The 54690-nt window shown below is 60.7% G+C and carries 57 protein-coding genes; 30 read left to right on the top strand and 27 right to left on the bottom strand.

Features of this window, described 5'->3' with window-relative positions; translation table 11 throughout:
• The first annotated feature begins 141 nt into the window (after nucleotides 1–141).
• The gene (locus J5M72_RS02285) at nucleotides 142–1080 is read left to right on the top strand and encodes a hypothetical protein (RefSeq protein WP_207863900.1); all 939 of its coding nucleotides are present in this window, start codon (nucleotides 142–144) and stop codon (nucleotides 1078–1080) included.
• A gap of 21 nt (nucleotides 1081–1101) precedes the next feature.
• Here the strand turns inward: J5M72_RS02285 and J5M72_RS02280 are convergent, their stop codons facing one another.
• Nucleotides 1102–1311 (bottom strand): hypothetical protein, encoded by a 210-nt coding sequence (locus J5M72_RS02280; protein WP_169430878.1) that lies wholly within the window; start codon nucleotides 1309–1311, stop codon nucleotides 1102–1104.
• Here J5M72_RS02280 and J5M72_RS02275 point away from each other — a divergent pair.
• The 4 genes from J5M72_RS02275 to hcnC all read left to right on the top strand — a co-directional run bounded on the left by J5M72_RS02275 (nucleotide 1304) and on the right by hcnC (nucleotide 5059).
• Nucleotides 1304–1843: a hypothetical protein gene (locus tag J5M72_RS02275; protein ID WP_207863899.1), complete on the top strand. Its 540-nt coding sequence runs from the start codon at nucleotides 1304–1306 to the stop codon at nucleotides 1841–1843. The two genes, J5M72_RS02280 and J5M72_RS02275, sit on opposite strands and share 8 nt — an antisense overlap.
• Before the next feature lie 243 nt (nucleotides 1844–2086).
• Nucleotides 2087–2401 (top strand): cyanide-forming glycine dehydrogenase subunit HcnA, encoded by a 315-nt coding sequence (hcnA, locus tag J5M72_RS02270; RefSeq protein WP_207863898.1) that lies wholly within the window; start codon nucleotides 2087–2089, stop codon nucleotides 2399–2401.
• Complete coding sequence (gene hcnB, locus J5M72_RS02265) at nucleotides 2398–3807, top strand: cyanide-forming glycine dehydrogenase subunit HcnB (protein WP_207863897.1); 1410 nt, start codon at nucleotides 2398–2400, stop codon at nucleotides 3805–3807. The genes hcnA and hcnB overlap by 4 nt, the downstream gene beginning before the upstream one ends.
• Entirely contained in the window at nucleotides 3800–5059 is a 1260-nt protein-coding gene (gene hcnC / locus J5M72_RS02260) for a cyanide-forming glycine dehydrogenase subunit HcnC (RefSeq protein WP_169430875.1), read from the top strand. Before hcnB ends, hcnC begins: the two co-directional genes overlap by 8 nt.
• 111 nt (nucleotides 5060–5170) lie before the next feature.
• Here the strand turns inward: hcnC and J5M72_RS02255 are convergent, their stop codons facing one another.
• A complete protein-coding gene (locus J5M72_RS02255) occupies nucleotides 5171–6979 on the bottom strand; it encodes a monovalent cation:proton antiporter-2 (CPA2) family protein (protein WP_207863896.1) in 1809 nt (602 codons plus the stop codon).
• 164 nt (nucleotides 6980–7143) lie between these two features.
• On the opposite strand from J5M72_RS02255, the gene J5M72_RS02250 reads away from it, so the two are divergent.
• Nucleotides 7144–8058, top strand: a complete 915-nt coding sequence (locus J5M72_RS02250; RefSeq protein ID WP_169430873.1) for a LysR family transcriptional regulator — start codon at nucleotides 7144–7146, stop codon at nucleotides 8056–8058.
• On the opposite strand, the gene J5M72_RS02245 is transcribed toward J5M72_RS02250, so the two are convergent.
• Nucleotides 8048–8818 (bottom strand): substrate-binding domain-containing protein, encoded by a 771-nt coding sequence (locus J5M72_RS02245; protein ID WP_169430872.1) that lies wholly within the window; start codon nucleotides 8816–8818, stop codon nucleotides 8048–8050. The two genes, J5M72_RS02250 and J5M72_RS02245, sit on opposite strands and share 11 nt — an antisense overlap.
• A 10-nt stretch (nucleotides 8819–8828) precedes the next feature.
• A complete protein-coding gene (locus tag J5M72_RS02240) occupies nucleotides 8829–10121 on the bottom strand; it encodes an MFS transporter (RefSeq protein ID WP_169430871.1) in 1293 nt (430 codons plus the stop codon).
• 249 nt (nucleotides 10122–10370) lie between these two features.
• Between J5M72_RS02240 and J5M72_RS02235 the strand changes: the two genes are divergently transcribed.
• Both J5M72_RS02235 and J5M72_RS02230 read left to right on the top strand, forming a co-directional pair.
• A complete protein-coding gene (locus J5M72_RS02235; protein WP_207863895.1) occupies nucleotides 10371–10679 on the top strand; it encodes an RcnB family protein in 309 nt (102 codons plus the stop codon).
• A gap of 99 nt (nucleotides 10680–10778) precedes the next feature.
• On the top strand, nucleotides 10779–11243 hold the full coding sequence (locus tag J5M72_RS02230) for a hypothetical protein (RefSeq protein WP_207863894.1): 465 nt from the start codon (nucleotides 10779–10781) through the stop codon (nucleotides 11241–11243).
• A 3-nt stretch (nucleotides 11244–11246) separates the two neighbouring features.
• Here J5M72_RS02230 and J5M72_RS02225 read toward each other — a convergent pair whose 3' ends face one another.
• Nucleotides 11247–12323 carry a sensor domain-containing diguanylate cyclase gene (locus J5M72_RS02225; RefSeq protein WP_169430868.1) on the bottom strand — a complete coding sequence of 359 codons (1077 nt, stop codon included), beginning with the start codon at nucleotides 12321–12323 and terminating at the stop codon, nucleotides 11247–11249.
• Between the two features lie 141 nt (nucleotides 12324–12464).
• Here J5M72_RS02225 and J5M72_RS02220 point away from each other — a divergent pair, with 141 nt between their 5' ends.
• A complete protein-coding gene (locus J5M72_RS02220; RefSeq protein WP_007952931.1) occupies nucleotides 12465–12803 on the top strand; it encodes an FKBP-type peptidyl-prolyl cis-trans isomerase in 339 nt (112 codons plus the stop codon).
• Between the two features lie 72 nt (nucleotides 12804–12875).
• On the opposite strand, the gene J5M72_RS02215 is transcribed toward J5M72_RS02220, so the two are convergent.
• The 4 genes from J5M72_RS02215 to J5M72_RS02200 all read right to left on the bottom strand — a co-directional run bounded on the left by J5M72_RS02215 (nucleotide 12876) and on the right by J5M72_RS02200 (nucleotide 14702).
• Complete coding sequence (locus tag J5M72_RS02215; RefSeq protein WP_347709505.1) at nucleotides 12876–13184, bottom strand: hypothetical protein; 309 nt, start codon at nucleotides 13182–13184, stop codon at nucleotides 12876–12878.
• A gap of 27 nt (nucleotides 13185–13211) precedes the next feature.
• Entirely contained in the window at nucleotides 13212–13829 is a 618-nt protein-coding gene (locus J5M72_RS29230) for a pyocin S6 family toxin immunity protein (RefSeq protein WP_347709504.1), read from the bottom strand.
• 209 nt (nucleotides 13830–14038) lie between these two features.
• The gene (locus tag J5M72_RS02205; protein ID WP_169430864.1) at nucleotides 14039–14320 is read right to left on the bottom strand and encodes a hypothetical protein; all 282 of its coding nucleotides are present in this window, start codon (nucleotides 14318–14320) and stop codon (nucleotides 14039–14041) included.
• A 10-nt stretch (nucleotides 14321–14330) separates the two neighbouring features.
• The gene (locus tag J5M72_RS02200; protein ID WP_207863892.1) at nucleotides 14331–14702 is read right to left on the bottom strand and encodes a DUF6124 family protein; all 372 of its coding nucleotides are present in this window, start codon (nucleotides 14700–14702) and stop codon (nucleotides 14331–14333) included.
• 586 nt (nucleotides 14703–15288) lie between these two features.
• Here J5M72_RS02200 and J5M72_RS02195 point away from each other — a divergent pair.
• The 4 genes from J5M72_RS02195 to dmeF all read left to right on the top strand — a co-directional run bounded on the left by J5M72_RS02195 (nucleotide 15289) and on the right by dmeF (nucleotide 17318).
• Nucleotides 15289–15612 (top strand): type II toxin-antitoxin system RelE/ParE family toxin, encoded by a 324-nt coding sequence (locus tag J5M72_RS02195; RefSeq protein ID WP_207863891.1) that lies wholly within the window; start codon nucleotides 15289–15291, stop codon nucleotides 15610–15612.
• Between the two features lie 3 nt (nucleotides 15613–15615).
• Nucleotides 15616–15927 (top strand): XRE family transcriptional regulator, encoded by a 312-nt coding sequence (locus J5M72_RS02190; RefSeq protein WP_207863890.1) that lies wholly within the window; start codon nucleotides 15616–15618, stop codon nucleotides 15925–15927.
• Nucleotides 15928–16101: 174 nt separating this feature from the next.
• The gene (locus tag J5M72_RS02185) at nucleotides 16102–16377 is read left to right on the top strand and encodes a metal/formaldehyde-sensitive transcriptional repressor (RefSeq protein WP_065258432.1); all 276 of its coding nucleotides are present in this window, start codon (nucleotides 16102–16104) and stop codon (nucleotides 16375–16377) included.
• 11 nt (nucleotides 16378–16388) lie between these two features.
• Entirely contained in the window at nucleotides 16389–17318 is a 930-nt protein-coding gene (gene dmeF, locus J5M72_RS02180; protein ID WP_207863889.1) for a CDF family Co(II)/Ni(II) efflux transporter DmeF, read from the top strand.
• Here dmeF and J5M72_RS02175 read toward each other — a convergent pair.
• On the bottom strand, nucleotides 17315–18415 hold the full coding sequence (locus tag J5M72_RS02175; protein WP_207863888.1) for a cytochrome P450: 1101 nt from the start codon (nucleotides 18413–18415) through the stop codon (nucleotides 17315–17317). The genes dmeF and J5M72_RS02175 overlap by 4 nt on opposite strands.
• Before the next feature lie 79 nt (nucleotides 18416–18494).
• Here J5M72_RS02175 and J5M72_RS02170 point away from each other — a divergent pair, with 79 nt between their 5' ends.
• The 3 genes from J5M72_RS02170 (at nucleotide 18495) to J5M72_RS02160 (ending at nucleotide 21395) form a co-directional block, all read left to right on the top strand.
• A complete protein-coding gene (locus J5M72_RS02170; RefSeq protein WP_169430859.1) occupies nucleotides 18495–19250 on the top strand; it encodes a helix-turn-helix transcriptional regulator in 756 nt (251 codons plus the stop codon).
• Between the two features lie 88 nt (nucleotides 19251–19338).
• Complete coding sequence (locus J5M72_RS02165; RefSeq protein WP_207863887.1) at nucleotides 19339–20559, top strand: putative DNA modification/repair radical SAM protein; 1221 nt, start codon at nucleotides 19339–19341, stop codon at nucleotides 20557–20559.
• The gene (locus tag J5M72_RS02160) at nucleotides 20556–21395 is read left to right on the top strand and encodes a TIGR03915 family putative DNA repair protein (RefSeq protein WP_207863886.1); all 840 of its coding nucleotides are present in this window, start codon (nucleotides 20556–20558) and stop codon (nucleotides 21393–21395) included. The genes J5M72_RS02165 and J5M72_RS02160 overlap by 4 nt, the downstream gene beginning before the upstream one ends.
• Before the next feature lie 52 nt (nucleotides 21396–21447).
• On the opposite strand, the gene J5M72_RS02155 is transcribed toward J5M72_RS02160, so the two are convergent.
• From J5M72_RS02155 to J5M72_RS02135, 5 genes are all read right to left on the bottom strand, one after another.
• Nucleotides 21448–22467: a branched-chain amino acid aminotransferase gene (locus tag J5M72_RS02155; RefSeq protein ID WP_085698139.1), complete on the bottom strand. Its 1020-nt coding sequence runs from the start codon at nucleotides 22465–22467 to the stop codon at nucleotides 21448–21450.
• A gap of 165 nt (nucleotides 22468–22632) precedes the next feature.
• A complete protein-coding gene (lpdA, locus tag J5M72_RS02150; protein ID WP_207863885.1) occupies nucleotides 22633–24006 on the bottom strand; it encodes a dihydrolipoyl dehydrogenase in 1374 nt (457 codons plus the stop codon).
• A 4-nt stretch (nucleotides 24007–24010) separates the two neighbouring features.
• A complete protein-coding gene (locus tag J5M72_RS02145; RefSeq protein WP_207863884.1) occupies nucleotides 24011–25282 on the bottom strand; it encodes a dihydrolipoamide acetyltransferase family protein in 1272 nt (423 codons plus the stop codon).
• On the bottom strand, nucleotides 25283–26341 hold the full coding sequence (locus J5M72_RS02140) for an alpha-ketoacid dehydrogenase subunit beta (RefSeq protein ID WP_085698142.1): 1059 nt from the start codon (nucleotides 26339–26341) through the stop codon (nucleotides 25283–25285). It lies immediately after the preceding gene.
• A 1-nt stretch (nucleotide 26342) separates the two neighbouring features.
• Nucleotides 26343–27578 (bottom strand): 3-methyl-2-oxobutanoate dehydrogenase (2-methylpropanoyl-transferring) subunit alpha, encoded by a 1236-nt coding sequence (locus J5M72_RS02135; protein ID WP_169430854.1) that lies wholly within the window; start codon nucleotides 27576–27578, stop codon nucleotides 26343–26345.
• 185 nt (nucleotides 27579–27763) lie between these two features.
• On the opposite strand from J5M72_RS02135, the gene bkdR reads away from it, so the two are divergent.
• On the top strand, nucleotides 27764–28252 hold the full coding sequence (gene bkdR, locus J5M72_RS02130) for a Bkd operon transcriptional regulator BkdR (protein ID WP_007915088.1): 489 nt from the start codon (nucleotides 27764–27766) through the stop codon (nucleotides 28250–28252).
• 12 nt (nucleotides 28253–28264) lie between these two features.
• Here the strand turns inward: bkdR and J5M72_RS02125 are convergent, their stop codons facing one another.
• Both J5M72_RS02125 and J5M72_RS02120 read right to left on the bottom strand, forming a co-directional pair.
• On the bottom strand, nucleotides 28265–29125 hold the full coding sequence (locus tag J5M72_RS02125; protein WP_207863883.1) for a tyrosinase family protein: 861 nt from the start codon (nucleotides 29123–29125) through the stop codon (nucleotides 28265–28267).
• Nucleotides 29126–29251: 126 nt separating this feature from the next.
• Nucleotides 29252–30115, bottom strand: a complete 864-nt coding sequence (locus J5M72_RS02120) for an MBL fold metallo-hydrolase (protein ID WP_169430852.1) — start codon at nucleotides 30113–30115, stop codon at nucleotides 29252–29254.
• Between the two features lie 99 nt (nucleotides 30116–30214).
• Between J5M72_RS02120 and J5M72_RS02115 the strand changes: the two genes are divergently transcribed.
• From J5M72_RS02115 to J5M72_RS02105, 3 genes are read left to right on the top strand one after another with little or no spacing between them, the layout of a single operon-like run.
• Nucleotides 30215–30553 carry a metalloregulator ArsR/SmtB family transcription factor gene (locus tag J5M72_RS02115; RefSeq protein ID WP_007952897.1) on the top strand — a complete coding sequence of 113 codons (339 nt, stop codon included), beginning with the start codon at nucleotides 30215–30217 and terminating at the stop codon, nucleotides 30551–30553.
• 38 nt (nucleotides 30554–30591) lie between these two features.
• Complete coding sequence (locus tag J5M72_RS02110) at nucleotides 30592–31836, top strand: FAD/NAD(P)-binding oxidoreductase (protein WP_169430851.1); 1245 nt, start codon at nucleotides 30592–30594, stop codon at nucleotides 31834–31836.
• Nucleotides 31837–31845: 9 nt separating this feature from the next.
• Complete coding sequence (locus tag J5M72_RS02105) at nucleotides 31846–32646, top strand: sulfite exporter TauE/SafE family protein (RefSeq protein WP_169430850.1); 801 nt, start codon at nucleotides 31846–31848, stop codon at nucleotides 32644–32646.
• 43 nt (nucleotides 32647–32689) lie between these two features.
• Here the strand turns inward: J5M72_RS02105 and J5M72_RS02100 are convergent, their stop codons facing one another.
• A complete protein-coding gene (locus J5M72_RS02100; protein WP_207863882.1) occupies nucleotides 32690–33640 on the bottom strand; it encodes a polysaccharide deacetylase family protein in 951 nt (316 codons plus the stop codon).
• A gap of 196 nt (nucleotides 33641–33836) precedes the next feature.
• On the opposite strand from J5M72_RS02100, the gene J5M72_RS02095 reads away from it, so the two are divergent.
• On the top strand, nucleotides 33837–35492 hold the full coding sequence (locus J5M72_RS02095) for an MFS transporter (protein ID WP_207863881.1): 1656 nt from the start codon (nucleotides 33837–33839) through the stop codon (nucleotides 35490–35492).
• Complete coding sequence (locus tag J5M72_RS02090) at nucleotides 35489–36631, top strand: HlyD family secretion protein (RefSeq protein WP_207863880.1); 1143 nt, start codon at nucleotides 35489–35491, stop codon at nucleotides 36629–36631. The genes J5M72_RS02095 and J5M72_RS02090 overlap by 4 nt, the downstream gene beginning before the upstream one ends.
• Before the next feature lie 2 nt (nucleotides 36632–36633).
• Here the strand turns inward: J5M72_RS02090 and copD are convergent, their stop codons facing one another.
• Genes copD through J5M72_RS02075 form a run of 3 tightly spaced genes read right to left on the bottom strand, consistent with a single transcriptional unit; the run spans nucleotide 36634 to nucleotide 38339 of the window.
• Nucleotides 36634–37491: a copper homeostasis membrane protein CopD gene (gene copD / locus J5M72_RS02085; RefSeq protein WP_207863879.1), complete on the bottom strand. Its 858-nt coding sequence runs from the start codon at nucleotides 37489–37491 to the stop codon at nucleotides 36634–36636.
• A 3-nt stretch (nucleotides 37492–37494) separates the two neighbouring features.
• A complete protein-coding gene (gene copC / locus J5M72_RS02080) occupies nucleotides 37495–37857 on the bottom strand; it encodes a copper homeostasis periplasmic binding protein CopC (protein WP_207863878.1) in 363 nt (120 codons plus the stop codon).
• A gap of 47 nt (nucleotides 37858–37904) precedes the next feature.
• Nucleotides 37905–38339: a GNAT family N-acetyltransferase gene (locus tag J5M72_RS02075; protein ID WP_207863877.1), complete on the bottom strand. Its 435-nt coding sequence runs from the start codon at nucleotides 38337–38339 to the stop codon at nucleotides 37905–37907.
• A gap of 147 nt (nucleotides 38340–38486) precedes the next feature.
• Here J5M72_RS02075 and J5M72_RS02070 point away from each other — a divergent pair, with 147 nt between their 5' ends.
• Nucleotides 38487–39107, top strand: coding sequence for a TetR/AcrR family transcriptional regulator (locus tag J5M72_RS02070; protein ID WP_207863875.1), 621 nt, complete (start codon nucleotides 38487–38489; stop codon nucleotides 39105–39107).
• Between the two features lie 115 nt (nucleotides 39108–39222).
• On the opposite strand, the gene preA is transcribed toward J5M72_RS02070, so the two are convergent.
• From preA to hydA, 3 genes are all read right to left on the bottom strand, one after another.
• On the bottom strand, nucleotides 39223–40497 hold the full coding sequence (preA, locus tag J5M72_RS02065; protein ID WP_207863874.1) for an NAD-dependent dihydropyrimidine dehydrogenase subunit PreA: 1275 nt from the start codon (nucleotides 40495–40497) through the stop codon (nucleotides 39223–39225).
• Nucleotides 40498–41865, bottom strand: a complete 1368-nt coding sequence (locus tag J5M72_RS02060) for an NAD(P)-dependent oxidoreductase (protein ID WP_207863873.1) — start codon at nucleotides 41863–41865, stop codon at nucleotides 40498–40500.
• A 159-nt stretch (nucleotides 41866–42024) separates the two neighbouring features.
• Complete coding sequence (gene hydA, locus J5M72_RS02055; protein WP_207863872.1) at nucleotides 42025–43464, bottom strand: dihydropyrimidinase; 1440 nt, start codon at nucleotides 43462–43464, stop codon at nucleotides 42025–42027.
• A 621-nt stretch (nucleotides 43465–44085) separates the two neighbouring features.
• Between hydA and J5M72_RS02050 the strand changes: the two genes are divergently transcribed.
• The 3 genes from J5M72_RS02050 (at nucleotide 44086) to J5M72_RS02040 (ending at nucleotide 47857) form a co-directional block, all read left to right on the top strand.
• On the top strand, nucleotides 44086–45570 hold the full coding sequence (locus tag J5M72_RS02050; protein WP_207863871.1) for an NCS1 family nucleobase:cation symporter-1: 1485 nt from the start codon (nucleotides 44086–44088) through the stop codon (nucleotides 45568–45570).
• Between the two features lie 30 nt (nucleotides 45571–45600).
• A complete protein-coding gene (locus tag J5M72_RS02045; protein WP_007952875.1) occupies nucleotides 45601–46884 on the top strand; it encodes a Zn-dependent hydrolase in 1284 nt (427 codons plus the stop codon).
• 70 nt (nucleotides 46885–46954) lie between these two features.
• Complete coding sequence (locus J5M72_RS02040) at nucleotides 46955–47857, top strand: DHH family phosphoesterase (RefSeq protein ID WP_207864076.1); 903 nt, start codon at nucleotides 46955–46957, stop codon at nucleotides 47855–47857.
• 160 nt (nucleotides 47858–48017) lie between these two features.
• Here J5M72_RS02040 and J5M72_RS02035 read toward each other — a convergent pair whose 3' ends face one another.
• Entirely contained in the window at nucleotides 48018–48215 is a 198-nt protein-coding gene (locus J5M72_RS02035; RefSeq protein WP_169430839.1) for a hypothetical protein, read from the bottom strand.
• A gap of 201 nt (nucleotides 48216–48416) precedes the next feature.
• Between J5M72_RS02035 and J5M72_RS02030 the strand changes: the two genes are divergently transcribed.
• The 3 genes from J5M72_RS02030 (at nucleotide 48417) to J5M72_RS02020 (ending at nucleotide 51917) form a co-directional block, all read left to right on the top strand.
• The gene (locus tag J5M72_RS02030; RefSeq protein ID WP_207863870.1) at nucleotides 48417–49907 is read left to right on the top strand and encodes a helix-turn-helix transcriptional regulator; all 1491 of its coding nucleotides are present in this window, start codon (nucleotides 48417–48419) and stop codon (nucleotides 49905–49907) included.
• 190 nt (nucleotides 49908–50097) lie between these two features.
• Complete coding sequence (locus tag J5M72_RS02025) at nucleotides 50098–50340, top strand: DUF1652 domain-containing protein (protein WP_169430837.1); 243 nt, start codon at nucleotides 50098–50100, stop codon at nucleotides 50338–50340.
• Between the two features lie 923 nt (nucleotides 50341–51263).
• Nucleotides 51264–51917 carry a TRIC cation channel family protein gene (locus tag J5M72_RS02020; protein ID WP_243433176.1) on the top strand — a complete coding sequence of 218 codons (654 nt, stop codon included), beginning with the start codon at nucleotides 51264–51266 and terminating at the stop codon, nucleotides 51915–51917.
• A gap of 45 nt (nucleotides 51918–51962) precedes the next feature.
• On the opposite strand, the gene J5M72_RS02015 is transcribed toward J5M72_RS02020, so the two are convergent.
• Entirely contained in the window at nucleotides 51963–52730 is a 768-nt protein-coding gene (locus tag J5M72_RS02015) for an SDR family oxidoreductase (RefSeq protein ID WP_207863869.1), read from the bottom strand.
• A gap of 38 nt (nucleotides 52731–52768) precedes the next feature.
• The gene (locus tag J5M72_RS02010) at nucleotides 52769–53836 is read right to left on the bottom strand and encodes a phosphotransferase family protein (RefSeq protein ID WP_207863868.1); all 1068 of its coding nucleotides are present in this window, start codon (nucleotides 53834–53836) and stop codon (nucleotides 52769–52771) included.
• Between the two features lie 190 nt (nucleotides 53837–54026).
• On the opposite strand from J5M72_RS02010, the gene J5M72_RS02005 reads away from it, so the two are divergent.
• Complete coding sequence (locus tag J5M72_RS02005) at nucleotides 54027–54422, top strand: DUF4280 domain-containing protein (RefSeq protein WP_169430836.1); 396 nt, start codon at nucleotides 54027–54029, stop codon at nucleotides 54420–54422.
• Nucleotides 54423–54690: the final 268 nt, after the last annotated feature.

The raw sequence follows: 54690 nt of genomic DNA, 5'->3' as shown, positions 1-54690 counted from the left end.
ATTTGCATGGTGATGGGAAGTTCAGTCTTTTTAACCTGTTGAAATTGTTGAGTTTATTAAATTCTGGCGACTGGCACGGTCACTGCAATTCATCTGATGACGAGTTGTAACACCTTTTTTCATGCCGGGAGCAGAACAACAATGAATAGATCTTCAGATGGGTTTTATCCTGCCTTTGAAGGCGAGTCGGACAACGTCTCAGGGGTGTCCTGGGGTGCGATCTTCGCTGGGGCCGCGGCGGCTGCGGCGCTGTCGCTGATTCTCGTGCTGCTCGGCTTCGGTCTGGGCTTTTCCGCCGTTTCACCGTGGGCCGGGGAGGGCGTCAGCGCCAAGGGCCTGGGCATTTCAACGATCGTCTGGCTGGCCGCCACGCAAATCATTGCTTCAGGACTCGGTGGCTACATCGCCGGTCGCCTGCGGGTGAAGTGGGCGAACATGCACGGCGACGAGGTGTACTTTCGCGACACTGCCCACGGCTTTCTCGCCTGGTGCGTGGCCACGCTGGTCACCGCAACCCTGGTGGTCGGTTCGGTCAGCAGCATTGTCAGCGGTGGTGTGCAGGCCGGTGCCAGTGTTGCCGGTGGAGCGGCCAGCGCCATGACCCAGGCCGCGGGCACTGCCGCAGCCAACACCAACAGCGACCAGTACGGTTACTTCGTCGACAGTCTGTTCCGTGATGACCGTCCTGCCGCCGTCAGTGACGACGCCGCTCGCGGCACCGTGACCCGGATCTTCGCCCAGAGCCTGGCCAACGGTCAGCTCAGCCCCGAGGATCGCACCTACCTTGCGCAACTGGTCGCTCAGCGAACCAACCTGACTCAGGCCGACGCCGAACGTCGCGTGGACGAAATCTACGCCCGTACGCAAAAAGCCATCGCCGACGCCAAGGTCAAAGCACAGCAAGCTGCTGACACCGCCGCCAAAGTCGCTGCCTGGACCTCGCTGTGGATGTTCATCGCGCTGCTGGCCGGTGCGTTCTTTGCCAGTCTGTCGGCCACCTTCGGCGGTCGCCGCCGGGATGCGGTGGAGTACGTCGAAGTCGAAACCTACACCACGACCACTGTTCCCCCAGTCCGTTAATCAAGGAGCATCATCATGCGCTCACTTCTGCTGTTTTTCCTCGGCGTGCCAATCCCGATCATCATCCTGATCGCCCTGTTCGTGCACTGATCCCTCTGGGGCTTTTGCCTCGGCCGCTTCCACCTTCGGGTTGAAGCGGCTTTTTGCTTTCCAGAGAGCCAGCAGCCAGAATCGACGCCGGAAGCGGATCGGCCGCTTCAATTTCTGTTTAAGGATGAAGACGTTGGACAAGAAGGAAACCAAGCGGCAACTGGATGAAATGCTGGATGCCGGTCGTTCGAAGACCGAATCCTTCAAGGCGTTGTCGGGTGGGGCGGTCAAGGATCGAGTGTTGGCTTACTGGATCGGTTCGCGCATTGACCCGGCACTGCGACGCCAGCATGCGCGCAAGGTCACGATCCTGATTGTTTTATTCGGCATTCAGGCGTTGATCGGTGCCCTGATCGGATTTGCCCTGGGCTGGAACTCCAGTCTCGGGTTGGCTCTGGTGCTTACGCTGATCGGGGGCGCTATCCCTCTGCTGTTTGCGTGGGGTTTTTACAAGTACTCCGCGCAGACCTACACCGTTTTCGTGATCCTCTCGCTCAGCCAGTTTTCACGTCTGTTCAAGGACTACGCCGAAGATCCGGTGGCCACGCTGGTCAGCGCAGGCCTCACCCTGGCCCTGGTGTTTTATGTCGCGTGGCTGAAAACCAAGCTGTTCCCCGACCTCGGTTTCATCGGCTCGAAAAAGATCAAAGGGCAGTTCGTGTTTTCCAACTGATCGGCGGCAGAACCGTACAGTCATTTCCATGGCCTGGATCAATATTCCTCGGCGCGATATCCCCTACCGTGAAATTTCCAGGCCCTTGCCGCTGGATCGACTACATTGCTTGCGCGCACGTTGCTGCGCGAGCGGGATAAACCTGCCGGCCCGATAGAGAGATAACCCCCACGAGCCGGCGAGGTGTAGTGCAGCAAGGAGCTGTTTCAACCTCACCTGAACTTTTCACGGATGATCATTGCAATGCACTGCCTAGAAAGAACCTTCGATATCCAGCCTTTGACGCAGGCGGATATGACTGTCCACATCAACGGCCAGCCGGTCACTGCCGCCATCGGCGAAACCGTGCTCAGCGTCATTCAGTCCCTCGGCGTGCGCCAGGTCGCGCGCAACGATCACAACCAGGTCAGCGGTGCCTATTGCGGCATGGGCGTGTGCCAGTGCTGCCTGGTGAAAATCAACGGCCGGCACAAGCGTCGAGCCTGCCAGACCGTGGTGCGCGAGGGCATGCTGATCGAAACCCAGGCCAACCGTATTCACGGACAGGAGGCGCCATGAGTCAGCATCCGGTCATCGTCGGCGGTGGGCCGGCGGCCATGGCGGCGGCCATCGAACTGGCGCGCCATGGCGTGCGCAGCACACTGCTTGAAGAGGCGTCGCGCCTTGGCGGCGTGGTTTATCGCGGGCCGTTGCGTGACGGTGTGCAGCTGGACTATCTGGGGCCGCGTTATTCGGAAGCATTGAGCAAACTGCACGGCGACTTTCAGGAACAGGCCGGGCTGATCGATGTGCGCCTGCATCACCGGGTGGTCGGCGCCGAAGGCACGCGTTCACTGGTGGTGCTTGATGGCGATGAGCGCCTCCACGAAATCAGCTACCCGCAGCTGGTGCTGGCCGCCGGTTGCCACGAACGCAGCGTGCCGTTTCCCGGCTGGACATTGCCCGGCGTAATCATGCTCGGCGGCCTGCAATTACAGATCAAAAGTGGCGTGGTCAAACCCCAGGGTCCGGTGGTAATCGCCGGAACCGGGCCGCTGTTGCCGCTGGTGGCGACCCAGTTGCACGCGTCGGGCGTGAGCGTGGTCGGTGTCTACGAGGCCTGCGCGTTCGGCAAGATTGCCAAGGAAAGTCTGGCACTGTTGAACAAGCCGCAACTGTTTCTCGACGGCTTGAGCATGCTGGCCTACCTGAAACTGCACGGCATCCCGATGAACTACGGCTGGGGCGTGGTCGAGGCACACGGCGACGGCGAACTGAAAAGCGTCAGCGTGGCGCCGTACTCGGCGACGTGGGAGCCGGACATGAGCCGTGTCGAACGCTTCGAAGCGAAGACCCTGGCGGTCGGCTACGGCTTTATTCCGCGCACGCAACTGAGTCAGCAGATGGGCCTGGATCACGGCTTCAGCGATGACGGTTACCTGCGCGCCAACGCCAACATCTGGCAGCAGAGCAGCGAGCCCCACGTGCATCTGGCCGGTGACATGGGCGGGATTCGCGGCGGTGAAGCAGCGATGCTGGCCGGCAAGATCGCCGCCACCTCGATCCTGCTGCAACGCGGTGTGCTCGAAGAGGAACTGGCGCGTGTCCGTCGCGACCGTTACCTGGGCAAACTCAAAGCCATCGTGCGTTTCCGCGCGGCGGTGGATCGCTACACCGAACGCGGCGTCGGGCAGATCGCATTGCCGGCGGCCGACACGGTGATCTGCCGCTGTGAACACACCACTCGCGCCGACATCGACCGGGCGCTGGAGCAGGGCGTGCAAGACATCGCCAGCCTGAAAATGCGCACCCGCGTGAGCATGGGCGACTGTCAGGGGCGGATGTGCGTCGGCTATTGCAGCGACCGTTTGCGTCAAGCCACCGGACGCAAGGATGTCGGCTGGCTGCGGCCGCGTTTCCCGGTCGATCCGATTCCATTTTCCGCGTTCCAGTCCCTCGGCACGGAGGCCGTTTCCCATGAGTAAGTTCTATGACGTGGTCATCGCCGGCGGCGGTGTGATCGGCGCGTCCATCGCCTATCAGTTGTCCAAGCGCAAAAACCTCAAGGTCGCGATGATCGATGCCAAGCGCCCGGGCAACGCGACCCGTGCCTCGGCCGGCGGCTTGTGGGCGATTGGCGAGTCGGTGGGGCTGGGCTGCGGGGTGATTTTCTTTCGCATGATGTCGGCCAACCGCAAGCGCGAAACCCAGGGCGCGGCGGTGGCAGTGGATTCAAGCACGCCGCACATCCTGCCGCCGTCGTTCTTCGATTTTGCCTTGCAGTCCAACGCGCTCTACCCGGCACTGCACCGCGAGCTGCGTGACAACCACGGGATGGATTTCAAGTTCGAAAAGACCGGGCTCAAATTCGTCATTTATGACGACGAGGACCGGTTATACGCCGAGCACATCGTCGGCTGCATCCCTCATCTGGCCGATCAGGTGCGCTGGCTCGATCAGGCTGCATTGCGCGAGTCCGAGCCGAGCGTCAGCCATGAAGCGCGTGGCGCGCTGGAATTTCTCTGCGATCACCAGGTCAGCCCGTTCCGCCTCGCCGACGCCTACGCCGAAGGCGCCCGGCAGAATGGCGTGGACATGTACGTCAACACCAACATCACCGGCGTGCTGCATCACGGTACGCGGGTGACCGGCGTGCAGACGACCGAAGCCGGGGTGTTTCACTGCAAGACCCTGATCAACGCCGCCGGCGCCTGGGCAGCGGACTTGAGCGAGTGGGCCACGGGTATCCGGATTCCGGTGAAACCGGTGAAAGGCCAGATCCTGCTCACCGAACGCCTGCCGAAAATCCTCAACGGTTGCCTGACCACCAGCGATTGCTACATGGCGCAGAAGGACAACGGCGAGATCCTGATCGGCAGCACCACCGAGGACAAAGGCTTTGACGTCACCACCACCTGGCCGGAAATCGCCGGGCTGGTGCAGGGCGCGGTGCGTTGTCTGCCGGAACTGGCGGACATCAACCTCAAGCGCACCTGGGCCGGGCTGCGGCCGGGCTCGCCGGACGAGTTGCCGATTCTCGGGCCGATGGCCGGGGTGGAGGGTTATCTCAACGCCTGCGGGCATTTCCGCACTGGGGTACTGACGTCGGCGATCACCGGGGTGTTGCTGGACAAGCTGATCAACGATGAACCGTTGCCGCTGGACATCACGCCGTTTCTGGCGGACCGGTTTGCAGTGGCGCCGGCCAAAGAAGAGAGGGAGCTGGAGATAGCCTGAACTTGTGGGAGCCAGCCTGCTGGCGATGAGGCCGGTTCAGTCACCCTTGATGGTGGCCGAGCTGTCGCAATCGCCAGCAGGCTGGCTCCCACATTTGGAACTCTGCAAGCTTCAGGACTTGCCCGATTGTTCTTCCAGTTGATCCGACTCGAACAACCGGGCCAGTTCCGCCCGCGCTTCCTGGGCGGTCTGCAGCACTTTGGCCGCGTCGTCGTACACCGCGTGCTGAGCCTCGAGCACCTGTTCGTCATGGTGTTTGAAGCGCTTGATCCGCGCATCGGCCTGGGCCTGGGTCAAGCCGAGGCCAACCAGCGTGCGACGGCTCATTTCCAGGCTGGAGTAGTAAGTCTCCCGGATCGGATCGGCGCCCACATCCACCAACCGATGAACATGCTGCCGGTTACGCGCCCGGGCGATGATCTTCATGTGCGGGTAGAGCTTGCGCACGATCTCGGCGGTCTTGATGTTGGTCTCCGGATCGTCCGTGGCAATCACGAAATACTCCGCTTCCCCTGCCTTGGCCGCACTGAGGATTTCCGGACGCATCGGGTCACCGTAGAACACCGGCACACCGCCGAAGCTGCGCGACAGTTCGATGGTTTCCACCGAGGTGTCCAGCGCCACGAACTTGATGTTCTGCGCCCGCAGGATCCGCGCCACGATCTGGCCCATCCGGCCCATGCCGGCGATCACCACCCGTGGGGTTTCGGTGTCGATCTGGCGGAACTTCTCCGGCACTTCCACCGGTTGCACCTTCGGGCTGACCAGCCGTGCGCAGATCAACAGCAACAGCGGCGTCACCGCCATCGACAGGGTGATGGTCAGCACCAGCAAGTCGTACAGACGCGGTTCGAACAGGCCCTGATCGCGGCCGATCTTGAACACCACGAAAGCAAATTCACCGCCCGCCGCCAGCACGATGCCGAGGCGAATCGCGCTGACTTTGCTCAAGCCGCCGGCCAGACGTCCGACCACAAACAGCAGCGGCAACTTCAGGGCGATCAGCAGCAGCGTCAGCCCCAGCACCGTGATCGGTGCGCTGAGCAGCAGACTGAGGTTGGCGCCCATGCCGACGCTGATGAAAAACAGCCCCAGCAGCAGGCCCTTGAACGGTTCGATCTGCGCTTCCAGCTCATGGCGATATTCCGAATCCGCCAGCAGCAGGCCGGCGAGAAACGCGCCCAGCGCCATTGACACACCGACCATGTCCATCAGCCACGCGGTGCCGATCACCACCAGCAACGCGGTGGCGGTGGAGACTTCCGGCAGGCCGGTTTTCGCCACGATGCGAAACACCGGACGCAACAGATAACGTCCGCCGATCACCACCACGGCGATGCCGCCGAGCACCTGCAAACTGTGACGCACGTCGTCGGCGGTGCTGGTGTGGTGATCGACCCCCGCGAGCATCGGCACAAGGGCGATCAAAGGGATCGCGGCGATGTCCTGGAACAGCAGAATCGCAAAGGCCAGCCGACCGTGGGGGCTGGTCAGTTCCTTGCGCTCGGCGAGGCTTTGCAGGCCGAATGCGGTAGACGACAGCGCCAGACCCAGGCCCAGCACAATCGCGCTGTTCAGCGGCTGGCCGAACACCGACAGTGCCAGCACGCCAATCACCGAACCGGTCAGCAGCACCTGCGCCAGACCCACGCCGAACACCGATTTGCGCATCACCCACAAGCGTCGCGGGGACAGCTCAAGACCGATGATGAACAACAGCAGCACCACGCCCAGTTCCGAGATATGGCTGACACTTTGCGGATTGCCGATCAGGCCCAGCACCGACGGGCCGATGATCACCCCGGCAAACAGGTAACCGAGCACCGCGCCCAGTTGCAGGCGCTTGGCCAGGGGAACGGTGAGCACGGCGGCCAAGAGAAACACGACAGCGGCTTGCAACAGATTGCCTTCATGGGGCATGAGCGGAACTCCAGTAACGCGGTACGGCGGGGGGCGACAAGGATAAAGGCTGAAACGATTACAGATCTACCGCAGACCCTGATTGAGCACATGTGCTCCTGTAATAATTTGCATCAATTGGTTACATTCATAGCCTCAGCGAATCAATTCCTCCCGAGTTTCCCATGGCTATCAACTTCGACCTCAACGACCTGCAAGCCTTTCGCGCCGTGGTCGAGCAGGGCAGTTTCCGCAAGGCCGCCGACACCGTGCGTATCTCGCAACCGGCCTTGAGCCGGCGCATCGAAAAACTCGAGGACGCCCTCGGCGTGAAGCTGTTCGAACGCACCACGCGCAAGGTCAGCCTGACCCAGGCCGGGCGCGGCTTCATGCCCAGCGTCGAGCGTTTGCTGGATGACCTGGACGTGGCGTTGCTCGGCATCAGCGAAGTCGCTTCGAACCGGCAGGGTCACGTCACCGTCGCTTGCGTGCCGTCGGCGGCGTATTACTTCATGCCGCGAGTGGTTGCCCGCTATCACCAGCAGTTCCCGCGAATCAAAGTCAAAGTCCTCGATTCCAGCGCCCACGATGTACTGACGGCGGTGGTCAACGGCGAGGCGGATTTCGGTTTGAGTTTCATGGGCACTCAGGAGGCGGGTGTGGATTTCGATCCGCTGGTACAGGAGAGCTACGTGGTTGCCTGTCGCCGCGACCATCCGCTGGCCGGGCGCAGCAGCGTGACCTGGGACGAGTTTTACCGGCAGGATTACATCTCGCTGGACAAGACCTCGGGCAACCGTTTTCTGCTGGATCAGGCCTTGGCCAAAGTGGTGCCGCAACGCCCGAGTATTTGCGAGACGCGGCATGTGACGACCATGATCGGTCTGGTGGAGGCAGGGTTGGGTGTGGCGGCTGTGCCGCTGATGGCGATGCCGGCGGCGGATCATCCGATCCTGACGCGGGTGCCGCTAATCGATCCGCAAGTGATGCGCAGCGTCGGCATCATCAAACGCCGGGGTCGTACGCTGACCCCGGCGGCACTGGAACTGGAGCGGCTGGTGGTGGAAATGAAAGTCCAGCCGCCGACGGTCAGCGCTTGACCGAATCCAGACCGGTGGCTTGTACGTCAGGCTGGGCGGCGGGTGCGGCCAGATAAGCGAGCAACGCCTTGGCTTCCTGCGGATGCTGCGCACCCACCGGAATCCCTGCCGCAAAGCGCGTCACCGACTGCACCGATTCCGGGATCTTGGCCACAAAACTCACCCCCGGCACCGGCAGCAATTCGCTGACCTGCTGGAAGCCCAGTTGATAGTCGCCAGTCGCGACCACAGAACCGACCGGGATTTTCGGGATCATCTTAGCCTTCGGTTTCAGCTGATCTTCGATACCCAGTTTCTTGAACAGTTGCTGCTCGATGTACACGCCGCTGGCGCTGTCGGAGTAGGCCACCGATTTTGCATCAAGCAGGGTTTTCTTCAGGGCATCGACGGTGCTGATGTCAGGTTTCGATGCACCTTCGCGCACCACCAGGCCGATTCGCGAATCCGCCAGTTCTACACGGGAGGCCGGGTCGACCTTGCCTTGTTTGATCAGATCATCGAGGGCGTAGCCGACCATGATCACCACGTCGGCCGGTTCGCCCCGCGCCAGGCGATTGGGGATCGCCTCCGGCGCCTTGCCCATCGACGGGCCGAGTTGGGTGTCCAGCGTGTTGCCGGTGGCGGCAGCGAATTTCGGCCCCAGGATCTTGTAGGCGGCGGTGAAGCCGCCGGAAGTCATGACCCGCAGTTCTTCGGCCTGGGCGGCAACGTTGAACGCCAGGCCGGCGAGCAGGGCTGTAACGGTAAACAGTTTCTTCATGGTGATGTTCTCAGGCAGTAACAGGTTGCAGGCGACCGCCGGCCCGGCGATACAGATAAAGCGTCGCGCACAATGCACACAGTGCGCCGATGCTCATCCAGTAACCCGGTGCGGCTTTGTCGCCGGTGTACTCAATCAGGAAGGTCGACATTGCTGGAGTGAAACCGCCGAACACGGCAGTGGCGAGGCTATAGGCCAGGGAGAAACCGGCCACCCGCACCTCCACCGGCATGATCTCGGTCAGCGCCGGAATCATTGCGCCGTTGTACAGACCGTAGATAAACGACAGCCACAACAGCGACAGCAGCATGTGGCTGAAGCTCGGCGCCTGCACCAGATACGACAGCGCCGGATACGTCGTGGCCAGGGCCAGCAACGACATGGCGATCAGCACCGGACGGCGGCCGACGCGATCGGACAATGCGCCGCCAATCGGCAGCCAGAAGAAGTTGGAAACGCCCACCAGCAGAGTCACCAGCAACGCATCCGATGTGCTCAGGTGCAGCACGGTTTTGCCGAAGGTCGGCGCGTACACGGTAATCAGATAGAACGCGGTGGTGGTCAGGGCAACCATCAACATCCCGCCCAGCACCACGCCCCAGTTCTGGCCGAGGGTGCGGAACACTTCCTTCATGCTCGGACGATGTTTGCGGGCGGCGAACTCTTCGGTTTCCGCCAGATTACGGCGCAGAAAGAAGATGAATGGCACGATCATGCAGCCGACGAAAAACGGAATCCGCCAGCCCCAATCGGCGACGGCTTGCGGCGCCATCCATTGGTTCAGGCCATAACCGAGCGCAGCAGCGACGACGATTGCCACCTGCTGACTGGCCGACTGCCAGGCCGTGAAAAAACCTTTGCGACCGGGTGTAGCGATCTCCGAGAGATACACCGAAACCCCGCCCAATTCCGCACCGGCGGAGAAGCCTTGCAACAGCCTTCCGATCAACACCAGCGCCGGGGCAAACAGACCGATGGTTTCGTATCCAGGCACCAGCACAATCAATATCGTGCCGCTGGCCATGATCGACAGCGTCACGATCAAACCTTTGCGCCGACCGACGTCATCAATGTACGCGCCGAGCACGATAGCCCCCAGCGGACGCATCAAAAAGCCTGCGCCGAACACTGCAAAGGTCATCATCAGGGAAGCGAACTCACTGCTCGCCGGAAAGAACACCGCCGCGATCTGCGTGGCGTAGAAACCAAACAGAAAGAAGTCGAACTGTTCGAGGAAGTTACCCGAGGTCACCCGGAAAATGGCGCCGGCCCGCGAGCCGCCGTGTGGGATTGAGGCTGTCATCAAAAAATACTCCACCGCTTTTATGACGTGCGCGACGGGGAGGCGGCGCACGGTTCTTATTGGGGCGGATAGTGGCGCGCAGGGATCGATTTGTTAATTGCATTGTTGGCATGGATTGATGTGCAAGACGGATCAATACGCCCAGTGGGCACCTATACTTTCGGCTCCGCCATCATCAAAAAAACAAGGAATGATTCCCGAACCCCGCAGTCGGAGTTCTGGTATCACACATCTGAAGGAGGTTCACCGATGAACAACAAGACCCTGATCGCCAGCCTGGCCCTCGTCGCCGGCATCGCCGGGATCAACCCACTCGTTCAAGCGGCGCAACCCTCGAACGACACTGTCGAACACTCACCGATCGGCAACCGCGAACTGAACGTCAACGACCGCGCCCCGGACATCTATCAGCGCAGCGAAAAAGCCATCAAGAACTGGAAACAGAAAGGGCTCAAACAGCCTGAGCCACAGGCGCAGTGGGTACAGATCAACGATAAATACGTGATGGTGATGATCACCAACGGGACGATTGTGGCGATTCAGCCGGTGGAGCGCTGACCTCAAGCAACAATTGGCCATGGACGGTTGATTGCATTCGAGCGCCGTTCCGGTAAAACGCGAGGGCGTTTCGAGTGACTGGATGTCAGGAGCAATTCGTTGGAAAAGAAACCCCTCTACCGCAAAGAAAACACCACGGCCCACAACGTCTGGCGCAACAACCCGGGCGGGCATTATCGGCATCAGCGAAACACCAAGGCTGAACTCCACAGCGAGGCTAAACGTGGCTCGATGCATGGCACCAAGCATCATGGCTACGATTACACGCCGTTGTTTCGGTTTTTGCTGTCGCGTGTCGGCGGCGACTGGGATGAGATTTTCAGTGAGGCGGTGTCGCGGCTGGATCGGCAGGAGCCGGTTTTCTGGATGGTCGCTGTGCTTGAAAGTGACCGGGAAGAAATTGTGCGACTCGGTGAGTCGAGTTTCTTCAATGGTCTGTATGTCGATGAACAGAAGCGCCTGCAAATCGTCAATCCCAACCTCAAGGCAGAGGATATGACGCCCAACTGTCAGTGCTGCACTCATACATTCAATGGCGTCGTGTTCGGTACACCCGGGCGCTGAGATTCAGTCAACCCGGCTATGGCTCAGCGCCTGTCCGCCACCCAACCGATACTGATTATTCCCGCTGCGCTTGGCCTCGTACATTGCCAGATCCGCAATATGCAGCAGCCGGTCCATGGTCGGCGCGTGGTCGGGGAAGACGGCGACGCCGAGGCTGGTGCCGATGTGGCGTTGTTCGTTGCCGATGGTGATGGGGGGGGACAGTTCGATGAAGATTTTCTGGCAGATGCTGCGCGCTTCGTCCTGCAGGTTCAGGCCGGGGGCGAGACCTTGCAGGATGACCACGAATTCGTCGCCGCCGATCCGGGCGACGGTGTCGCTGACCCGCAGGATGCGTTTCAGGCGCGTGGCGGTGGTGATCAGCACGCGGTCGCCGGCGGCATGACCGTAACGGTCGTTGATGCTTTTGAAACCGTTGAGATCGACAAACACCAGCGCCACCCGGGTCTCGGTAGCGCGGGCATGTTCCAGCGCTTCCGACAGGCGTTCTTCCAGCACCAGTCGATTGGGCAAACCGGTCAGCGGATCGAAGTGGGCCAGGTGCTGGAGGTAACTGGCCGAGGCCTTCTCTTCGGTGATATCGCGCACTACGCCCATCATCTTGATCATCGCGTCATGATCGTTCTTCACCACGTTGCCGGTTTCCCTCAGCCAGCGAATCGTGCCGTCGGGCCAGACCACGCGGTATTCCTCGTCGTGGTTTTCACCGGTTTCCAGACAACGCAATTCCCCGGCACGGACCTTGGCGCGGTCGTCCGGGTGGACGCAGGAGCAGAACAGGGCGTAGGAAGGCGTCACTTCGCCGATCTTGAACCCGAACATGCCGAAGATCGCGTCGGACCAATAGAGTCGATCTGTGTCGACTTCCCAGTCCCAGGTGCCGATCCGCGCAAAATACTGACTGCGCTTGAAGCGTTCGGCATCGCCATCCTGATGGATGTTCTGGCCTTCGGCGGCGCGGGTGAGCAGTTCACGGTATTCGTCGAGCTGCCGACGCAGGGCACGCTCCCGGCGGATCAGCACGGCGATCACGACCATCAACACAACGACAATGGCGAGGCTGATCCAGAGTTGAGTCATTCGAGCGGTGCTGACATGGCGTATCGATCAGGATTGGTAGCGGGTGGCCATCATCCGTCACGACCAGCGTGGGGTCAAACGGTTGCCAAAGGCCGGCATTTCTGGGAAAACGGCGGCCAGCGGAACAATAGAGTGAATGTTATGAATGATGAACTGCAGATAATCGATCTTCAGCCCGGCGACGGAAAAGCCGCCGTCAAAGGCGCATTGATCACCACCCAATACACCGGTTGGCTGGAAGATGGCACCGAGTTCGACTCCTCCTGGAGCCGGGGCAAACCGTTCCAGTGCGTGATCGGCACGGGCCGGGTCATCAAGGGTTGGGACCAAGGGATCATGGGCATGCAGGTGGGTGGCAAGCGCAAACTGCTGGTGCCGGCGCATCTGGGTTATGGCGAGCGGACGATGGGCAAGATTCCGCCGAATTCGAATCTGGTGTTCGAGATTGAGTTGCTGGAGGTTTTGACGCGGGAGGATTGAATCTCGTGGGTGAGTACGTTGTGATGAGGGGCGTTCCTGATCACAACGTCCTGCATGCAAGGGCCCGATGAATCAGGTAAATGCCTCAATGTCGTCAAGCGTGTCTGCGATCACGCCTTCCAGGGAGGGGAATCTTGTCTTTGCTTCTTCCAGGGCCGCGAAGGCAATGTCTTTGTCCAGTTTGCCGTGCCTTCGAGCAATGTGGCCCAAAGCGGTAATGGCAGATGCGACAACCGACTCATTGCTGCTGGCGAAATACTTCAGGCAGGTTTGCTGAGCCCAGATTCTGTCTGATTCGTTCAAGCCAATAGAAATCAATCCAGCGACAACATTCCTTTCCACGCCGCTTTTAAGAATCCTCACTGCTTCATCGTGGTTCACTGTTGGTTCTTGATAGAAAAGACTCAACTATTCCCGAACCCCGATAAAAAGATCTAGTTCAGTTGGTAGGTGTTCATTAAGGACTGACGCAATTTGCCGGACCTGACTGTCATTCAATAACCATTCTCCGGCCTCGCTTTCTTCCAGGCTTTCCCAACCCAGCAACGCTAAAACCGCAGCTTCTGCCTCAGGCTTCACCGTCAGTTCAAACTTCAAAGAGTCGTCCTCTTCATCACCTTTCAAAAAGCCACTTATCCATAAAAACATTAAAGCCTCACCTATTCTTTTAAGGGTGATATTTCCCGCCGCATCTAATTCGCGGCCACCGAGCAAGGTGAATGCTCCAAAGTCAGCCAGTCGTTCGACCGGGATAAACCCTGCGGGGCTTTCATGGTTGATGACGCCGTCGGGGAGGTTGCAGCTCTTGGTAAATACACACCCTAGGGCGCTGTGTTGATTCGGTTGTTGAGACTGCCGAAGAAAGCGATCTTCGTAGGCTTGTTGCCTGGCCTGCATCTCGTCGTACTTTTTTTGTCTGGCGTTCTGCTCTGCCAGTTCGGTAGCAGTCATGTAGCGGGTAGTGATGTGGTGCCCGTCGCCTGAGGGGGGATTTTGTATTCGGGGAATATCTGATTTTCGAGCCATGAGCGTCCTTGTTCCAACTTTTAAAGCGTTGGGAACGCTATCTGAATGAGCATTTGAAAGATGTAGGACGGTTCTGAAGCTCAAGCGGTTGTTACAAAATGACGCTCTCGGCAAGATCCGTGGAGTGATTTCTTATGAGTTGTAAACACAAAACCCGCTGCCTCCTTCAACGAAGGCAGCGGGTTTTTTCTTGCCTTGCGCCCCGGGTATTACGCAGCCATTGCCATTTCATCCAGCGTCGCGGCAACCGTGCTGGTCAGGCTCGGAAATCTGCGTTTGACGCTGTGAAGTGCCGGCATTACGCGGTCCCGGTCCAGTTTGCCGTGATCGCGGGCGAGCTGGACGAGGGCCTCGAGGGCGGCGGTGACGATGGATTTTCTCTCGCTTTCGAGCAGGAGCAGACAGGCCTTTACGGCCCATTGGCTGTCTTTCTCGTTGAGGCCGATGGAGATCAGGGCGGCGACGACGTGTGCATCGGATTTGCTTTCCATGGGGTGTTCCTCAGGTCGTGGCATCGAGAGTGTCCAGCGCCCGGTTCACGGCGAGTTCGCCACACATCACCACTTGGGCGATGCCCAGGACGGTACTGCGGTAGGGCGGGTCCAACAGCGCGGCGAAGTCGCTGAGCATCACGCTGGCCGAGGCCATCGATTCGCAGGCGTGGGCCAGCAAGGCATGTTGATCGATGTGGGGGGCGATGAGGAACATGCGGCCGGGGCAGTGCTGTTTCGGGGCGGTGGGTTTCAGGTAGTGGTCGAGAGCGCGCTCGGCGGCTTCGTGGAGTTTTTTTGAGTCGGTGGAGGAGTAGGGCGAAGTTGGGTCTGAATCAGTTTCGACATCTGTTTCGGGAGGATTCGGTGTGATTTTGAACATTTCGAAGGTTTCCAAAGTGATGCCGACACCACCTCGCGACTAAACGAAAAGGTGGCAGCTATACGCAGGTTAGTCGACCGGCAACCTTCCAAACCGGTGCACCCGAAGGTGCCCTGCGCACAGCTACCATTAAGTGCAGGTATTGAAAACCTGTCTGTTTGGAGCGTTATGCAGTTTGAAGGTAATACCGAGCGACTAAACCCGTTCACTGACCATTCAGTGACGCGAATCAAGTTACCGACGCCCTCAAAACCGCACAAGCCGGCGGATTCTGGCGTAGTTGTAGGCAAAGGCGCAAGGCAATGTAGCCTCCCGGATGGAGGCAAAATGATGCGTCATTTTTCAGTCCGCCATCGCGAGCAAGCTCGCTCCCAAAGGGGGGGAGGCTGTGTCGGCTTATCAAGTGTGCCGACTCGCGAATTTCTGCTTTGTGATACCAAATGTCAGATAAGCCAATTCAAACTTGATTTATATCGATTTCGATATAGCCTGCTGGTGTGTGATCGCTGCCATTCCTTGCAACACACCGCCGCGACACGATTCCGTCCGGGCTATTACGCTTTTCCTTCCAACACAGGAGAAGCCAATGCCAAGACACAAGGACGTGGTATTTGTCGGGAGTGCGCTCAAGGATCTGAGAGCTTTTCCCCTCGATGCTCGCAGAGCAGCAGGATTCCAACTGGATCTGTTGCAACAGGGCGACGAACCCTTTGACTGGCGCCCCATGAAAACAGTCGGGCGGGGCGTCAATGAAATCAGAATCACCGAGAATTCAGGGGCGTTTCGAGTGTTTTATGTGGTCAACCGGCCTGACGCGATTTATGTGCTGCACGCCTTGCAAAAGACCACGCGCAAAACCGAGACGCGAGACATAGAACTGGCACGGGCCAGATACCAGGAAATAGGTTGAACCATGACGGATCATCAAAACCCACCCCAGCGTTTCTCAAGCGTCTGGGATGCACTGGAAGACACGCCGCAGGAAGCGGCCAACATGCGCCTGCGGGCCAAACTGATGCGCACGCTGTGCGAAACGATTCGAGCCTGGGAGCTTCCGCAGAAAGAGGCGGCCAAACGTCTCGGCATCACGCAGCCGCGCCTCAACGACGTACTCAACGGCAAAGTCGACAAGTTCTCTCTCGATGCGCTGGTCAACCTGTCGGCCGCAGCCCAACTGGACGTAGACCTCTGCTTCTCGTCGTCCCCGCCACTGCAATGGGCCTGACAGTCGAGGGTTCTCAACGCCTCTGACAAACCTTCCAGAAGCGGCGCCGTGTGACGCGCCGCCTCATTCTTCCACATCAAAATTTCAAGCCGCGACAGACGGTCGAAAGCAGGCCTTGCCCCTTTCGATCCGAACAGCGACTATGCTCGCCATATAGGGGTAGGGGGTATAGGTATGTCGCACACGCACGAACACAAAGGCGAGTTGCTCAATCGGGTCCGGCGTATTGCCGGGCAGGTTCAGGCGGTTGAACGGGCGCTGGAGTCCGAGGCCGATTGTGCCAAGACGTTGCACCTGATGGCGGCGATTCGCGGCGCGGTCAATGGTTTGATGGAGCAGTTCATCGAGGCCCACGCCCGCGAGCATGTCGCCCATCCCGACCTCAGCGACGAAGCCCGCGCCCAGGGCGTGGAAGAGTTGTTGCAAGCCATCCGCCGTTATTCCAAGTGAGTACCAAAATCATGACTCTCAAGGCTGATGATTTTTCCCATGACCACCAGTTTCTTGGCGCCTCCCACGATGAAAACGCCCGTCGCACCCTGTGGGTGGTGGTCCTGACCTTTGTGATGATGATCGGCGAGATTGCCGCCGGTTACCTCACCGGTTCCATGGCGCTGCTGGCCGACGGTTTCCACATGGCGACCCACGCCGGCGCCCTTGGCATCGCGGCGGCGGCCTATGGTTTTGCCCGGCGCAACGCCAACAACCGCCGTTACAGTTTTGGCACCGGCAAGGTCGGCGATCTGGCGGGTTTCGCCTCGGCCATGGTGCTGGGGCTGGTGTCGCTGGGGATTGCCGGGGAATCTGTTTTCCGTCTGTTCGAGCCCACCAGTGTGGCGTTCGGCGAGGCGACCTTGATTGCCGTGGTCGGCCTTGGCGTCAACCTGCTCAGCGCCTTTTTGCTGGCTGGTCATCACGGACATCATGACCACGGCCATAGCCACGATCATGGTCATCACCATCATCACCATCATCACGACAACAACCTGCGTTCAGCTTACGTGCATGTACTGGCGGACGCGTTGACGTCGGTGCTGGCGATTGCCGCGTTGCTGGCCGGGCGCTATCTGGGCTGGGTCTGGATGGACCCGGTGATGGGCATCGTCGGTTCCATCGTCATCGCCAAATGGGCCTGGAACCTGATGCGTGACAGCGCCGCCGTACTGCTCGACACCACCGATGAACCGGTGGCCGAAGAGATCCGTGAACTGCTGGAAACCTCCGACGACGTGCGCATCAGCGACCTGCACGTCTGGCAGGTCGGCCCGCAGGCGCGGGCAGCGATTGTCAGTGTGGTGGCGGCTGCGGGCGTAACGGCCGAGGCGATTCGCGAGCGACTGGCGCCTGTGCATGAGTTGTCGCACCTGACGATCGAATTGCGAAACGCTTAACTCGTTGCCTCGCAAAACAATGGAATCCGCCCATTGAGGGAAGGGCGGTAGTGCCAGACGAACCGCTTCAGGTCGATGTCATGGGCGAGGATTTCATTGACGGTGGCGCTGGCAATCGTCAACGCCAACCTTTGCCCCGGGCATTGGTGACGGCCGCTGCCGAACGTGAAGCTTTTGCGGTTGGGGCGATCCGGCAGAAACTGATCAGGGTTTTCATTCAGTGCCCGGTCACGGTTGGCCGAGGCGAGCAACACCAGAATCACGTCGCCTGCTTCAACGCGCACACCGTCGATTTCGCAGGTGTTCGCGACAAAACGTCGGGTGTTCTGCACCGACGGGTCGAAGCGCTGGACTTCGGCCAACAGCGAGTCTACCGATGCTTCGCGTAATTCCGGCTGTCGCTGCAACGCCACCAGCGCATTGCCGATCAGTCCGGCGGTGGCTTCAAAGGTTTGCGAGCAGAGACCGATGAGGTTGGCGATCAGTGCGTCTTCTTCGCCTGAAAAGCGCTGCTGAATGTCGGCGAGAAATGGGTTCGGATCCGCCAGCAATTCAATGAAGTCACCGTGCAATTGCTCTGTCGCTCGATGGGCTGCCGCCAGTTGCAAGTCATTGCTCAGCGGTGACAGGCACGCTGCAAAATCCGCGGTCAGCTCACTGATCGTTCGCGCTTGCGCCGGGGAGAATCCGAGCAGCGCCGCAACCACGCACACCGGCCCGCGAAACATTGCCTTATATAAGCCGTCGGAATCGTTGGTGATCAACCTTGCGGCGATCAGCGCCCTGACATCTTCGTCCTTGATAAGCCCGAGTGGCGGCTCAATGGCCGAACGCGGGCAGCGCTGACCTTCACCATCATTCATCCGCATCAACTGGCCGAACACCTTGCCCGCCATGCCATTGGCAATCGCCTTGGGCACCGGCTCCTGCACCGGACGTACCCGGCAATCCGGATTCGCCAGGACGGCGCAAACCGCCCGGGCACTGCTGGCCACCCACAGTTTCACTTCGTGATGAAAGGTCAGACCTCCCGCCGCGCGCAGTTCGGCGTAGTAGGGATAGGGATCGGCGTGAGTCGCAGCGATGATCGGGTCCATGGATCGCAACCTTGTCGGTGGGGAAAGTGTTGCTACTATCTGCAGTCCTTGAGGGCGATGATTCGTCCGGGAGCGAAATATGCACGCAGAACATCCAGACATCGGCGTCTCGCAAGTGGCCGCCGCCATCGCGGAACCGGCGCGAACGAAAATGCTGTGCTCGCTGATGGACGGCCACGCCCGCACCGCCACGGAGCTGGCGACTCTTGCCGACGTCAGCGCCTCGACCGCCAGTGCGCACCTGGCCAAACTCAAGGAACTGGCGCTGGTGCGCCTGCACGTGCAGGGCCGCCATCGTTATTACAGTCTCGCCGACAAGCGCGTGGCCCAGGCACTGGAAGCGCTGATGGTGATTGGTCAGAGCCCTGCGCCGACCTTCAAACCGCATACACCGGACCGTCTGCAGTTTGCCCGCACCTGTTACGACCACATGGCCGGGACGCTGGCGGTGTTGCTGCATGACCGATTGCTGGAGGGTGGTTGGCTGATGGAAACCGATGAGCAGGCCTACCGCTTGAGCGCGAGCGGAGAGGTGCTGTTCGAAGGGCTGGGAGTCGAGGTCAGGGATTTGTCGACCCTGCGTCGACGCTTTGCCTGCCCGTGTCTGGACTGGAGCATGCGCCGGCCGCACCTGGGTGGATCGCTCGGGGCTGCGTTGTTGCAGACCGCGTTGAAGCGCAAATGGGTGACGCAGGATCTGGACAGTCGGGCGCTGACGTTGACGGCGGTGGGGCGTAAGGAAATGGCGGCGCGGTTCGGGGTGCAATTGCCCGAAGCGATGCAGCCTGTCCCGATGCCCAAATCCTCGACCATCGCAGCTGACACTCGACTGTAAAACGTCTGACTGACAAAGGGTCGTTTTACGGCTTGTGGCCCGTGGACGGACTCTATACTGTATATGCGAACAGTATCGGGTCCGTACCATGCAAATCATCGACAAGCTCAGCATCCTCGCCGACGCCGCCAAGTACGACGCCTCCTGCGCCAGCAGCGGCGCGCCCAAGCGCAGCTCCGAGGGCAAGAGCGGGCTGGGCTCCACCGACGGCATGGGCATCTGCCACAGCTACACGCCGGACGGGCGTTGCGTGTCGCTGCTCAAGGTCCTGTTGACCAATTTCTGCCTCTACGACTGCCAATACTGCGTCAACCGCCGCTCCAGCGACGTGCCGCGGGCGCGTTTCACGCCAGAGGAAGTGGTGACGCTGACCCTGGATTTCTACCGGCGCAATTGCGTCAGCGGGTTGTTTCTCAGCTCGGGGATCATTCGTTCGGCGGACTACACCATGGAGCAACTGGTGCGTGTCGCGAAGCTGTTGCGCGAAGATCATGAGTTCCGTGGCTACATCCATCTCAAGACCATTCCTGACGCAGATCCCGCTCTGATCGAAGAGGCCGGGCGTTACGCCGACCGCCTGAGCGTCAACATCGAATTGCCCACCGATGCCAGCCTGCAAACCCTGGCGCCGGAGAAGCAGATCGGCTCGATCAAGCAGGCGATGAACACGATCTACACCGGCGTGCAGACCGTGCTCAACGAACCCCGTGCCCCGAAGTTCGCCCCGGCCGGGCAGAGCACGCAGATGATCGTCGGCGCCGATGACACCGATGACAGCACGATCCTGCACAGCGCCCAGGCGTTGTACGGCAACTTCCGTCTGCGCCGGGTCTATTACTCGGCGTTCAGCCCGATTCCCGACAGCCCGAAAAGCGTGCCACTGGCCGCACCGCCGCTGATGCGCGAGCACCGCTTGTATCAGGCTGACTTTCTGTTGCGCAGTTACGGCTACAGCGCCGGTGAGTTGCTTCAGGGGCCGGGCAATCTGGCGCTGGACATTGACCCGAAGCTGGCCTGGGCGCTGCAGAACCGCGAGGTGTTTCCGCTGGACCTCAATCGCGCCGAACCGGCGTTGATCTCACGTATCCCCGGCATCGGCCTGCGCACCACCGAACGTCTGGTGGAGCTGCGTCGGCAGCGGCGCATTCGCTACGAAGACGTAGCCCGCATGCGCTGTGTGCTGGCCAAGGCCAAGCCATTCATCATCACCAGCGACTATCACCCGCAGCAAGCGGAGGTCACCAGTCAGATGCTCTATCAGCAGTTGCGCGACCGGCCGATGCCGCAGCAGATGGGGCTGTGGGGATGATCAATCTCGACTGCGACGACCTGTTCGACACCTGGCGCCGACAGGCCCGCTGGCTGCTCAGCCATGAAATCGATCCGAGTCTGGTGAGCTGGGCTTCGGAAGGGGTGAGTGATCTGTTTGCCAGTGACGTGTCGGTACCCGAAGGGCAGGGACCGTTTCAGGCGCGTATTCCACGCGCGTTGCTCGACACCCTCGAACAAGCATCACGCTACCGTGGGGATCAGCGTTGGAGTCTGCTTTATGAAGTGCTTTGGCGGGTCAGCCATGGCGATCGCACGGCAATGATGGCCGGCGACAAGCTGGGCAGCGAGTTGCAACGGCGGATCAAGCAGGTGCAACGCGAAGCCCATCATCTGCATGCGTTTGTGCGTTTCATCGAGCGCCCGCCAGAGCTGCCGGGCCCGCAATACGTGGCGTGGCACGAAGCGGCTCACGACATTCTGCGCAGTGCCAGCGAACACTTCATCGGGCGCATGGGGCGTCATCGCTGGCTGATCGCCACGCCGCGTGATGGGGTTTATTACGATGGCGAACAACTGATCCATCAACGCCAATGCCCAGTGGAATGGCAGCAACTGGCGCAGAACGTCGATGATCCCCACGGTGACTTATGGCTGACGTACTACAGCCACATCTTCAACCCGGCGCGGTTGAACGAGAAAGTCATGCAGGGGCATTTGCCGACGCGGTTCTGGAAGAACCTGCCGGAGGGGGAGCTGATTCCCGGATTGATTACCCAGGCACGAATGGGCAAGCAGCAGAACGGACAGGCGAGCGGAATTGCCGGTCGTGCGGACAAACGGATTGCCATGAAGGCCAGCGAGCGCGGCGAATAAAAAAGCCCCCATCGATCACTCGATGGGGGCTTTTGTGCATATGGCTGTCAGATCAGACCTTGACGATCCAGCCTGCTGGCGCTTCGATGTCGCCGGTCTGCACACCAGTCAGCTCTTTGTAGAGCTTCTGGGTCACAGGGCCGACTTCGGTTTCGCTGTGGAACACGTGCAGATGGTCGTTGTAGCTGATGCCGCCGATCGGGGTGATCACCGCAGCAGTACCGCAGGCACCGGCTTCCTTGAAGTCCGACAGCTTGTCGATGAACACGTCGCCTTCGACCACTTCCAGGCCCAGACGGGACTTGGCCAGTTCGATCAGCGACAGACGGGTGATACCCGGCAGTACCGACGGCGAGTTCGGGGTCACGAACTTGTTGTCGTGGGTGATCCCGAAGAAGTTGGCCGAACCGACTTCTTCGATCTTCTTGTGGGTCAGCGGATCCAGGTAGATGGCGTCAGCGAAGTGCGCTTTCTTGGCCTGGGAGCCCGGCATCAGGCTGGCGGCGTAGTTGCCACCGACCTTGGCGGCACCGGTGCCTTGTGGCGCGGCGCGGTCGAAGGTGGAGATCTGGAAGTTGTGCGGGGTCAGGCCGCCCTTGAAGTAGGCGCCGACCGGGATCGCGAACACCGAGAAGATGAACTCAGGTGCGGTACGCACGCCGATGTTGTCACCCACGCCGATCACGAACGGACGCAGGTACAGCGCGCCGCCGGTGCCGTAAGGCGGGATGAAGCGCTCGTTGGCGCGAACCACTTGCTTGCACGCTTCGATGAACTGCTCGGTGGACACATGCGGCATCAGCAGGCGGGCGCAGCTGCGTTGCATGCGCGCGGCGTTCTGGTCCGGACGGAACAGGTTGATCGAGCCGTCCTTGCAACGATAGGCCTTCAGGCCTTCGAAGCATTGCTGGCCATAGTGAAGGGCAGTGGAGCCTTCGCTGATGTGCAGCACGTTGTCTTCGGTCAGGGTGCCTTTGTCCCACTCGCCATTGCGAAAGTACGACAGATAGCGTTTGTCGGTCTTGATGTAGTCAAAACCCAGCTTGTCCCAGTTGATGCTTTCGTTACCCATGACACCCTCTATCACTGAACAACCGCCGAAGCGGTTCAAGGCTTCTGACGTTTTTTTGGATGGGCACAACAATACTTCATTCTTGAGCGGTTTCGCAGCCCGGGCGATGGGGGGAGCCGCAGATTTATTAGCCTGCTTATGAAAAAACTCCCCCGCAGCGGTTTTTTACAGGTGCAACGCGTGCCCAAGCGCACGCAACGCCGCCTCCTGCACCGCTTCACCCAGGGTCGGATGCGCATGGATGGTGCCGCCGATGTCTTCCAGTCGCGCACCCATTTCCAGGCTTTGGGCGAACGCGGTCGACAATTCCGAGACCCCGACACCCACCGCCTGCCAGCCGACAATCACATGATTGTCCCGACGGGCGACCACTCGCACGAAACCGGTTTTCGATTCCAGGGTCATCGCCCGGCCGTTGGCCGCGAACGGGAAGTTCGACACGATGCAGTCCAGTCCCGCCGCCTTGGCTTCATCCGGCGTCTTGCCGACCACGACCAGTTCCGGGTCGGTGAAGCACACGGCAGCAATGGCGGTCGGGTTGAATTCGCGGCGTTTGCCGCTGATCAGCTCGGCGACCATCTCGCCCTGGGCCATGGCGCGGTGGGCCAGCATCGGCTCGCCGCTCAGGTCGCCGATGGCGTAGACGTTGCGCATGCTGGTCTGGCAGCGGCTGTCGATCTTGATCGCCGAACCATTCATGTCCAGGTTCAGCGCTTCGAGGTTCCAGCCCTGGGTATTGGGTTTGCGACCGACGGCCACCAGCACCTGATCGGTTTCCAGGTTCAGGGTGTCGCCGTTCGGATCGCGCACCTGCAACGTACCGTCAAAGCCCAGCACGCTGTGCTTGAGGTACAGCTTCACGCCCAGTTGCTTCAGCGCGTCGTGCACCGGTTGGGTCAGCTCGGCGTCGTAGGCCGGCAGAATCCGATCCTGCGCCTCGACCACACTGACCTCGGCGCCGAGCTTGCGATAGGCAATGCCCAGCTCCAGGCCGATGTAACCACCGCCGACCACGATCAAACGTTTCGGTACCGACTTCGGTGCCAGCGCTTCGGTGGACGAGATGATTGGCCCGCCAATCGGCAGGATCGGCAGGTTGACGCTTTTCGAGCCGGTGGCTAGCACCAGATGCTCGCACTGGATGCGGGTATCGCCGACTTCCACGGTCTTGCCGTCGATGACTTTGGCCCAGCCGTTGATGACCTGAACCTTGTGCTTCTTCAGCAGCGCGGCGACGCCGGTGGTCAGGCGATCGACGATGCCGTCCTTCCACTCGACGCTCTTGGAGATGTCGAGTGTCGGCGCGGAAACGCTGATGCCCAGTGCCGAATGCTGATTGTGATGTTGCGTCTGGTGAAACTGCTCGGCCACATGAATCAACGCTTTCGACGGAATGCAGCCGATATTCAGGCAGGTGCCGCCCAGCGATTCGCCCTCGACCAGAATGGTCGAAATGCCCAGTTGCCCGGCCCGAATGGCCGTCACGTAACCGCCAGGGCCGCCGCCGATGATCAGCAGCGTGGTGTTCAAAGATTGCATGCCATCACTCCACAAACAGGGTCGCGGGTTGTTCGAGCAGGCCACGAATGGCCTGGATGAAGAGCGCCGCGTCCATGCCGTCGACCACGCGGTGATCGAAGGAGCTGGAGAGGTTCATCATCTTGCGGATCACCACCTGGCCTTTGACGACCATCGGTCGTTCGACGATTTTGTTGACGCCGACGATGGCCACTTCCGGCAGATTCAGCACCGGGGTGCTGACGATGCCGCCAAGGGCGCCGAGACTGGTCAGGGTGATGGTCGAACCGGACAGCTCATCGCGGCTGGCCTTGCCATTGCGGGCTGCAGTGGCCAGACGGGCGATTTCCGCCGCGCTGTCCCACAGGCTGCGCGCTTCGGCATGACGCACCACCGGCACCATCAGGCCGACATCGCTTTGGGTGGCGACGCCGACATGCACCGCGCCGAGGCGGGTGATGACCTGGGCTTCGTCGTCGTAACGGGCGTTCATTTGCGGGAAGTCACGCAGGGCGACAACCAGCGCGCGCACCAGGAACGGCAGCAGGGTCAACTTGCCACGGCTGGCGCCGTGTTTTTCGTTCAGATGGGCGCGCAGTTCTTCAATCGCGGTGACATCGATTTCCTCGACATAACTGAAGTGTGCAGCGCGCTGAGTCGCGTCCTGCATGCGCTGAGCAATCTTGCGGCGCATGCCGATAACCTGAATCTGTTCTTCATCGTTACGCTGGGCGTACGCGGCGGCGACCGGCGCGGAAGCGTTCGACTGACCTTGAGCCAGATAAGCCTCGAGGTCTTCGTGCAATACACGACCGGCTGGACCGGAACCGCGCACCAGACGCAATTGAATGCCCAGATCCAGCGCATGTTTGCGCACGGCGGGCGAGGCCAGCGGGCGTTCATTGGCTTCACGGGCAACCATCGGGCCCTGGCAAACCGGAGTCGTACGTGGCGCGGCGGGTTTGCTTTCAACGACAGCTTCAACTTTCGGTGCGACAGGTGTTTCCTTCGCCGCAACGGGAGCTGGATTGTCGGACTCCTTCAGATTGCCCGCACCTTCAACCTCGATGCTGATCAGCACACTGCCGACCGCCATCACTTCACCCGGCTGACCGCCCAGCGCAATCACCTTGCCGTGTACTGGCGACGGGATATCCACCATCGCCTTGTCGGTCATCACGTCGGCCAGCACCTGATCTTCAACCACCAGATCGCCGACCTTGACGTGCCATTGCGACAGTTCAACTTCTGCGATGCCTTCGCCGATGTCCGGCATCTTGATAACGTGCGTGCCCATTCAGACCTCCATGACCCGTTTCAGCGCCGCGCCCACTCGGGACGGCCCAGGGAAATACGCCCACTCCTGCGCGTGCGGGTAGGGGGTGTCCCAACCGGTGACGCGTTCGATCGGCGCTTCCAGGTGGTGGAAGCAATGCTCTTGCACCAGCGACACCAGCTCGGCGCCGAAACCGCAGGTGCGGGTGGCTTCATGTACCACGACGCAACGGCCGGTTTTCTTAACGGATTTGACGATGGTTTCCAGGTCCAGCGGCCACAGGCTGCGCAGGTCGATGACTTCGGCATCCACGCCGGATTCTTCGGCGGCGACTTGCGACACGTACACGGTGGTGCCGTAGGTCAGGACGGTCACGTCCTTGCCCGGACGGGTAATGGCAGCGACGTCCAGCGGCACGGTGTAGTAACCGTCCGGCACTTGCGCGGCCGGGTGTTTCGACCACGGGGTTACCGGGCGGTCGTGGTGGCCGTCGAACGGGCCGTTGTACAGGCGTTTCGGCTCGAGGAAGATCACCGGGTCATCGTTTTCGATGGAGGCGATCAGCAGGCCTTTGGCGTCATACGGGTTGGACGGCATGACGGTGCGCAGACCACAGACCTGAGTGAACATCGCCTCGATGCTCTGGCTGTGGGTCTGGCCCCCGTAGATGCCGCCGCCGCAGGGCATGCGCAGGGTCATCGGCGCAGTGAACTCGCCGGCCGAGCGATAACGCAGGCGGGCGGCTTCGGAAATGATCTGGTCGGACGCCGGGTACACGTAGTCGGCAAACTGGATTTCAGCGACAGGTCGCAAGCCATAAGCGCCCATGCCCACGGCGACACCGACGATGCCGCTTTCGGAGATCGGCGCGTCGAACACCCGCGAGGTGCCGTACTTGGCCTGCAGCCCTTCGGTGCAGCGGAACACACCGCCGAAGTAGCCGACGTCCTGGCCGAACACCACCACGTTGTCGTCACGCTCAAGCATCACATCCATGGCCGAGCGCAGGGCCTGGATCATGGTCATGGTGGTCGTGGTCATGGCGGTTTCCAACTGAATATTGTTGTTGTGATCGTTCATGTCAGATCCCCAACTGCTGACGCTGGCGCTTCAAGTGCTCCGGCATCTCTTTGTAGACGTCTTCGAACATGGTTGCGGCGCTTGGAATCTGGCCGCCGGCGAGGGTGCCGTACTGTTCGGCCTCTTTCTGTGCAGCGATCACTTCGGCTTCGAGCTCGGCGCTGACGGCGGCGTGCTCTTCTTCCGACCAGTGGCCGACCTTGATCAGGTGCTGTTTCAGGCGGGCAATCGGGTCGCCCAGCGGGAAGTGGCTCCAGTCGTCGGCAGGACGGTATTTGGACGGATCGTCGGAGGTCGAGTGCGGGCCGGCGCGGTAGGTGACCCATTCGATCATGGTCGGGCCGAGGTTGCGGCGGGCGCGTTCGGCGGCCCAGGCGGAAGCGGCGTAGACCGCGTAGAAGTCGTTGCCGTCAACCCGTAGAGAGGCGATGCCGCAACCGACGCCGCGTCCGGCGAAGGTGGTGGCTTCACCACCGGCGATGGCCTGGAAGGTCGAGATTGCCCACTGGTTATTGACCACGTTGAGGATCACCGGCGCACGGTAAACGTGGGCGAAGGTGAGGGCGGTGTGGAAGTCCGATTCGGCGGTGGCGCCGTCGCCGATCCAGGCCGAGGCGATTTTGGTGTCGCCCTTGATCGCCGAAGCCATGCCCCAGCCCACGCCTTGAATGAATTGAGTGGCGAGGTTGCCGGAAATGGTGAAGAAACCGGCGTCCTTGACCGAGTACATGATCGGCAGCTGACGACCCTTGAGCGGGTCGCGCTCGTTGGACAGCAGTTGGCAGATCAGGTCGACCAATGGCACGTCGCGAGCCATCAGAATGCTTTGCTGGCGGTAGGTCGGGAAGCACATGTCGTCGATGTTCAAGGCCAGGGCCTGGGCGCTGCCGATGGCTTCTTCGCCGAGGCTCTGCATGTAGAACGACATTTTTTTCTGACGCTGGGCGACTACCATGCGGTTGTCATAGATCCGGGTCTTGAGCATGGCGCGCATGCCTTTGCGCAGGATCTCGACCGGCACGTTTTCGGCCCATGGGCCGAGGGCGTTGCCCTGGTCGTCGAGCACGCGGATCAGGCCACGAGCCAGGTCGGCGGTGTCGGCCGGTTCAACGTCGATGGAAGGTTTGCGCACCGTGCCGGCATCGGTCAGATGCAGGTAGGAGAAGTCGGTTTTGCAGCCTGGGCGGCCCGAGGGTTCAGGGACGTGCAGACGCAGCGGTTCATACGCTTGGGTCATGGCTTCTACGCTCGATCTTGTGAATTTCTTGTAGTGAGCTGGCAGTCATTCTTCGATAAAAGAAATCTTGTCCTACAACAATCATAGGCCCGGGCAAGAAGAATATTTCTCTCTGTTTCGTTGCGCTGGAGATCATTTGCAGATAGAAATTCTGCATAAACATAAAAAACAGGTGGTTTTGTCTCATGCGCAAACTGGACCGTACCGACATCGGCATTCTCAACAGCCTTCAGGAGAATGCGCGCATCACCAACGCCGATCTGGCCCGTTCGGTCAATCTGTCGCCGACGCCGTGCTTCAACCGGGTCAAGGCGATGGAAGAACTGGGGCTGATCCGTGAGCAGGTGACCCTGCTCGATGCCGACCTGCTCGGGCTGCACGTGAACGTGTTCATTCACGTCAGCCTGGAGAAGCAGGTGGAGGAAGCTTTGCAGCATTTCGAAGAGGCGATATCCGACCGCCCGGAAGTTATGGAGTGCTACCTGATGGCCGGCGACCCGGATTATCTGATTCGGGTGCTGGTGCCGACCATTCAGTCGCTCGAGCGCTTCATGATGGACTTTCTGACCAAGGTACCGGGCGTGGCGAACATACGGTCAAGCTTTGCACTCAAGCAGGTGCGCTACAAGACCGCTTTGCCGTTGCCGGCGAACGGTTTGACCCTCGGCAACTGATCGCTGAGAGGATTACAGGTAGTCATATCGATAATTCAGCTCCGTCGTATGGATCGCCTGCCCAACCGTGAATGTTTGTGCCCAGGGGGCGGGTTCATTCTCCGGGTGGAAAACCAGTGCTGTTTCATTCATGGCATCGGGATCGCCTTCCCTGGACGTGAATGCCGGGAGGCGCGGATGTTGATGCTTCCAGCGTTCCCACAACAGATCCATGTAGCAGTGATGCAGGAAGAAGACCGGGTCGTTCGGGGACGCCGCGTGTAGCATGTTGCCACCGACCCATGCATGAACCGGATTGTGCAGCTCTCTTTCTGCAACGTTTTCCCAACCGTCGGGCTCCAGCCAGTAGGGCGTCCTGTTAAGGGCAGAAATGACGGCCTCTGCCGAAGGCAGTGCGCCTTCTGCGCCCAGGTTTCGAAGCAGGCCCGTGTTTCCCGGTGCCTCGTCCCATACCGCCACTTCAAATTGAGAGTGCTCCCGGGAAAACGGGCCGGCGGTGACGCGCTGCCCCAGCGTGTTGTCGCCATTTCCCCCCATGAAATCGGAGGTGAAGGGGTTGTCGGCCCCCCCGAGTTGCCAGTTCCAGTAGGGCAGGGTGATGCCCGGATCATTGGCAGCGGCTTGCAGGGCCAGCTCGAACTGGCGAATCAGAATCCGGTGCCAGGGAAAGAACAGGGGACTGCCATGCGGATTGGGGTCCAGCGGGTTGCCCCGTCCCATTGAGTTCTTGTGGATCTGGACGAAGTCATCGTAACGACTCTGCTGACCGGGGCGCAGTACGCTGTCGACGTTGTTTTTCAGCTTGAGGATCGCTTCGATGAAGGCGGATTTTTCATCCCGGGACAGATCCCGATGGTTGCGGCGAATATCCATATTTCAAAAACTCCATTGGTTGATTGCCCAATGAAGTCTGCCTGCTGGCCGGAATTAAACCAGTTCATCGCTATCGACGCGTTATGTGGGAAAAGCTTCCTCCATCACGCCCTGTGCAGCTTTTTCCTATAACGCATTGATCGGAATCTTGAGGTACGTCACGCCATTGCCTTCCGCCGGCGGCAGATTACCCGCCCGCACGTTGACCTGGATCGCCGGCAGCAACAGGGTCGGCATTCCCAACCCCGCGTCACGTCTGGTACGCATATCGACGAACGCGGCTTCATCGACGCCATCATGCACATGGATATTGCTTTTGCGCTGTTCGCCGACGGTGGTCTGGCACTGCGAGGCGCGACCTTGCGGCGGATAGTCGTGGCAGACGTAGAGCTTCACGCTGGCGGGGAAGGCCAGCAGTTTATGGATCGAATGGAACAGTTGATGGGCATTGCCGCCGGGGAAGTCGCAGCGGGCGGTACCGACGTCGGGCATGAACAACGTGTCACCGACCAGGATCTGCTCGCCGTCGATCAGGTAGGCCATGTCTGCCGGGGTGTGGCCGGGAACGTGCAGGGCAGTCGCCTTGAGGTTGCCGATCCTGAATGACTCGTTCGGTGCGAACAGGTGATCGAACTGTGAGCCGTCGACGCAAAATTCCGGCTCAAGGTTGAACAGAGCCTTGAACACGTTCTGCACTTTGCTGATCGATTCACCAATCGCGATCTTGCCGCCCAATTCACGACGCAGATAGGGCGCGGCGGAGAGGTGATCGGCGTGGGCGTGGGTTTCCAGCAACCACTGCACCTGCAGATTGTGGGCTCGTACGAAGGCAATGATTTTGTCTGCCTGAGCCGTACAGGTACGGCCCGCGGCACCATCGTAATCAAGCACGGAATCGACGATTGCGCACTGTCCGCCAGCGGCCTCGTAGACCACGTAGCTGTAGGTCGAGGAGGCGGGGTCGAGGAACGCTTCAATCATCGCGGGCATGGACAGGGTCCTGTGCAAATAGGTGGAAAGTCAGGGTTGCAACACTTTATGTAAACACATAATGTCCGCAGCTTAAGTGACGTTGAAGGCATCCTGCAAATGCAATCCAGTCTGACCGAATGTGAAGTCGCCCAACTGCGGGCCTCGGCCTCCAAGGCCTGTTCGCTGCTCAAGGCCCTGGCCAATGAGGATCGGCTGCTGATCCTGTGCCAGTTGACCCAGGGCGAACGCAATGTCGGCGAACTGGAAAAAATGACCGGTGTGCGCCAGCCGACCCTGTCCCAGCAATTGGGCATCCTGCGCGATGAAGGGCTGGTCGCGACCCGTCGTGAAGGCAAGTACATTTTCTACGGTCTGGCCAGTCACGAAGTGATCCAGGTAATGAAAACACTGTCCGGACTCTACTGTGGAGCCGTGCTCAAAAGCTGGGCGCAATAGACCCGGCTATCCTTGCGTGCAGCAATAAGGAACAAGCAATGAACGATCAACACTGGGGCCCATCCATCAGTGCGGACATCGTGGTCATCGGCGGCGGCACTGCCGGCATCGGTTTTGTCGCGAGCCTGCTCAAGCGCGATCCCGGCCTGAACATCACGGTGATCGAGCCGAGTGCCCAGCATTACTACCAGCCGGCGTGGACGCTGGTCGGCGGTGGGGCCTACGATGTCAGGGACACCTCCAGACCGATGAACAGGGTGATACCGCGTCAGGCTACCTGGATTCAGGCAGCCGTGACCGGCATCGATCCCGACACACGCCAACTCACCCTCAACGATCAACGTACCGTCAGCTACCAGAACCTGATCGTCTGTCCCGGTCTGCGCCTGGCGTGGGAGAAGATCGAAGGCCTGCAGGAAAGCCTCGGCCAGCACGGCGTCACCTCCAACTACAGTTATCAGCATGCGCAATACACTTGGGATCAGGTGCAGAAACTGCGCGGCGGCAAAGCGCTGTTCACCCAGCCGGCGATGCCGATCAAATGCGCCGGCGCTCCGCAGAAGGCGCTGTACCTGTCCTGCGATCACTGGCTCAAAACAGGCGTATTGAACAAGGTCGAGGTTGAATTCAACCTGGCCGGCGCGGCGTTGTTCGGCGTGGCGACGTTCGTGCCCCCGCTGATGAAATACATCGAAAAATACAACGCCCGTCTCGCGTTCAACGCCAATCTTGTCAAGGTCGACGGGCCGGCAAAAACCGCGTGGTTCGAAGTCAAGGATGCCGATGGCAACGTCACTCAGGTAGCCAAGACCTTCGATCTGCTGCACGTCGTACCGCCACAGGTCTCCCCTGACTTCATCGCACAAAGTCCGCTGGCCGACGCCGCCGGCTGGTGTGAGGTCAACCCGCACAGCCTGCAACATCCGCGTTACCCGCAGGTGTTCGCACTCGGCGATATCTGCAACACCACCAACGCGAAGACCGCTGCCGCCGTGCGCAAGCAGGTCGTGGTGGTCGCCGAGAACCTGCTGGCCCAGCGCAAGTCTCTGGCGTTGCCGCTGAAGTATGACGGCTACGGTTCCTGCCCGCTGACGGTGGAGAAGGGCAAGGTGATCCTCGCCGAGTTCGGCTACGGCGGTAAATTGCTGCCGACCTTCCCCCTCGACCCGACCGTGCCACGACGTTCCGCGTGGTGGCTGAAGGCGTCCCTGCTGCCGTGGTTCTACTGGAACGGCATGCTCAAGGGCCGCGAGTGGCTGACCGGTGTGTCCAAAGTCGACTGAGTACTCCCTATGTTGCTGGCAAGTCTGTTTGGCGTGGTGATGGGATTGATCCTCGGACTGACCGGGGCGGGTGGCGGGATTCTCGCGGTACCGGCGCTGGTGCTCGGTCTGGGCTGGACGATGACGCAGGCAGCACCGGTGGCGCTGTTCGCCGTGGGCAGTGCGGCGGCAGTCGGGGCCATCGATGGTCTGCGCCATGGGCTGGTGCGCTACCGCGCGGCGCTGTTGATCGCTGCGCTAGGCGCCGTGTTTTCGCCACTGGGCATCTACCTCGCGCACCAGTTGCCGGAGAAGGTCCTGATGATCCTCTTCAGCCTGCTGATGGTCATGGTGGCCTGGCGCATGCTGCGTCGCGAACGCCAGCAAGAGGGTCCGAGTGATCATGGCCACGCCAGTTGGGGGCAGAAGAACTGCATGCTCAATGAACAGACCGGCCGTTTCGACTGGACCGCCAAATGCACCGCAACCCTCGCAGCGCTGGGGGCGGTGACCGGTGTGGTGTCCGGACTGCTCGGCGTCGGTGGCGGGTTCCTGATCGTGCCGGCGTTCAAGCAACTGACCGATGTGCAGATGCGCGGCATCGTCGCCACGTCGTTGATGGTCATCAGCCTGATTTCCGCCATCGGCGTGATCGGTGCATTTCATGCCGGGGTGCGGATCGATCACCTGGGCATGGCGTTCATCGTGGCCAGCATCATCGGCATGATCGTTGGCCGAAAACTCTGTGCGCGGGTGCCGGCGCGGACGTTGCAGGTGGGATTTGCCAGTGTGTGCTTGGTCGTCGCCGTGTACATGTTGCTGCGGGCCTGAGTCGTTAAAGAGAAAATCGCAGCCTTGGCTGCGATTTTTTTTATCACTGGTTGTACGCCGCCTCGGTGTTGTCGATCAGCGGGTTTTTCTCGGTCAGCACCACCTGGGCGATCTGATCCTTGCGCATGAACGTCACCTTCGGATGTGATTGCGCATAGCGGATGAAGCGCTCCATGGCCTCGACCATTGCCGGCGTGCCGCCGATGCGGTCGTGCAGACTCACCGACATCATCCGCCGCTTGCTTGCGCCTTCTGCATAGAGTCGATCGAACTCCAGCACCAGCTGCTGATAGAACTGCTCGGCGGAGAAATGCCGGCCTTCGATCAGCACGATGTCGTTGTTGCGTAGGGTGTAGGGCACCACGGCGAATTTGCGCCCGCGAACCATGGTCACGAAGGGTTCGTCGCGGCTGACGTCATCGATGTGGTAGGTGAAATTCAGGTCCTGCAGCACCTTCAGCGTGTTGGGGCTGCGGCGCAGCCAGTTGGCGTTGTAGCCCACCGAGCGTTGGCCGGTGATTTTCTCTACCGCGGCGACGCCGTCACCGATGAACTGTTTTTCCTGGGCGTAGTTCATGTTGTACGAGTCGGCCCAGCGCATGCCGTGGGCCGCCAGTTCATGGCCGCGTTCGGCAATTGCCTTGGCCAGTTCCGGGTGCTTGAGCGCCGCTTCGCCGACCACGTGGGAGGTGACCTTGATGCCGGTGCGATCCCACAGATCGAGCATGCGCCACAGACCTTCCTTGTAGCCGTAATCGAACCAGGTCTGCGCCGGCAGATCCGGGTAGCCTTTGGGCAGCGGTGTGCCGGAGAACGGACTTTCTGCGCCCTCGGGCTGGCCGCCGGTTTCGAATTGCATCGACACCGAAATCACCAGTTGCGAGCCATCCGGCCACGGGCGTTCCTGGGCGAAGGCGAGGGTGGGCAGCAACAGGGCGGCTGCCAGTAGATTTTTCAGCAGACGCGGGGAGCGTTGCCAGCGGGGCGTGGTCATAACGGGCACCTTGCAGGTTGAGAAGTGCGGCAAGGTTGGCATCCGCTACGCTTGGGAAAAATCCGCTGCGGGCGAGATGACTTTTAAACAAAATTTACGAATCCACCCCAAAGCCGTGTGAGCAAGCACCCACAGGGATATGTGTTTGGCTGCCGTTTTGCGGCAAACTCAAGCCATCACCGTACAAGGCCAAGCAATGAACCAATACACCCCGCGCAACTGGCAGCCTCACGAGAAGCCCAGTTTGCCCGGATCCCCCTCGACGCCGCTGCACTCCAACCCCAAGCGTCTGGCCTACGCGCTGGTGGGGTTGCTGGTGGCGTTGACCGGCGGGTTGGGCAATTCGCTGGTGGTCGCCAACCTGCCTTACCTGCAAGGCGCGCTCGGGGCGACCACGGCGGAGATGGCGTGGCTGCCGGCGGCGTACGTGATGACCAACGTTTCGATGAACCTGCTGCTGGTGAAGTTTCGCCAGCAGTTCGGGCTGCGGGCGTTCACCGAGGTGTTTCTGGTGCTGTATGCGCTGGTGACCTTCGGCCATTTGTTCGTCAATGACCTGAACTCGGCCATCGCCGTGCGTGCGGCCCACGGCATGGTTGGCGCGGCGCTCAGTTCGCTGGGCCTGTATTACATGGTGCAGGCGTTCCCGGCCAAGTGGCGGATGAAGGCGCTGGTGCTGGGCCTGGGCACATCGCAACTGGCCTTGCCACTGGCGCGACTGTTTTCCGAAGACTTGCTGCAGATCGCTGAATGGCGCGGCTTGTATCTGTTCGAATTGGGCATGGCGTTGCTGTCGCTGGGCTGTGTATTGATGCTCAAACTGCCGCCGGGTGACCGGTTCAAGACTTTCGAACCCCTCGACTTCCTCACCTTCGCGATTCTGGCCAGTGGCGTGGCTTTGCTGTGCGCCGTGTTGTCCCTGGGCCGGATCGACTGGTGGCTGGAGGCCGACTGGATCGGCATCGCCCTGGCCGCGTCGATTGCCCTGATTCTCGCGGGACTGGCCATCGAACATAACCGCAGCAACCCGATGCTGATGACCCGCTGGCTCGGCAGCGGAGTGATGATCCGCCTGGCACTGGCGGTGATCCTGATTCGCATGGTCACCTCGGAGCAATCCACCGGTGCCGTGGGCTTTATGCAATACCTGAACATGAGCAGCCAACAGCTTCATAGCCTGTATGTGGTGATGCTGATCGGCAGCGTTGCCGGGCTGCTGACCAGTGCGCTGACCATCGACCCGAAACACCTGCTGATGCCGCTGATCATCTCGCTGGCGTTGATGGCCACCGGTTCGATCATCGACAGTTCCTCGAACAACCTGACCCGCCCCGGCAACCTGTATTTCAGCCAGTTTCTGTTGGCGTTCGGCAGCACTTTTTTCCTCGGTCCGACCATGGTCCTCGGCACCCGCAACGTGCTGACCAATCCGCGCAATCTGGTGAGCTTTTCGGTGCTGTTCGGGATCTGCAACAACCTCGGCGGCCTGATCGGCGCGGCGTTGCTGGGGACGTTCCAGATCGTTCGCGAGAAATTTCATTCCAGCCACATCGTCGAGCAACTGGTGCTTTCCGATCCCCGCGTCGCCGCTCGTGTGCAGAGCGGCGGTTCGGCGGTCGGCTCACTGATCGCCGACCCGAGCCTGCGCAACCTGCAAGGCATTCGCAGCCTGGCCAACGCCGCCACCCGCGAGGCCAACGTACTGGCCTATAACGATGTGTTCATGCTGATCGCGGTGATCGCGATCCTGACCATGATCTGGATTTCCATCCGCGCGCTGTGGCTGATCAGCACCACAAGAGCCGTCGCCCCGACACCTTCCGTACCTTCCAGCGGTGCCACTTCTTCATGACTGAACCGACTACCACGACCACCAATGCCATTGCCGCCACCCCTGAAGGCGTGGCGCCGCCGTCATCACCGAATACCGAGCCGCGCTCGTTGCGGGTGCGGATCATCTCGTCGCTGGGCTTTGCCGGGGTCGCCATCGTCGGTGTGCTGATCGTGCTCTATGCCTGGCAGTTGCCGCCGTTCAGCAGCGCGGTGGAGACCACTGAAAACGCCCTGGTGCGCGGGCAGGTGACGATCATCGGCCCGCAGCTCAGTGGCTATGTGTTTGAAGTGCCGGTGCAGGATTTCCAGTTTGTGAAGCAAGGGGATTTGCTGGTGCGTCTCGATGACCGCATCTATCAGCAACGTCTCGATCAGTCGCTGGCGCAACTGGCGGTGCAGAAGGCTGCGCTGGCCAATGTGGTGCAGCAGCGCAACAGCGCCGAGGCGACCATCAAGTTGCGTCAGGCGGTGGTGGCCGACAGCGAGGCGCAATTGCGCAAAAGCGAGGCGGACCTGCGCCGCAACACGGCGCTGGTCAATGACGGCTCGGTGTCCAAACGCGAGATGGACGTGGCGCTGGCCGCCAACGCGCAAAGCATTGCATCGGTGGCCCAGGCCAAGGCCAATCTGGAAATCGCCCGGCAGGATCTGCAAACCGTGATCGTCAATCGTGGCTCGCTGGAGGCCGCAGTGGCCAGTGCCGAGGCCGCCGTGCAACTGGCGCGAATCGACCTGTCCAACACCCGCATCATTGCCCCGCGTGACGGTCAGCTCGGGCAGATCGGCGTGCGTCTGGGTGCCTACGTCAATTCCGGGGCGCAACTGATGGCGCTGGTGCCGGACCAGAAGTGGGTGATTGCCAACATGAAAGAAACCCAGATGGATAACGTGCGGGTCGGGCAACCGGTGAGCTTCACCGTCGATGCGCTGAACCATCGCAGATTCACCGGACACGTTCAGCACATCTCGCCCGGCACCGGTTCGGAGTTCGCGTTATTGCAGGCCGACAATGCCACCGGCAACTTCGTGAAGATTGCCCAGCGTGTGCCGGTGCGCATCACCATCGATCCGGATCAGCAGGAGAGCGAGCGTTTGCGGCCGGGGATGTCGGTGGTGGTGAGCATCGATACGGCGAAGGGTGATACTCAGAAACACTGACCTCAGACCGCAATCATTGGCGGCAGGGTGCCGAGCACGGAAACCGCCGCTACGGCACCGATCCCCAGCAGCCACTCCAGCATCACGCTGCGCTTGAGGGTATCGACGCGCTGTTCGCAATCACGGATGCGCAAGCGATTGAACAGCGCCAGCCCCAGCATCCCGAGCACCAGCAAGGCCTTGATCAACAGGATCAGGGCGAAGCCCGAGAACAATGGCGTCGGCCACCACTGGCCGGTGAGGACACGCACGTTGATCAATCCGGTGATCAGCAGGCCGGCAACCAACACATAGCCGATCCCGCTGAACCGCTGCAAGACGTAGCGCACCGTTTCGCCGGACTGGCGCAGAATCGCCACCAGCATCAACAACCCACCGAGCCAGGCGCCGACGCAGGTCAGGTGAATGACCTGATTGAGGATCAACATCTGGCCGCTGAAACCGTCGAGCATCGCCCCGTGGCCGACCGGCGCGAGGGTCATCAGCAGCAACGCGCTCAGGCCCAGCCGCAATGGCTGGCTCGAACGCCAGGGCGTAAACAGTAGCGCCAGCAACAGTGCATTGATCAGCAGGTGCCAGCGCCACACCTGGCCAAAAAACGTATGGCCCAACACCCGCTCGACAGTGTCCGGATCGAACGCCGCAGCGGCTGAACCGGCCATGCTCGCGGTGATCAGCAACGCCCAGGCAACGCCGCTGGCCAGGGCGATCGCCGCCAACCAACGAGCCAGCCGCGCCAGGTGTCGATCCAGCGCCAGCGCGTCACCCTTGAGCAGCAGGGGCCGGAACAGCCAGGCCCCGAACAGCATCAACACCACGATGAAATGCAGGAACCGGCACAGCACCAGCGCGTCATTCATGAATTACTGGCCAACCTTGAACTGATAGGCGCCTTCGCTCTTGTGCGTGTCGACCGACACCGCGTGCCATTCAACCTTGTATTCGCCAGCGGTCAACGGTGCTTCGGGGGTGACGATCAGGGTTTTCCTGTCGCCTTCGGTGGTCAGCGGCTTGATCTTCACCGGCGCCCCGTCGTGGGTCAGGATGACTTTGGTGAAGCCGGCTTCGACGCCTTCGGAAAACACCAGGCGCAAATCCGCAGGCGCGGCGACGGTGCTGTCGGCGGCCGGGGTTTCGCCTTTCAGGTGAGCATGGGCGAACGCCTGGGAAGTGACGACCAGCGAGGCCAGCAGGGCGCCGGCAGTGAGCAGTTGCTTCATCGACATGGGCAGGTTCCTTTCAGTGAAATGGCGGGCTGAGTATAGAGAGAGGATCACAGGGCTTTCAGGCGCATGTGAATGACCGGAAAAGGCCGGCCTTCGCCGTCGAGTGCCGAGCGGCCGATGTCTTCGAATCCGTAGTGCCGGTAGAAGCCGTGGGCCTGCGGATTCTGTTCATTGACGTCGACCTTCAGCAAAGGGCGGCGGACATGATCGAGCAAGCGGCGGCCGATACCTTGGCCACGCCGGGCCGGGTCGATGAACAGCATTTGCACGGTGTCGTCATCGGTGGCGATGAAACCTGCCGGGGAACGGTCGGGGTTCTCGAAGACCCAGACATCCAGTGCGGGCAGGTAGGCGTCACGCACCAGCGGGAACAACCGGTGAATGTCATCTTCCGGAAGAAAATCATGGGTGGCGCGGACCGAACGTTCCCACAGGTCGGCAAGTTGCGGGTCGTCGGCGGCGATGCGCTTGCGAATGTTCATCGACAGGATCCTTCAGCGTCTGACAGGGAGAAGGGGGGCGATCCTAAACCAGAAAAAAGCCCAAGTGTGTGAAGAATCGTTCTCGCCTGTCGCCCCTTGCCCAGAGCGGATGCTAGTCTTCAACAACGTTGTCTTCAGGGAGCCCTCATGGGCAATCACAAGATCGAAATCCGCCGCAGCAATGTCGAGAAAATCCTTCTGGCGGCGGAAAAAGTGTTCGCCGAAAAAGGCTTCGGCGGCACCGCCATGGCTGACATCGCCGCCGAAGTGCAGCTGCCGCGCTCCAACCTGCATTACTACTTTTCAACCAAGAGCGAGCTGTACAGCGCCGTGCTGTTCGACCTGCTGGAAGTGTGGAAGCAGGACGCGCTGTGCTTCGAGATGTTCGATGATCCTCGTGTGGTGCTCAGCAGCTACATCCGCGCCAAGATGAACCACTCGCGCAGCCGGCCCTACGGCTCGAAAGTTTGGGCCAACGAAATTATCCACGGCGCGCCGACGCTGGGTGAAGCGCTGGATGTGAGCCTCTATGACTGGGCGAAGATGAAGGAAGCGAAGATCCGTCACTGGGTGGAAGACAAGCGGATTTTGCCGGTGGAGCCGTCGAGTTTGTTGTACATGATCTGGGCGTCGACCCAGCACTATGCGGACTTTGATCATCAGGTGAATATTTTGAATGAGCACCAGCCGTTGTCGGACATGCAGTTCGAGCGGGCGGTGCAGACGGTGACGAGTGTGATTTTGCGGGGGATAGGTTTGGAGCCCTGAGTCTTGTGGTGGCCGGGCTGGCCTCTTCGCGAGCAGGCTCGCTCCCACAGGGAAATGCATTCCAAAGGTGGGAGCGAGCCTGCTCGCGAAAGCGTCGGCTCAGACGCCGCTGTCCTCAAGGGCTGACATGGTAGGGATTGCGCGGATCATGATTCCAGTCCAGGAACGGCTTCCCTGTCTCCATCGGCACCATCTCGATGCAATCCGCCACCGGGCAGGTGATCTGGCACAGATTGCACCCCACGCAATCATCATCGATCACTTCATATTTGTGCGTGCCATCGGCCTGTTTCAGGCTGCTGATCGCCTGGTGTGAGGTGTCCTCGCAAGCAATGTGGCAACGCCCGCATCCGATACACGCTTGCTGATCGATCTTCGCGATCACCTGATAGTTGATGTCCAGGTACTTCCAGTCCGTGGTGTTGCCCACCGCACGCCCGGAGAACTCGGCGATGCTGGCGTAACCCTGACTGTCCATCCAGCGGGACAAACCATCCTTCATCTCATCGACAATCCGGAAACCATGCAGCATCGCCGCCGTGCACACCTGCACCGCGCCGCTGCCCAACGCGATGAACTCCGCTGCATCGCGCCAACTGCCAATGCCGCCAATGCCGCAGATCGGCAGGCCCTGGGTCTGCGGATCACGGGCGATTTCCGCGACCATGTTCAGTGCAATCGGCTTGACCGCCGAGCCGCAATAACCGCCGTGGGTGCTTTTGCTGCCGACGGTGGGCAGGGCGACCATGTGTTCGAGGTCGACACTGGTGATCGAGTTGATGGTGTTGATCAGCGACACCGCATCGGCGCCGCCCCGATGTGCGGCGCGGGCGGCGACGCGGATGTCGGTGATGTTCGGGGTGAGTTTGACAATCACCGGCAGCGAGCAGTAAGTCTTGCACCAGCGCGTGACCTGCTCGACGTACTCCGGCACCTGACCGACCGCCGCGCCCATGCCGCGCTCCGGCATGCCGTGGGGGCAGCCGAAATTCAGCTCGATGCCGTCGGCACCGGTGGCTTCCACCAGCGGCAGGATGTGTTTCCACGACTCCTCGACGCACGGCACCATCAGCGACACGATCAGCGCGCGGTCAGGCCAGTCCTTCTTCACCTGAGTGATTTCCCGCAGGTTGATTTCCAGCGAGCGGTCGGTGATCAGTTCGATGTTGTTGATGCCCAGCACTTCGCGGTTGGCGCCGTAATGCGCCGAATAACGCGACGACACGTTGACCGCCGCCGGATCCTCACCCAGGGTTTTCCAGACCACACCGCCCCATCCGGCCTCGAAGGCGCGCACCACGTTGTAGGCCTTGTCGGTCGGCGGCGCGGAGGCCAGCCAGAACGGGTTGGGGGCTTTGATACCGGCGAAGACAATCGAGAGATCGGCCATTTACGCAGCCTCCACGTTGAGCATCAGTTGAGCGTTGATCGCCTCGGCGGCGCGCTTGCCGTGTTGCACCGCTTGCACGGTCAGGTCCTGATCGACGCTGGTGCAGTCGCCGCCGGCATACACGCCGGGGATGCTGGTGCGCAGGTTTTCATCGACCTGGATGCGTTCGCCCTGACGCTTGAGTTCGCGGGCCAGCGGGTCGGCGAGGGCGCTGCCGTCGAAGGCCTGGCCGATGGCCTTGAAGATCGCATTGGCGGCCAGTTCGAAGGTCTCGCCAGTGGTTTGCAGACGACCTTCCACCAGATGGGTACGGGCGAAGCGCATGCCGCGCACCTTGCCCTGAGCGTCGAGCAGGACTTCGTCCGGTTGCGCCCAGGTCAGCAACCGCACCTGATTGGCCTTGGCGATGTCCTGTTCATGGCCGGTGGCGCCCATGTCCGCCGCGCCACGGCGATAGACCAGGTTGACGTCGCGGGCGCCGAGGCGGGCCATTTGCACGGCCATGTCGATGGCGGTGTTGCCAGCGCCGAGGACGATGCAGTGTTCGGCCAGCGGCAGTTGCGACAGGTCATCGGCCTGGCGCAGTTCGCGGATGTAGTCGGTGGCGGCGAGCAGGCCGGGGGCGTCTTCGTGAGCCAGACCCAGTTGTTTGCTCGCATTGAGGCCGAGACCGAGGAACACCGCGTCGAACTGTTGATGCAATTCGCTGAGGGTCAGGTTCTCACCGAGTTTCTGTCCGTGACGGATTTCGATGCCGCCGATTTGCAGGAGGAAATCCAGTTCCTTCTGCGCGTAGTCGTCCACCAGTTTGTATTTGGCGATCCCGTATTCGTTGAGCCCGCCAGCCTTCTCCCTCGCTTCGAAAATCACCACGTCATGCCCGTGCATGGCGCTGCGATGGGCACAGGACAGACCCGCCGGGCCGGCACCGACCACGGCGATGCGTTTGCCGGTGGCGGCGGCACGCTGGAACGGATGTTCAGTGAAGTTCGCGTTGTCCACGGCGTAGCGTTGCAGCAGGCCGATCAGCACCGGTGCGCATTCATTGGCGTTGTTGCGCACGCAGGCTTGCTGGCAGAGGATCTCGGTCGGACAGACCCGGGCGCAACTGCCGCCGAGGATGTTCGCCGAGAGGATTTTCTGCGCTGCACCGGGGACGTTGTCCTGATGGATATTGCGGATGAAGGACGGAATGTCGATCTCGCTCGGGCACGCATTCACGCAAGGTGCGTCGTAGCAATACAGGCAGCGCGAGGCTTCCAGGTGCGCCTGACGGTCGTTGAGCGGCGGCGCCAGATCGGTGAAATGGCCGGCGAGGGCGGCCGCACTTTCGTGCGGGTGCGGGAGATGGTTCAGGGTCTCGATCACGGTTTTTTGCCTCACGGTTATTTGAGGTTTTCTGCCTCTGTCGGGCAGTGGTTTTTTGTGTTGTCTGTGCGGCCCCCTTCGCGAGCAAGCCCGCTCCCACAGGAGTACGCATTTCAAATGTGGGAGCGGGCTTGCTCGCGAAGGCCGAAGGCCTGAATTTCAGCGTTTAACCGCAACTGGCTTATGCAACTCAGCCCGCTTGCTCAGCAAATCAAACACCGCCGGATACGCCGGCCGTTCGATATACCGGCCCGCCCCACGCTCGGCGCGCAGGTCGCCGTCGGCCCAGACCACTCGGCCCTGGCTGACGGTATGGCTCGGTACGCCGGTCACGGTCTTGCCTTCGAAGATGTTGAAGTCCACCTGCTGATGGTGGGTCTTGGCGGAGATGGTGCGGGTGCCTTGCGGGTCCCACAGCACCAGGTCGGCATCGGCGCCGACGCGGATCGCGCCCTTGCGCGGGTAGAGATTGAAGATCTTCGCGGTGTGGGTGGAGGTGAGGGCGACGAAGTCCTGCATCGACAACCGTCCGGTGTTCACACCTTCATCCCACAACACCGCCATGCGGTCTTCGATGCCGGCGGTGCCGTTGGGGATCTTGCTGAAATCGTCTCGCCCGGCCGCTTTCTGCTCGGCGCAGAAGCAGCAGTGGTCGGTGGCGGTGGTGTGCAGATTGCCGCTCTGCAAGCCATGCCACAGCGCCTCCTGATGCCCGCGCGGACGGAACGGCGGGCTCATCACGTAACCGGCAGCGGTTTGCCAGTCCGGGTGCTGGTAGACGCTGTCGTCCAGCAGCAGATGCCCGGCCAGCACTTCGCCGTAGACCGGTTGGCCCTTGCTGCGGGCGTAGGTGATTTCGTCGAGGGCTTCCTTGGTCGAAACGTGTACCAGGTACAGCGGCGTGCCGATGGTTTCAGCGATACGGATCGCCCGGCTCGCGGCTTCGCCTTCAACCTGCGAGGGCCGCGACAGCGGATGCGCTTCCGGACCGGTGATGCCCTGGGCCATCAACTTGCGTTGCAGGTGATAGACCAGCTCGCCGTTTTCCGCGTGCACGGTCGGCACCGCGCCAAGTTCCAGGCAGCGTTCGAAACTCGCCACCAGCGTGTCGTCGGCAGCCATGATGGCGTTCTTGTAGGCCATGAAATGCTTGAAGCTGTTGATCCCGTGATGACTGACCAGCTCGGCCATTTCCTCACGCACCTGCTCGCTCCACCAGGTGATCGCGACGTGGAAGCCGTAGTCGGAAGCGGATTTTTCCGCCCAGCCACGCCACTGGTGAAAGGCTTCAAGCAGCGATTGCTGCGGATTGGGAATCACGAAATCGATGATCGAGGTGGTGCCGCCGGCCAGACCTGCGGCGGTACCACTGTAGAAGTCTTCGCTGGCCACGGTGCCCATGAACGGCAGTTGCATGTGGGTGTGCGGATCGATGCCGCCGGGCATCAGGTACTGGCCGCTGCCGTCGAGCACTTCGGCACCGGCGGGAATATCGAGGTTTTCACCAATGGCTTTGATCACGCCGTCAGCGCAATAGACATCGGCGCGGTAACTTTCATCATGGGTAACAACGGTGGAGCCACGGATCAACAGAGACATTCCGAGTTCCTCGCAGGCATGACCGACTTGTGCCGGTTCTAGTGTTTTATTGTTTGCAGCGCCGAATGCGTAATCTTGTCAGTGCTGTCAGGAATAGACGCTAGTCGCAGTTCTGCAATTGATCAAGATTATTTTTTATAAGCTTATGATTGTTTTAAGTATTTGAAAGATAACGATAAAAATACAAAATCACCAAAATGGTGAGGCACTTCACCATTTTGACGCACTTGACAGGTTGGAAATATGAGCAAGATTTCCTATGTGAAATCAGCCGCTTGAAGTTGAGCTGAGGCTGATCGCCCACGATGAAAAAAAGTGCAGTGCACCAGATTGAGTCCTGACAGTTCGGACAACTTGCCTGGCAGTTAGCCTGAGTGTTCAGTCAAGTATCCGCGGGCTTGAAAGGTGAATAATTAAAACTGATAGACATCAGTCAGTTACAAGAAGTCAAACGCACGGCCCGATGCGAAAGCGGGGCACCCGGCACGTTTATTGATGCCGCCGCTGACACCGTGGCCGGTGCATGAAAGTTGTCAGTTCCTCCGGCCATCGTCCGGCTCGCACCTGCGTGTGCAGCCGCCTGATGAGCAAAAAAATAATCAGAAGAACAGTGGAGCGGCCATGCAACAGAACAGATCGCAAGTGACCGAGCGCGACGGCTTGTTCGAACTCGAAGCCGGCAGCGACGTCCTCGACAGTCCCCGTTACAACCACGACATGGCACCGACCAAGGTGCGCGAACGAACCTGGAACAAGTGGCACATCACCGCGCTGTGGGTCGGCATGTCGATCTGCGTGCCGACCTACACCCTCGGCGGCGTCCTCACCGCGTATTTCGGCCTGAGCGTCGGCGAAGCCTTGCTGGCGATTCTGTTTGCCAACGTCATCGTCCTGATTCCTCTCACGCTCAACGCGTTTCCCGGCACCAAGTACGGGATTCCGTTTCCAGTGTTGCTGCGCTCGTCGTTCGGGATTCTCGGCTCCAACGTGCCGTGCCTGATCCGCGCGCTGGTGGCGTGCGGCTGGTTCGGCATCCAGACCATGTTCGGCGGGCTGGCGATTCACCTGTTTCTCGGCTCGGTGTTCGAGGGCTGGAAATCTCTTGGCGGGACGGGGGAGGTGATCGGTTTCATGATCTTCTGGGCGCTGAACCTGTGGGTGGTGATCCGCGGCGCCGAGTCGATCAAATGGCTGGAAACCCTGTCGGCGCCGCTGCTGGTGGCGGTCGGCATCGGGCTGCTGGTGTGGGCCATGCCGAATGTGTCGATGACTGAATTGCTGGCGATCCCGCCGAAGCGTCCCGAAGGCGCGAGCGTGGTCAGTTACTTCGCCGCCGGGCTGACGGCGATGGTCGGTTTCTGGGCCACTCTGTCGCTGAACATTCCCGATTTCAGCCGCTATGCCCGCAGCCAGAAGGATCAGATCCTCGGGCAGATTTTCGGCCTGCCGCTGACCATGTTCCTGTTTGCCGCGCTGGGCGTGGTGATGACCGCCGCGTCGGTGAAACTGGTGGGTGTCAGCGTTTCCGATCCGGTCACTTTGATCGGCCACATCCAGAGCCCGGTATGGGTCGCGGTGGCCATGGCGCTGATCATCATCGCCACGCTGTCGACCAACACCGCCGCCAACATCGTTTCGCCGACCAACGACTTCCAGAACATCGCGCCCAAGGTCATCAACCGTACCAAGGCAGTGATCCTCACTGGATTTGTCGGCTTGGCCTTGATGGGTCATGAGCTGCTGAAAAAACTCGGCTGGATCGTCTCCGACCTCAGTCTGGAAACCGTGTATTCGAACTGGCTGCTGGGCTATTCCAGCCTGCTCGGGCCGATCGCCGGGATCATGGTGGTGGACTATTTCCTGATCAAGAAACAGCAACTGGACCTGGCCGGCCTGTACCGCGACGACGTCTACCCGGCGTGGAACCGGGCCGGATTCATCGCGTTCGGCGTGCCGGTGGTGCTGACCCTGCTGTCGCTGGGCAGCAGCGCATTCAGTTGGTTCTACAGCTACGGCTGGTTCACCGGTTCGGCACTGGGCGGGTTGATCTATTACGGGTTGTGCGCGATGCGTGCGACGCCGGTGGCCGTCAAATCGCCGTTGTAATTCCCATAAGAACTGCCTGAGGAGATCCCCATGAACGCAGCCGTAGACGTTCTGCAATCGACCCATCAGCACATCAACCGCGACCGCTTGTGGGCGTCGCTCATGGAGCTGGCCAAGCTCGGCGCCACCGTCAAGGGCGGGGTCTGTCGCCTGGCCCTGACCGACCTCGACCGCCAGGCCCGCGACCTGTTCGTGCAGTGGTGCAAGGACGCCGGTTGCAGCGTCACGGTCGATGAAGTCGGCAACATCTTCGCCCGCCGCCCCGGTCGCAACCCGAACCTGCCACCGGTGATGACCGGCAGCCACATCGACACCCAGCCCACCGGCGGCAAGTTCGATGGCTGCTTCGGCGTGCTCGCCGGCGTTGAAGTGCTGCGCACCCTCAACGACCTTGGCGTGGAAACCGAGGCGCCGCTGGAAGTGGTGGTCTGGACCAACGAAGAAGGCTCGCGCTTCGCCCCGTGCATGATGGGTTCCGGCGTGTTCGCGGAAAAATTCACCCTCGAAGAAACCCTGGCCAAGGTCGATGCCGACGGCGTAACGGTCGGCGAAGCACTGAACGCCATCGGCTACGCCGGGCCGCGCAAAGTCAGTGGCCACAAAGTTGGCGCCTACTTTGAAGCACACATTGAGCAAGGCCCGATCCTTGAGGACGAACAGAAAACCATCGGCGTGGTGCTCGGCGCACTGGGGCAGAAGTGGTTCGACCTGAAACTGCGCGGCGTCGAAGCCCACGCCGGGCCGACCCCGATGCACCTGCGCAAGGACGCCCTGGTCGGCGCCTCGGTGATTGTCGGTGCAGTCAATCGTGCAGCGCTCGGTCATCAACCCCACGCCTGCGGCACGGTCGGTTGCCTGCAAGCCTATCCCGGTTCGCGCAACGTCATTCCTGGCGAAGTGCGCATGACCCTCGACTTCCGGCACCTGGAACCGGCGCGCCTCGACTCGATGATCGCCGAGGTCAAGCAAGTCATCGAAGCGACCTGCGAAGAACACGGCCTGACCTACGAGTTGACCCCGACCGCCGACTTCCCGCCGCTTTACTTCGAAAAGGGCTGCGTCGAAGCCGTGCGCGGCGCCGCCAAGGGGCTGGGCCTGTCGCACATGGACATCGTCAGCGGCGCCGGCCACGACGCGATTTTCCTCGCCGAACTGGGCCCGGCCGGGATGATCTTCGTGCCGTGCGAAGGCGGCATCAGCCACAACGAAATCGAAAACGCCGCGCCGGACGATCTGGCGGCCGGGTGTGCGGTGTTGCTTCGCGCGATGCTGGCAGCTTCGGCGGCGGTGGCGGGAGGACAGCGGGCCGCCTGACTTCAAACTGTCATCTGTTCGTGCGACGTTGCCGCCCTGAAAAGGAAGTCAGGGACGCGCAATGTCGCCCATCAAAGTCATCACCTCAGGCTCGGCGTATCTGGACATCGATGCCTACGCCTGCTGCATCGCCTACGCCGAATTGCTCAACCTGCAAGGCATTCCCGCCCGCGCCGTCAGCAGTGCGAAACCCAACGCCAGCGTTTCGAAAACCGTGCTCGGCTGGGGCGCTGTTCTAGACGATTACCGCCCGACATCCAGCGATGAATTCGTGCTGGTCGATGTCTCCGATTACCACCACTTCGATCCGTTGGTCGCACTCGAACGAGTGGTAGAAGTCATCGACCATCATCCGGGCTTCGAAGGATACTGGGCGCGGACACTCGGAGCTGCCGCCGACATTCGCCCGATCGGCGCGGCGGCGACGCAGGTTTTCCAGTGCTGGAAAGCCGCAGGATCGCTGTCGAGTATCAGCAAACAAAGCGCCGCGCTGCTGGCCACGGCGATTCTGGACAACACACTGAATTTCACCGGGCAGATGACCACGGTGGCGGATATCGATGCCTACGCCGAGCTCGTGCCCCACGGGAAACTCACAGCGGACTGGCCCGAGCAATATTTCCTTGAATGCCAGACCGCTATCGAATCAGACATCTGCGCCGCATTGGCCGCAGACTTGAAACGGATGAAACCCGACAGCCTCCTGCCGCAGGTCTTCGCTCAAATGACGGTATGGGATGCCAACGCTTTGCTCGAAAGGCATCGTTCGACGATCAACGAATGGATGGCCGGGCAGGGCGATGACTGGCTGTTGAACCTCATCAGCATCCGCGACCGAAAAAGCTGTCTGCTGGCCAAAACCCTGGTCTCCCAAAAGAAGCTGAGCCATTTGTTGTCACTCGACTGGCACGCTGAAATAGCCGTTCTAGAGCCTTCAATGCTGCGCAAGGAACTGCTGAAGCTTTCTTTATAGTCAGCGCGGGAGGGTTATAAAGCGGGGGCGGGTGAACCGGATCTTCATCATGCGTAACCCTGACAAGCTGGCAGGGTTGCAGGCTTCGGCCAATATCCTGTAGCCGGGCACCTGCGGGAGCGAGCCGCTCCCACAGTTTTTTGTACCGGCCGGGGAGGTGTTATTCCTTGATCGCCGAACCCTTGCGACGGTTACTGCCGTTCGGGTTGCCAACGTCCAGCAATCGTCTTTCCACCAGCACATTCTCGAGCGCCTGACGTTCGGCCGGCGCCATCTCGTGCTCGCGCTTTTTCAGCTCCAGCAGGATGGGGCTGGACCAGGTGCGATAGGTCTGTTCGATGAGGCGGCGGGATGTCATCAGTCTCTCCTTGATCAAGAGCCCGGTGTGGCTGGCAGGGGCTCAATCCGATGAGGTAATAACGTTAGTCGAGAAACCGTCGGCGCGCGAATGCCCGCGCACCCTTGCGGATCACAGAGATTGCGGCGTGTCCGAGATTGTCGGCACGATCACAACGGCCTGCGGTCGTAAACTTCACATGCGCGAACTTGTGGAGAACCAATGAGCCGGGACGTCCTGACCACCGAAACCAACCGCCGTCAGTTGCAGCAAATCATTGCCGGCCTGTCCGACGGGGTGATTCTGCTGGAACTCGACCAGACGATTCTCTGGGCCAACGAAGCCGCGTTGGCGATGCATGGCGTCAGCCGGATCGGCGAGCTGGGCAACAACGCCGGGGAATACGTCGAGCGCTTCAACCTGCGGTATCGCAACAACCACACGCTGACACCGGAGCAGTACCCGATCAGCCGCGTGGCGACCGGTGAAACGTTCAGCGATGTGCTGGTGGAAGTTTCTCCGCGCAGCGATGAAGAACGCACCTGGATGCACAGCGTGCGCAGCATGGTCTTGACCGATCGCGATGGCGATATCGAGTCGCTGGTGCTGATCATGAGCGACGTCACCGATTGGGCCAATGCCGAACAGCGCTTCGAAAAAACCTTCAACGCCAACCCCGCACCGGCGGTGATCTGCCGCCTCAGCGACCTGCGTTACATCAAGGTCAATCCGGGGTTTCTGGAGATGACTGGTTACACCCGCGATCAGGTGATCGGCGCCTCGACCTATGAGCTGGATATTCTCGAACAGGCCGAGCGCAAGGACCTGGCGATCCAGCGCCTGCGCGATGTCGCGACCATTCCGCAGATGCAGGCTGAATTGCGTCTGCCGGACGGCGGCAGCAAACAGGTGATCGTCGCGGGACAGCCGCTGGTGCTCAACGACGAGGATTGCATGCTGTTTTCGTTTGTCGACATGGAGCTGCGTCATAAGGCCGAAGTCGCCTTGCGTCAGAGTGAGGAACGGTTTGCCAAGGCCTTTCGCCTGACGCCGGTGCCGATCCTGATTTGCAGCGCCGACGAGCAGCGGCTGATCGACGTCAATCAGGCCTTTCTCGATACCCTGGCTTACGAAAGCGACGAGGTTCTTGGCAAGACAGTCGCGCAACTGGACTTCATCGATGAACCGGCGGAACGCGCCCGGTTGCTGGCGGCGCTGGAGAAGACCGGCCGGGTCGATCGCGTCGATATGCGGATCCGCAGGAAAGACGCCGAGCTGCTGGAGTGCGCGGTGTCCGCCGACACCGTCAGCATTCAGGACACGGTGTGCTATCTGCTGGTGCTGATGGACATCACCGAACGCAAGCGCACCGAGCTTGAGCTGGTGGCGGCGATTGAAGAGGTGATGAAGGATGCGTCGTGGTTCAGCCGGACGCTGATCGAAAAACTGGCCAATGTGAAGAAGATCAACTCGCCGCAACTGCCTAGCGTTTCGTTCACTGATCTCACGGCCCGCGAACGCGATGTGCTGGGGCTGATCTGTGAGGGGCTGGCGGACAAGGAGATTGCTGCGCGGTTGAAGCTGGCGCCGAACACGGTGCGCAACCATGTGGCGACGGTGTATTCGAAGCTGGATGTGCACAGTCGCAGCGAGGCGATTGTCTGGGCTCGCGAGCGCGGGTTGTTCTCAAGCAGTAGCAGGGGACAGCGATAAGGTGCAAATGCACTAGTTCATGGGGTGCAAATTCGGGTGTCTGACAAGGCGGGCTGTTCTTAGTCTGTTGGGGTGCGATGCGGGTTTTGTTCGTGATCGTGTCCCTTCCGTCGTTGTTAATGGATCTGACCATGAATGTGTTGTTTGTTATTGAACCTGGCGTGATGCGTCGATTGTCGGAGCTGGCGCGATGATTTATCTGGCGCGGTTGCGGGCTCGGCTTGAGTGTAGTTTTTCGCCGTTGGCTTGTGAGTGTGTGGTGGATGGGGATCATTCGCTGACGGTGAAGCTGTATCACCCGGCTTCCGGGGAGGTTGATCTGGTGATTAGCGGGTTGAGTCTGGGGGCCTTGCGTACCGATGAGGCGGTGGATGCCTTGATTGATGAATTGCGGTATGAGCTTGAGAGCAATTCTTTGCGCTCGCCCAGTTGAGCTTGGCGGCCTTTGGGCCGACCATGCTGTTTTTGGGTTTGGGTGTGTATCCGTTTCTTCGGGTGTTGCGGCTGGCGGTTCCGCTCTTACAGCGGGTCACTTTTGACAAACGCCCGGAATGCCGGCCCAGCCAAAAGTAACCAAAAAGTCTTTACCCTGACGTACGGCCCTCGCTGTGGCTCGGGTTCCTTCGCTCCGGGATTGATCCGGGGGCATCGCCTACGGTTTGCTTCGCTGCACCTCCTCTCGATGTGTTTGGCTTCGCCAAACGGTCGCTGCGCTCCCACCCCCGGATCAATCCCTCCACTCAGCCTGCCGACGGGCCCTGCGATCAAAAGCGGTACTCGAGCTAACGCTCATCGTGTTGAGTGGTGGAAGCAAAGGCAAAGGCAGGTGCGGGATGTTTGCTTTTTAAGACCCGGGTTCACCTCGGTATGTCACGTCGGTGTACCTTTCCCAAACAACACGGTCAGTCCCCTCTCCCTCCGGGAGAGGGTTAGGGTGAGGGTTGGTTATAAAGGTTGTCCAAAATCTTTCGGCCTCCACGATCCACTCAGCAAACCCACCCCAAAATCGACAGCCAATTCCCCCCAATCCCACCATTTCACTGGCACTCACCCCCCACTGGTCTATAAGGAATGAGTGGTTCGGTTTCCATAACCGGGCGTTGTCCTGCTCGGCGACGGGAGTTTTCTTCCATTCATCGCGGGTCATCCTATGAACAATCCTGGGAAACGCGTGTGTTTTTCGTTGTTGTCGGCGTTCGGTCTGGTGCTGCTCAGTGGTTGTGCCAGTCCTCCACCCCCTCCGCCGGCCGCGCCGCCTCCGCCACCTGAGCGGACTTGTCAGGTCATGGAAAATACCGAGGTCGCCGGTGATGCCTATGCCGACGGGCAAGTGACTCGACACATCACCAAGACCCGTTGCGTCACTCAATAACCCGGGCGCCGTTGCAGGCGCGGGTCGAGTGGATTGTGCTGGTGGCCGACCTGGTCGGTACGGCGGTGTTTGCGGTTGAAGGCGCGATTGCGGCGATGCGCAGTCAGCTCGATCTGCTCGGGGTGATGGTGATTGCCTTCATCGTCGCACTCGGTGGCGGGGTGACGCGTGATCTGTTGATCGGTGCTACGCCGCCCAAGGCAGTGGCTGACTGGCGTTACCCGGCGCTGGCGTTTGCCATGGGCGGGGTGGCGTTTGTTTTTCATGAGCAGGTGCTGGGCTGGTCCGGTTCGACCCTGATCGTGCTGGACGCGGCGGGGTTGGCGCTGTTTGCCGTGGCCGGGGCGCAGAAGGCGTTGAATTTCGGGATCTCGCCGTTTGTGTCCATGCTGATGGGCACGATTACCGGTGTCGGTGGCGGGGTGCTGCGGGACATTGTGCTGGCGCGGGTGCCGGTGGTGTTGCAGGCGGATTTGTATGCCAGCTCGGCGTTTGTCGGCGCGGCGGTATTGATCGTCGGGCGCAGGCTGGGTGTGCCGCCGGTGGCGGCTGCGTTGCTGGCGGGGGCGGCGTGTCTGTTGTTGCGGTTGTTGTCGGTGCATTTCGGCTGGCAGTTGCCGAAGGTTCTGGAGGCATGAAAAAGGCAGCCCTTGGGCTGCCTTTTCTTTTGCATCAGCGGCGGATCAGGACAGGAAACCGCCGTCCACGTTCAGCGATACGCCGGTGGTGTAGCTCGAGGCGTCGCTCGCCAGGTACAGCACGGCGCCGGCCATTTCGCTTGGGTCGGCTACGCGTTTGAGCGGGATCTGCGTCAGGGCCTGTTTCAGGATCGCGTCGTTCTTCACCAGCGCGGAGGCGAATTTGGTGTCGGTCAGGCCCGGCAGCAGGGCGTTGCAGCGGATGCCGAATTGCGCGCATTCCTTGGCGAAGACTTTGGTCATGTTGATCACGGCGGCCTTGGTCACCGAGTAGATGCCCTGGAAGATCCCCGGGGAAATGCCGTTGATCGACGCCACGTTGATGATGCTGCCGCCGCCGTTTTCGCGCATCAGCTTGCCGGCTTCCACCGACATGAAGAAGTAGCCACGGATGTTCACGTCGACGGTTTTCTGGAAGGCGCCGAGGTCGGTGTCCAGCACGTTGCAGAACTGCGGGTTGGTCGCGGCGTTGTTGACCAGGATGTCCAGGCGCCCGAACTGTTCCTTGATCCCGGTGAAGACCTGGCTGATCTGTTCCATTTCGCCGATGTGGCAGGCGACCGCTGTGGCTTTGCCGCCAGCGGCGATGATGGCATCGGCTACGTGCTGGCAGCCTTCGAGTTTGCGGCTCGAAACGATGACGTGGGCGCCTTGCTGGGCCAGCAGTTTGGCGATGGCTTCACCGATGCCGCGGCTGGCGCCGGAGACGAAAGCGATCTTGCCGTCGAGGTCGAACAACTGAGTCTTGGACATGGGATTCCCTTGTAGTGAACCTTGTTATAACGCCGTCATCAGAGGCTGGATTGGGCAATGACCTGCAGGCTCATGTGCTCCAGCAGTTTGTTCATGTGAATGAACTGCGCGAAGCGTTTGTCCTGGGTCTGGCCATGGAAGAAGCGGTAGTAGATCTGCTGCACGATGCCGGCCAGACGGAACAGGCCGTAGGTGTAGTAGAAGTCGAAATTGTCGATCTGGATGCCCGAGCGCTCGGCGTAGTAGTCGACGAATTCACGGCGGGTCAGCATGCCCGGGGCGTGGCTCGGCTGGCGGCGCATCAGTTGCACCGGTGCCGGGTCGTCGGCCTGGATCCAGTAGGCGAGGGTGTTGCCCAGGTCCATCAGCGGATCGCCGAGGGTGGTCAATTCCCAGTCGAGCACGCCGATGATCTGCATCGGGTTGTTCGGGTCGAGGATGACGTTGTCGAAGCGGTAGTCGTTGTGCACGATGCTGGAGGTCGGGTGGTCGGCCGGCATCTTGTCGTTGAGCCAGGCCTTGACCTTTTCCCAGTGCGGAGCGTCCGGGGTCAGGGCTTTCTCGTAGCGTTCGCTCCAGCCTTTGATCTGGCGCGCGACGTAGCCTTCAGGCTTGCCCAGATCACCGAGGCCGCAGGCGTTGTAATCGACCCGGTGCAGTTCGACGAAACGGTCGATGAAGCTCTTGCACAGCGCCTCGGTTTTCGCCGAATCCAGGCCCAGTTCCGGCGGCAGATCCGAGCGCAGGATGATGCCCTTGACCCGTTCCATCACATAAAACTCGGCACCGATCACCGATTCGTCGGTGCAGTGCACGTAGGCCTTCGGGCAATACGGGAAACCGTCGCGCAACTGGTTGAGGATGCGGAATTCACGCCCCATGTCGTGGGCGGACTTGGCCTTGTGGCCGAACGGCGGCCGGCGCAGGACGAATTCCTGGTCCGGGTATTCCAGCAGGTAGGTCAGGTTCGACGCGCCGCCGGGAAACTGGCTGATCTGCGGCGTGCCGGTCAGGCCCGGAATGTGCGCCTTGAGGTAAGGATCGATCAGACTGGCATCGAGTTCTTCGCCAGAGCGGATACGGGTGGACTGGTCAGTAAGCGCCATGCTTATCCCTTCTGCTTATTTTGGAGGCCAGACATCATTGGCTAATCTAATGGCGCGCTCGGGTGGTCACAAGCGCGGCTCGGTCTTATAGGTTAGCGTGTTGGACGATAATCACCTTTGGGAATGTGCGCGGCGGGCCGCAGGCGACTAAGGTTTAGCGCGTATGCCTTGTTCACACAGGAGCTTTGAAATGGGCTGCCCGCAAGTCTGTGCCAGCGCTACCCTGCAATGCAGTTTCGGCGCCGCGCCGGCGGTGCTCAACGTGCTGCCGGTCAACCGCACGCTGACCGGCGGGATGCCGGCGGCGAACATCATGGATCACATTCCGCTGGTCAACGTCACCCCGTTCGGCATGTGCATGAGCATGGCCAATCCGATGGTCGCCGCTGCCACGGCTGCGGCGCTGGGCGTACTGACACCGATGCCGTGCATTCCCGCCACCGCCACGCCGTGGATCCCGGGCGGCGCACCGACCCTGCTGCTGGGCGGGATGCCGGCGATCGATGCCAACAGTACGTTGATGTGCAACTGGGCGGGGGTGATCAAGATCGTGATGCCGGGGCAGATGCAGATGTTGATTCCCTGAGCTTCTTTGCTTGTCGTTAAATCCATGGCCCTCACCCCAGCCCTCTCCCTGTATGTACCGGAGACATGGTGAACACATGTTCGGAGACATGGTGGACGGTTTTTAGATCCTCTTACCTGCCGTAACAATCTGCAAGTTCAAGTCGATTCGGGCGATACGATGTCTACTCCAGTAGACATCGTGGATGCCATCCTCCGCTGTTTCCCTGATCGCTATCGACAGCCCGTGAAATGCTTTTCCGATTGAGTATTCACGGTTCCTCCAGTAA

It is taken from the genome of Pseudomonas sp. 58(2021) (assembly GCF_017491585.1).
GTDB lineage: Bacteria > Pseudomonadota > Gammaproteobacteria > Pseudomonadales > Pseudomonadaceae > Aquipseudomonas > Aquipseudomonas fluorescens_BT.
The sequence above is the reverse complement of the archived record's forward strand: the minus strand, read 5'-3'. Positions and strand labels throughout refer to the sequence as shown.

Excerpts from the sequence above, each read along its gene's own strand:
- J5M72_RS02190 (WP_207863890.1), top strand. The coding sequence starts at position 15,616 with ATGACGGATCATCAAAACCCACCCCAGCGTTTCTCAAGCGTCTGGGAT.
- J5M72_RS02165 (WP_207863887.1), top strand. The coding sequence starts at position 19,339 with ATGCAAATCATCGACAAGCTCAGCATCCTCGCCGACGCCGCCAAGTAC.
- J5M72_RS02090 (WP_207863880.1), top strand. The coding sequence starts at position 35,489 with ATGACTGAACCGACTACCACGACCACCAATGCCATTGCCGCCACCCCT.
- copC (WP_207863878.1), bottom strand. The coding sequence starts at position 37,857 with ATGTCGATGAAGCAACTGCTCACTGCCGGCGCCCTGCTGGCCTCGCTG.
- J5M72_RS02015 (WP_207863869.1), bottom strand. The coding sequence starts at position 52,730 with ATGTCCAAGACTCAGTTGTTCGACCTCGACGGCAAGATCGCTTTCGTC.
- J5M72_RS02030 (WP_207863870.1), top strand. The coding sequence starts at position 48,417 with ATGAGCCGGGACGTCCTGACCACCGAAACCAACCGCCGTCAGTTGCAG.
- J5M72_RS02105 (WP_169430850.1), top strand. The coding sequence starts at position 31,846 with ATGTTGCTGGCAAGTCTGTTTGGCGTGGTGATGGGATTGATCCTCGGA.
- J5M72_RS29230 (WP_347709504.1), bottom strand. The coding sequence starts at position 13,829 with ATGGCTCGAAAATCAGATATTCCCCGAATACAAAATCCCCCCTCAGGC.
- J5M72_RS02155 (WP_085698139.1), bottom strand. The coding sequence starts at position 22,467 with ATGGGTAACGAAAGCATCAACTGGGACAAGCTGGGTTTTGACTACATC.
- J5M72_RS02050 (WP_207863871.1), top strand. The coding sequence starts at position 44,086 with ATGCAACAGAACAGATCGCAAGTGACCGAGCGCGACGGCTTGTTCGAA.
- J5M72_RS02070 (WP_207863875.1), top strand. The coding sequence starts at position 38,487 with ATGGGCAATCACAAGATCGAAATCCGCCGCAGCAATGTCGAGAAAATC.
- J5M72_RS02250 (WP_169430873.1), top strand. The coding sequence starts at position 7,144 with ATGGCTATCAACTTCGACCTCAACGACCTGCAAGCCTTTCGCGCCGTG.
- copD (WP_207863879.1), bottom strand. The coding sequence starts at position 37,491 with ATGAATGACGCGCTGGTGCTGTGCCGGTTCCTGCATTTCATCGTGGTG.
- J5M72_RS02035 (WP_169430839.1), bottom strand. The coding sequence starts at position 48,215 with ATGACATCCCGCCGCCTCATCGAACAGACCTATCGCACCTGGTCCAGC.
- bkdR (WP_007915088.1), top strand. The coding sequence starts at position 27,764 with ATGCGCAAACTGGACCGTACCGACATCGGCATTCTCAACAGCCTTCAG.
- dmeF (WP_207863889.1), top strand. The coding sequence starts at position 16,389 with ATGACTCTCAAGGCTGATGATTTTTCCCATGACCACCAGTTTCTTGGC.
- preA (WP_207863874.1), bottom strand. The coding sequence starts at position 40,497 with ATGGCCGATCTCTCGATTGTCTTCGCCGGTATCAAAGCCCCCAACCCG.
- J5M72_RS02185 (WP_065258432.1), top strand. The coding sequence starts at position 16,102 with ATGTCGCACACGCACGAACACAAAGGCGAGTTGCTCAATCGGGTCCGG.
- J5M72_RS02285 (WP_207863900.1), top strand. The coding sequence starts at position 142 with ATGAATAGATCTTCAGATGGGTTTTATCCTGCCTTTGAAGGCGAGTCG.
- J5M72_RS02135 (WP_169430854.1), bottom strand. The coding sequence starts at position 27,578 with ATGACCCAAGCGTATGAACCGCTGCGTCTGCACGTCCCTGAACCCTCG.
- J5M72_RS02075 (WP_207863877.1), bottom strand. The coding sequence starts at position 38,339 with ATGAACATTCGCAAGCGCATCGCCGCCGACGACCCGCAACTTGCCGAC.
- J5M72_RS02195 (WP_207863891.1), top strand. The coding sequence starts at position 15,289 with ATGCCAAGACACAAGGACGTGGTATTTGTCGGGAGTGCGCTCAAGGAT.
- J5M72_RS02010 (WP_207863868.1), bottom strand. The coding sequence starts at position 53,836 with ATGGCGCTTACTGACCAGTCCACCCGTATCCGCTCTGGCGAAGAACTC.
- lpdA (WP_207863885.1), bottom strand. The coding sequence starts at position 24,006 with ATGCAATCTTTGAACACCACGCTGCTGATCATCGGCGGCGGCCCTGGC.
- J5M72_RS02120 (WP_169430852.1), bottom strand. The coding sequence starts at position 30,115 with ATGCCCGCGATGATTGAAGCGTTCCTCGACCCCGCCTCCTCGACCTAC.
- J5M72_RS02005 (WP_169430836.1), top strand. The coding sequence starts at position 54,027 with ATGGGCTGCCCGCAAGTCTGTGCCAGCGCTACCCTGCAATGCAGTTTC.
- J5M72_RS02255 (WP_207863896.1), bottom strand. The coding sequence starts at position 6,979 with ATGCCCCATGAAGGCAATCTGTTGCAAGCCGCTGTCGTGTTTCTCTTG.
- J5M72_RS02145 (WP_207863884.1), bottom strand. The coding sequence starts at position 25,282 with ATGGGCACGCACGTTATCAAGATGCCGGACATCGGCGAAGGCATCGCA.
- J5M72_RS02115 (WP_007952897.1), top strand. The coding sequence starts at position 30,215 with ATGCAATCCAGTCTGACCGAATGTGAAGTCGCCCAACTGCGGGCCTCG.
- hcnB (WP_207863897.1), top strand. The coding sequence starts at position 2,398 with ATGAGTCAGCATCCGGTCATCGTCGGCGGTGGGCCGGCGGCCATGGCG.
- J5M72_RS02170 (WP_169430859.1), top strand. The coding sequence starts at position 18,495 with ATGCACGCAGAACATCCAGACATCGGCGTCTCGCAAGTGGCCGCCGCC.
- J5M72_RS02225 (WP_169430868.1), bottom strand. The coding sequence starts at position 12,323 with ATGACTCAACTCTGGATCAGCCTCGCCATTGTCGTTGTGTTGATGGTC.
- J5M72_RS02095 (WP_207863881.1), top strand. The coding sequence starts at position 33,837 with ATGAACCAATACACCCCGCGCAACTGGCAGCCTCACGAGAAGCCCAGT.
- J5M72_RS02110 (WP_169430851.1), top strand. The coding sequence starts at position 30,592 with ATGAACGATCAACACTGGGGCCCATCCATCAGTGCGGACATCGTGGTC.
- J5M72_RS02045 (WP_007952875.1), top strand. The coding sequence starts at position 45,601 with ATGAACGCAGCCGTAGACGTTCTGCAATCGACCCATCAGCACATCAAC.
- J5M72_RS02125 (WP_207863883.1), bottom strand. The coding sequence starts at position 29,125 with ATGGATATTCGCCGCAACCATCGGGATCTGTCCCGGGATGAAAAATCC.
- J5M72_RS02245 (WP_169430872.1), bottom strand. The coding sequence starts at position 8,818 with ATGAAGAAACTGTTTACCGTTACAGCCCTGCTCGCCGGCCTGGCGTTC.
- J5M72_RS02220 (WP_007952931.1), top strand. The coding sequence starts at position 12,465 with ATGAATGATGAACTGCAGATAATCGATCTTCAGCCCGGCGACGGAAAA.
- J5M72_RS02240 (WP_169430871.1), bottom strand. The coding sequence starts at position 10,121 with ATGACAGCCTCAATCCCACACGGCGGCTCGCGGGCCGGCGCCATTTTC.
- J5M72_RS02140 (WP_085698142.1), bottom strand. The coding sequence starts at position 26,341 with ATGAACGATCACAACAACAATATTCAGTTGGAAACCGCCATGACCACG.
- J5M72_RS02160 (WP_207863886.1), top strand. The coding sequence starts at position 20,556 with ATGATCAATCTCGACTGCGACGACCTGTTCGACACCTGGCGCCGACAG.
- hcnA (WP_207863898.1), top strand. The coding sequence starts at position 2,087 with ATGCACTGCCTAGAAAGAACCTTCGATATCCAGCCTTTGACGCAGGCG.
- J5M72_RS02175 (WP_207863888.1), bottom strand. The coding sequence starts at position 18,415 with ATGGACCCGATCATCGCTGCGACTCACGCCGATCCCTATCCCTACTAC.
- J5M72_RS02200 (WP_207863892.1), bottom strand. The coding sequence starts at position 14,702 with ATGTTCAAAATCACACCGAATCCTCCCGAAACAGATGTCGAAACTGAT.
- J5M72_RS02025 (WP_169430837.1), top strand. The coding sequence starts at position 50,098 with ATGATTTATCTGGCGCGGTTGCGGGCTCGGCTTGAGTGTAGTTTTTCG.
- hcnC (WP_169430875.1), top strand. The coding sequence starts at position 3,800 with ATGAGTAAGTTCTATGACGTGGTCATCGCCGGCGGCGGTGTGATCGGC.
- hydA (WP_207863872.1), bottom strand. The coding sequence starts at position 43,464 with ATGTCTCTGTTGATCCGTGGCTCCACCGTTGTTACCCATGATGAAAGT.
- J5M72_RS02100 (WP_207863882.1), bottom strand. The coding sequence starts at position 33,640 with ATGACCACGCCCCGCTGGCAACGCTCCCCGCGTCTGCTGAAAAATCTA.
- J5M72_RS02205 (WP_169430864.1), bottom strand. The coding sequence starts at position 14,320 with ATGGAAAGCAAATCCGATGCACACGTCGTCGCCGCCCTGATCTCCATC.
- J5M72_RS02235 (WP_207863895.1), top strand. The coding sequence starts at position 10,371 with ATGAACAACAAGACCCTGATCGCCAGCCTGGCCCTCGTCGCCGGCATC.